Genomic DNA, 41,226 nt, shown 5'->3' on the forward strand with positions numbered 1-41,226 from the left:
CATTAAGGATGCGTACCTGCTAATGCTCTATCTTAAACCTTTTCGCCGTCTTATCAATGGTGAGAAATATGAGTTGGAAGTAATCTTTCGTGACGGATATGGAGATTCCGGTGTTCGGAGGAAGTATGTAGGAAGAAAAGATTTCTCCGTGGTCGATCAATCGCCCTGGAGATAGTGAGACATTTTATTACAAGGTGGCTTTAAAGTATGAGAATAACGCTTACGATCCCTCTAGTGGCAATGCGGTCGCGTTCAACGTCACGATGGACAGGGAACCTATCCAGGAAGGGAAGTACGAAGGGAACTCGACGATGAAGCGCGAATTCTCGCCTTCTCCCAAAAGCTCGCGCTGCAATGAAAAAAATCTTCCGGTATTTAATACTTCTGGCAAGCCTGTCCCTCCATGCCGCGGCATGGGGGGACATGGCCGACAACGGAGTGGAATGCTCCGTGGTGATGGAAAAAACCGAATTTGATGCGAGGGCTGCCTTCCCGGACTTCAAGCTGGTGTTCACGAACAAGGGCGAAAAGACCGTGCGTCTGTTCGATGATTTCTATCCCCTCAAGGATAACGGCCCGAATATTTTCATAAAGATTTTTCAAAAACAAACACGAGGGCAGAAGAAAGAAGCTGCGTGGTACAACCCCAGGTATCAAATTGAGCGAGGACGTTTCTTGAACTTCATTGCGCTGAAGCCCGGAGAAAAGCATGAAGTGCTCATTAAGGATGCGTACCTGCTAATGCTCTATCTTAAACCTTTTCGCCGTCTTATCAATGGTGAGAAATATGAGTTGGAAGTAATCTTTCGTGACGGATATGGAGATCCCGGTGTTCGGAGGAAGTATGTAGGAAGAAAAGATTTCTCCGTGGTCGATCAATCGCCCTGGAGATAGTGAGACATTTTATTACAAGGTGGCTTTAAAGTATGAGAATAACGCTTACGATCCCTCTAGTGGCAATGCGGTCGCGTTCAACGTCACGATGGACAGGGAACCTATCCAGGAAGGGAAGTACGAAGGGAACTCGACGATGAAGCGCGAATTCTCGCCTTCTCCCAAAAGCTCGCGCTGCAATGAGAAAATCTTCCAAATTTTAGGGCTTTTGGCCAGCCTGTTCTTCCATGCTCCTGCATGGGGGGATATGGCCGATAACGGGGTTGAATGTTCCGTGGTGATGGAAAAGGCTTCGTTCGATCCAAGAGCCGTTTTTCCGGACTTCAAGCTGGTGTTTGCCAATAAGGGAGAAAAGGCTGTGCGTCTTTTCGACGACTTCTATCCTCTCAAGGAACGCGGGCCGAATATGATCATCAAGATATGGAGTCAGGGAAACGGAAAGAAGGGAAAAAGGCCAACGGCATGGTATCTTCCCTCCTATCAAATGGAGCGTGTCGCGAATCTTATGCGCTTTATTACTCTAAACCCCGGAGAGAAACATGAAGTGCCTGTCAAGGATGCATACCTGCTGCTGACCTGTTTACAACCTCTGGCCAGCGGGAAAATATACGAATTGGAAGTACGTTTCCGGGACGGATATGGAGATCCGGATGCCCGGAGGGAGTATGTGGGGAAAAAGGATTTTATCGTCATTGATCAAACTCCCAGGTGAATTTGAAAAATTAATATAGCCCCGTTCATGAAATATGAACGGGGCTTTTTTGTGGAGGGGAGGCAAACCCCTTCTTTGGAATTTTAAACTATGAAGCCTGTGCTAAGGGGTATTCAGGGAATGAAATTTGAATGCTGAAATAAACGACGATGGACAGCAGGGGGACTCGTTTTTCCTGTAAATCCAGGGAAGGGATATTTCCGTAACATGGACGGGGAAAGTTTCAGGAGCCGGTTGTGTCCGCCCGTGCAGTGTAAAGGCCGCTGTCAGACTGGCGGTGACTCCGCATTGATGCAAATGGTTCGTACGCGTTTTCTAACGGCTGGATAGAAGTTGTTTCAACTCCGGAAGGCGAAAGTGCAGCGGAGGAAGTTCTTGCTCAAGCTCAGCTGATTTTTCTTTTCTCAGCATTTCAGCCCGTTCTTCCAGTTTTCGGGCTTCTGCCAGAATTTTGCGTATTTCCTGCCGGCCCCGGCCTATATGGGCGACGGCCCGGGAAGGATCCGGAGTAAAATCCGGTCCTCCCTTAAGATATTTTTCAAAGTATTGCTGGTAGCGTTCCGCCAATTCCCTTCCTCTGGCAAAAAGCTTGCGGTCTTCTTCCACATAGGCCGTCACGGCGGGATCCACGTTTTTCGTGCTCAGGTCCGCCAGTTCTTCGTCCCTTTCCCGCAACAGGTCAGCCGCATCCCTGCTGCTTTCTTCCAGGCCCGGAAGGGTAGGGTTCTTTTTCAGTTTCAGGAGGCGTTGCACCAGTACGTCGCTTTTTTCCGAGTATTCCGTATTGATGTCCGCCGCCTTTTTCCAGTAGGAGACGGTAGGATCACCGCAGGAGACCATCAGGAACGCGGCCAGCATAGGGAGCATGCGCCGCAGGAAAACAGGGGCATTCATTTATCCTTTGTAGCATGCCCCAGGCGGGAATCAAGGGTGTTTTCCGTTTCCCCTGTTGTTGTTTCGCGTTGAAAAGCGGTGAAGCTTAATTGATTTCAATTCCGGAGTTTTTCTTTTCCACCGGAGGGGGCATTTCCACCACGCCGCAGCTGTTTCCGGGGGTCAGCAAAATTTCCACTTCCAGAGGCAGGGTCGTATCCGCCAGCAGCCCTTCCGGGATGGATATGCCTATGGGAGCGGAGCTTTTACCGGGCAGCACTTCCTGGGGGGAAATGATGTCCAGAATGAGGCGCCCATGTTGGAGAATATTGATTTTACTGATGGAGAAGGCATCCTTCAGGCTTGTATTGTGCAGAGTAACGCCCTTGAGCTGGGACGGGGCGAACGGCCCTGGAATAGTGAAGCGCAGAATGGTGTTTTTTTCTCCGGCAAGGGGAAGCCAGTACGCCGCGATAGGCGCGTTGGGATTCAGGCTGTCCGTGGAGTAGGAGGATCCATTGAGGCGTTCCATCATCAGGCTGGAAAGTTCCGGGGAGGCGGGTACGCCCCAGCCCTGGGAGTACATGAGGGAAAGCAGGTACAGGGCCTCCTGGTCCCGGTATTGGACCGCCATTCTCAGGAAACGCGCTGCCTGGGCGTAATCCCGGGAGGCAAGGGGAGGCTGCTGGGGAAGGCGGGGAAAGTAGGAGGGGATGTCCATGAGCAGAATGCCCAGCTCCTTCATGGCTTCATAGCACCCTCCTGTGGCGGAACGGTAAAGCCATTCCACGCCTTCTTCCGGCCTGGAACCGTCGGGACAGTCCGGAGATATGAGGGTTTTCCCCAGTGCCTGCTGGGCTATCGGGTAGCCGGCTTTGGAAAGTTGCTCCAGGGCCGGCAGCATACCCGGCATGGAATTTGCCTGGTCGAGAATATTTTTGTTCTCCGGGGAGGGCGCGGCGATTGCCGCCACAAGATTTTTGTAGGCCGGGTCATGGAGCAGGGCCGGTTCCGGTACGGGGGGAGCAGCGATGAAACGGATTTTCGGGAAGGCTTCCTCCGTGCGTTTCGTCTCGTTTTTGAAACATGCCATTTGCATGGGAACGGCCTGGTGGGCGGCATTTTCAAAGGAGTACGTGTAGGTGCGGTCCGTGGACAGTTCCGGAAGTGCGGGAAAGAAGAAGGTGGAGGTGGATTGCCCCGGCACCGTGAAGGAGGGGACGGCATTGATGGAGCGGTCTACCAGGACGCCGTTGGAGTCCCGGATGGTGAGGTACAGTTTTTCCCCGTTTGCTGCCGGGGGAATGATTTGGAGATAAATGCAGGAGATGCGCAGTTTTTCCGGCAGGATGGGAGGAAGCCCGGAACGGGTCAGGATGGTGTCGTCAAGGCGCAAACGGAACTCCGTCAGCGACCGCGGTTCCAGCGCCGCGTCTTCCGTTATTTTGAGTTCCGGAATGCGGATGGATGCCAGATCCCGTGGCGGCGGTTCCGGTTCTCCCACGTTGGAGCTTGCCGCGGGCTGCTGGATGGCTTCCTTGATGGTATTGATGGTAGTGCCCATAGGGGCTTTTTTCATGTAATCCAGCAGATAAAATGCTCCCGCTCCCAGCAGGATGGTGCATGCGCTTCCTACCAGCAGGGACATCATGTGGCGGTTGCGGCGAAGAGCGCGTGCGGACTGCCTGCGTGAGGCGGAATGAAGACCGTCCGTTCCGGTGGCGGCCTTTCTGCTGCCGATGTTTTTCCCGGCGCCGGGAGTTGGCATTCCTTCCGGATGGGCATGGCGGAGGTCTGCCGGGAGGACTTGAATAGTGGCGGAGGATTCTTCCCCGGAAATGGCGCAAATGTCGTGAATCCATTCGCCGGCAGTCTGGTAACGGCAATTGATCTGGGGGGCCAGCGCCTTGTCCAGGGAAAGCAGGAACTGCCTTGAATAATAGCGGGTGAGCACGGGATCGCTGTGCAGCGGCTGCATTTCATCTTCCGCCAGGCGCGCTTCCGCGCGGTCCGGAGGATTTCCTGTAAGCAGGGCGTAAAAAGTGGCCCCTACGGAATAGAGATCGCTCCACGGGCCGATATTCGTTTTGCCCAGCGCCTGTTCCGGGGAGGAATACCCCTGGGTGGTCAGGACGGTGGCGGCATGAAGTTTCAGGGCATGCCGTGCCGCTCCGAAGTCGATCAGCACGGGCGTGCCTTCCTCCGTCAGCAGGATGTTGCCGGGTTTGATATCCCGGTGGTAAATGTGCCGGGAATGGAGATAGTCCAGAATCCGGAGCAGGCGCGTCAGCAGCCCCTTGAGTTCGTCTTCCGTATACCGGTGCCCGGTGCTGTGAAGTTTTTCCCCCAGATAATCCAGGGAAAGGCCGGTAATATGCTCCATGGCGAAGTAGGCCGTGCCGTTGGCTTCAAAGACGGAAAGGATTCTGACGATGCCGGGGTTGTTGAGCTCCGCCAGCGTCTGAGCCTCGCTCAGAAAGCTTTTCAGAGCCCAGGTGTAATTTTCCAGATCGTGTTCATTATTGGGCCGGATATGCCCGGTCAGAGGGTCCCGGTAGGAGTATCTTGAAGGGAAGTTTTCCTTGATAACCACGTTGCGGTTCAGGAACAGATCCTTCGCCAGGTATGTGATGCCAAAACCTCCGCTACCCAGGACGCGGATGATTTCATATTGTTCCAGGCGCGTGCCGGGAGCCAGCTCCCGCTGGTAAACGAAAAAGGCCCCTTTTTCTTCCGCATGGGGCAGGGGCGGACGTCCGGGCAGAATCTGTTCCAGGCCTGTCGTCGGAGCGGGAGGCGGGACTTGCCCTGTCACCCGGGGCTGGTCGTCTGGCTGGCCTTCTTCTGCTGGCATGAGGGGAAAGTTCCTGAAACGGAGCTGGAGCATTCTTATATGCCGCGGAAGTCAAGTCAAGGGGAATGCCTGTTTTCCTCCGTCTCCGGGGGGGGCGGTATGGAAGATGTTTTCCTGACGTTAAATGGACGCAACAAACCCGGAAGGCAAAATGAAGGAGGAAGTTTTCTGCGGTGCCCTTTCTGCCTGTTCCTCTCGCAGAGGTTTGCGGCATTCCGGGAAGCTTGTTTCTTCAAATGTTCAGGGTTTATGGCGTTTGATGAATTCCCGGGCTGCTTTCAGGTAGGCGTCCGCCGCAGCTCCGGAAGGATCGTGTTCAAAAATGGTGTGGCCGAAACTGGGGGCCTCCCCCAGCCGGATGGAGCGGGGGATGACCGTTTTGTACAGCATCTGGGGCAGATGCCGTTCCACCTGGTCGATGACCTGGCGGGAAAGATTGGTGCGGCCGTCATACATGGTCATCAGTACTCCTTCATGCCGAATGCGGGGATTGGCGCCGCTGGCGCAGATTTGCGCCGTCACGTGCAGAATCTTGGCCAGCCCTTCCAAACCGAACCATTCGCATTGGAGGGGAGTCAGCACTTCGTCGCAGGCGGCCAGGGCGGAGGTCATTAAAACGCCCAGGGAAGGTGGCGTGTCCATGATGCAGTAATCATAGGTGTCTGACTCCCGCAGGGGAGCGAGCGTTTCCCGGAGGCGGGTCAGATGGTTGCCGGAACGGGCCAATTCTATTTCCACGCCGGCCAGGTCCATGGTGGAGGGGATGATATCCAGCCGTTTCCTGCCGGAAGGCAGGATGCACTCTTCCGCCGGAAGCTGGCCGAGCAGGGCCGGATACAGGCTGGGCATGTCTTTTCCGTCAATGCCCATGCCGCTGGTGGCATTGGCCTGCGGGTCCAGGTCAATGACAAGGATTTTCTTTTTCAGCTGAGCCAGGGCGGCAGCCATGTTGATGGCCGTAGTGGTTTTTCCCACTCCCCCCTTCTGGTTGGCGATGGCGATGATTTTCATTCAGGAAAAGGATGCGGAAAAATGGTAGCATAACGGGAGGTCCTTTCAATCATTTTCCCGGAGAGCCGGAAGCTCTCTCAAGCCTCAGGGCTTTCTCCCTTGGGGGGCGGTGTGTTTCAGGGAGGGGAAGAGCGGGGGAGAAACGCTGCCGCAGATACGGCGTCAGGGAGCTGTTGGAATGGCGGGGCGTTCGGAAGACAGGATAAGACGGAAGCCCAGCGCGTTATCCCTCGTATTTTCCGGCAGGGGAGTGCGGATGGAAGTGGTGAGCTGTTTGGGGCGGAAGGACAGGTAGCTGCCTCCGCGGGCGACGCCGTAGTTGCGGATGGGGAGAGATTCCGGCCCCCCATAGGAATCGTCTACCCATTCCATGACGTTTCCTTCCAGGTCGTACAGGCCCAGGTGGTTGGGCGGAAAGGTTTTTACGGGAGCCGTGTATGGCTGCCCGTCGTTATATCCTACGATAACGCGGGAGGACGGCAAGTAAATCAGGGCGGACTGATCCGCAAAATTTCCCGTTTTATCAGGCGGCGGCCATGAATACCCCCACGGGAAGGCTTCCCGGGAGTTTTCATGAGGCAGCGTCTTTTCATAGGGGGAGGCTCCCTGTTCATCCGTCAGACGCACCCAGGAACTCCATTCCTCATCCTTGGGAAGACGGTAGGAGTCGTGCTGATCAATCAAGCCCAGTGCCCGCTCCTTGCTGGTAAGCCATCTGGCGAAGGCGCGCGCATCCTGCCTGCTGACGTTCACCACCGGGTGGTCTTCTCCCTGGGGAAAGCCGGGCCGGGCCGGAGCTTTCCTTCCGGTAGCTTTCAGGAATTCCTGAAAGTCCTTTACGCGCACTTCGTGGGTCATGACCAGAGCATTTCCTCCCACAGGAACCAATTTGATGCCCAGGCTGTTAGTCCAAGGCGAGCCAAAGACGACGGACTTGTCCGGCTCCAACTGCAGGGAAAGGTATAAATCCTGCGGATCCAGCCCCCTGCGGCGCATGGTGGCGTGCCCCGGCAGTTTGATTTCAATGACGTAGGGAACCTGGTTGACGTATTCTTCAATGGGGGTGCGCCCGATGAGCCTGTTATTGAAAAAGACGCTGGCTCCCGGCGGATTGGTGGTGACGGTAATGGGCACCTGGAACACGCGGGTGACGTTCAGGACGTAGGCATTGTGATTTTCCGTGCTGCCGGAAGCCTGCGGAAGCGGATCCGCATTGATGGAAAATTCCTTGCCCAGCAGCCCCTCCCGTTCGCATTTCTTGTTCAGCCATGCCAGGTAGGCCGTGATGCCGTCCTGCGTGAGCAGGGCCACATCCTTCTCCGGATGCCCCGGTTCCGTCTGTTCCCTTTTCATCTGGAAATTCCCTTTCTGGCGGTCTTCCCTCAGAAATTTGTTGAACAGGGCGGCGGTAAGGGGGCCTTGCGCCACATGGCGTGTTTCTGCGGGCAGGTACGTAACACCCTCCGTATCCTTCCAGGGCTGGCTGTCCGTAGGGGGATGGTACTCCTTCAGCACACCGCCCAGGGCCAGCGTGGACCCTCCTTTGACGGTTCCCGCTTCTTCCTTGTCCGCAAACCCCGATTTCTTGATGGTATAGGCTACCGGGGAGCCGGAAGGCAGTTCAATGGGGCCGTAGGGCGTTTCATCCAGATAGTTGCCGTCCGCATCATACACGGACGCTCCCGCCGGGGAGCTGGTCACCAGCACGTATCCGGTCCGGGATTCTTCTTCCGGAGCGGATGATTGGATATCCGGATGAACATCCGAGGCAGGTTCCTCCGGCGGATGCTGGCTGTTGTTGAGCCATAAAGCCCCCCAGTAGGCAGTCAGGGCTCCGGCGACGGCTGCAGCCAGAAGCTGAAGAGCCCGTCTGAGTTTGCGGCGTTTCTTTTTCTTCTGAAGACGAAAACGGGAAGGAACTTCATACCCCCGGAGGGCGTCTATTTTTTCCGCCAGCTCCTCTGCGGAATCAATGGAGCATTCCTCAATGCGGGGTTCCGCCGCCTGGCAAATGATGGTGTTGAAGGCCTGCCATTTCTTGCGCACGGTGCCTTCCGGCAAGTCATCCGGGAGTTCGGGAAAATCCATGCGGTCCTTTCCCGTGCTGATTTCATACAGAACCTTGGCCAGCGCGTAAACGTCCGCCCTCCGGGTGCCGGGGCCGTCGGGGGGGATGAATCCCTCCGTCCCTACAAAGCTGCGCTGGTCCAGATGGGCCACCAAGCCTATGTCCGCCAGTTTGGGGCGTCCGTTGACAAAGATGACGTTCGCCGGCTTGATGTCCCGGTGCGTCAGGTTCTTGCTGTGCAGGTACAGCAGGGCGTGGGCCAGCTGGCTGCCTACCTCCAGGCAGTAATCCAGGGGAAGAGGCTTGTTGCCGGAAAACTTCTTGTCCGTCTGGAGCGTGCGCGGAATATATTCGTCCGGTGTAATATGAACCCCGGTGCGGGCGTCGTCGCCCAGTTCCATGACGTAATAATAAAACGGGGAATCCTGGTCATGCCTCCCTACATGCAGGATATGGACCAGCCCCGGATGGTTGCGGGCGATGGGTTCATACTGGAGAATGCCCTCAAATTCCCGGTTGAAAGAACGCTCGTCTTCAAAATCCTCCCTCCATACGATTTTGACGGCGCGCCACGCCCCGGTCAGGGATTTTGCCAGCCATACTTCTCCGTACGCGCCGCTCCCTATCTGGCGCACAACTTCATGGTCCGGAATGGAGGGAGTGGGACGCACCACCCGCTTGACGGGCAGCGTCGGCAGGTTGCCGCCGGGCATGGGTGATGCGTCCGAAGCCATGGAAAGCGCGGGAATCAGGAAATAACGCCCAGGTTTTTACCTACCTTGCAGAAGGCCTCAATCGCCTTGTCCAGCTGTTCGCGGGTATGGGCAGCGGAAATCTGCGTGCGGATGCGGGCCTGTCCCTTGGGAACGACGGGATAGAAGAAGCCGACGGCGTACACTCCTTCGTCCAGAAGTTGGGCGGAGAATTTCTGGGACAGGACGGCATCTCCCAGCATGACCGGGGAAATGGGGTGGTCCTTGCCGCCGATGGTGAATCCGGCTCCCGTCATGGCGTCACGGAAATACTTGGTATTGGCTTCTACGCGGTCGCGCGCTTCCGTGGACTGTTCCAACAGGTCCAGCACTTTGATGGAAGCGGCTACGATAGCCGGGGCCACGCTGTTGGAGAACAGGTACGGGCGCGCCTTCTGGCGCAGGACATCCACCACTTCCTTCGGGCCGGAGACGTAGCCGCCGGAAGCGCCTCCCAGTGCCTTGCCCAGGGTACCGGTGGTGATGTCTATATGGCCGAACAGTCCACGGTATTCATGCGTGCCGCGGCCCTTTTCGCCCAGGAAGCCCGTGGCGTGGCAGTCGTCAAAGTGGACAATGGCATTGTACTTGGCAGCCAGCTCGTGAATCTTGTCCAGCTGGGCAATGATGCCGTCCATGGAAAAGACGCCGTCCGTGGAAATCAGCTTCACGCGCGCTCCGGAGGCGTCCGCTTCCTGAAGCTTGGCTTCCAGGTCTGCCATGTCGTTGTTGGCATAACGGAAGCGCTTGGCTTTGCAGAGGCGCACGCCGTCAATAATGGAAGCGTGGTTCAGGGAATCGGAAATAATAGCGTCGTCTGCAGTCAGGAGGCCTTCAAACAGCCCGCCGTTGGCATCAAAGCAGGAGGGAAACAGAATCGTGTCTTCCGTGCCGAGAAATTGGGTAAGACGTTCTTCCAATTGACGATGAAGGGTCTGCGTGCCGCAGATAAAACGCACGGACGCCATACCGAAACCCCACTGGTCGATGGCTTTCTTGGCGGCTTCCATCACTTCCGGATTATTGGCAAGGCCCAGATAATTATTGGCGCACATGTTGATGACGGAGCGTCCGTCCTTCAGCGTCACCTGGGAGTACTGTTGGGAGGCGATAAAGCGTTCTTCTTTGTAAAGTCCTTCCGCACGCAGTCCGTCCAGGGTGGAAGTGAGGATGTTTTTGAATTCGGGGGTATACATGTTGAATAATGGAATATGAATTGAAATAGTCAGCAAGTGAACGATCAAGGATCACACGATTGCTCCCGTATCATTATCACAACGGAGGCGGGAGGAAAAGCTTAAAGAATACGGCCTGATGCCCGGAGGCGGGAGCCGTCCTTTCCCCGTGCAAAGTAAAAAAGCGGCAGGGGCGCAGGCATCCGCGCCTTACCTGAAAAAGAAGGCAAAACGTCGGAAAAATCAGCATTTCCCGGATACCGGGCAAAAAGAAAAGCCCCCGCCCGTTCACGGAAAAGGGATTTGATGCACCAGTGGATATTCGGATGCGCTTGGAAAAAATAAAGGCCGGAGCTGATTTGCTCCCTTAAACCTCCATTATCGGTTCCGGTTATGCAATCATCCTCCCGTTTTCTTACGGAGCCGCGGATTTGGCTGAATTCCAGCCCTTCGCATGAACCTCAAGCCGGAACCGGTTTCCGGCAGGGAGAACTTTCCTTTTTCTGGACGCCATGGGGAAACCTCTGCGATGCAGGCGTCCGGAGCAATTCCTATGATCCGTTTCAGGATACCTGGAGGGAAGGGGATGAATACGATGCATCCCGGTACAAGGGGAAAGGTCCATTTTTTTTCGGAAACCGGCCCTTCAACGTTAAGCTGCTGTTCAGAATGGTCTTCAAGGGCAAATGCCCCCCTCTTTGCCCCCCACCTTCAGGTGAATTTCAGGGAATCTTTTCTGGAGCGCCGGGCAGTACTGTTTCCCCCTCCTTCTGAATCTGTTGCCTCCGTGGGGAAGGACGGAATAAAAAAAGTTCAGCGTTCCCCATCCGGCTTAAAGGGAGGAGGCCGCAACCTGGGGTTTCTTGGCGGTTCAATCCCCGGTTTTCAGGGAAAATTCCATCATCCGGTCCCCCTCGAACGTGAAAAACGCCTCAAACCGTTTCCCGTCCAGCATGGCGGGCAGCCAGAACCGGTCATCCTGCCACATGAGGTCATAGGGAATCCCGTCCACCGGACACCAGAAGGGCTCCGCCTCGGGGGTTTCCGTGGGGGTGCCTGTAAAAGACGTCGCCATAAACACATGGCAGCGGATTTCCGGAATGGTGCCGCAGGCAAAGGAAAAATTCAGCACGCCCATTTCCCGGGCATCCTCAATATCAATGTGAAGCTCTTCCCGAACTTCCCGCAAAACGCATTGCAGGGCCGTTTCCCCCGGTTCAAACTTTCCGCCGGGGCCGTTCACCTTGCCCGCGCCGATTCCCCTCTTTTTGCGTATCAGGAGAATCCTTCCTTTCTGCACCACGAACATTAACGTGGCGAGAATATCGGGGGTCCACTGTGCGGGCCATTGAAAGCCGCTGCTTTTTTCTTGCATGGGCGCATATTACAGGATGGGAAGGGAATCATGAAGAAAAATGCGGAATACTGTGACCATCACACATGCTTGAAAAGGGTTGAATTCTCTTAAAGAAGCTTGAAATGCCTTGAAAATGCGTGTTTGTTGCGGAGGAATGGGAGGGAGCAGAAGAAGTCGCGCCCATAAATGCCCGTAAGGGGGCATTTCCTGAGTGGAGGGCGTTAGGGATATATGCCATACTTGTTCACATTCGGATGCTCCATCAACCTTCGAGGTTTCTGCAGGGCGGGATAAAAAGGGAAATTCCTTTTCCGCCATGACTGGAATGAATCTCTTTTTCCTTTTCCCGCAAGGCCGTCGCGTTCTATGCTTCTTTATCTCTCCCGGTTTATATTTCGCCGGAAGGTTTACTTTCAACATTTGCAAAAGCATGTATGACGTCGTAGCTCTCGGAGAATTGCTGATAGACTTCACTCCCTGCGGAATAAATGACCGGGAACTGCCCGTTTATCAGGCCAATCCGGGCGGAGCGCCCTGCAACGTCCTGTCCATGCTGTCCAGGCTCGGGCGCAAAACCTCCTTTATTGGCAAGGTGGGCCACGACATGTTCGGGAAAATGCTTCGCCGCACGCTTCAGGAAGAAGGCATCGGAGATTCAGGTCTCGTCGCATCCCGGGAAGTCAATACGACGTTGGCTTTCGTTCAGATTGACGAACACGGAGACCGTGAATTTTCCTTTTACCGTAATCCCGGCGCCGATATGAAGCTGACTGCGGGAGAAGTGGACCTTGAATTGGTGGAGCACGCGCGCGTCTTCCATTTCGGGACGATTTCCATGACGCATGATGATGTTCGGAGGGCTACCCGGCATGCCGTCAGCCATGCGCGGAAAAAAGGAGAACTCATCTCTTTTGACCCCAATCTCCGTCCGCCCCTGTGGCCTGATATGAAACTGGCCCGGGAACAAATGCTCTACGGATGCGGCGCATGCGGCATCATGAAAATAGAAATGGAGGAACTTTTCTTTCTCACCGGCTGCGCCACCATGGAAGAAGGATTGAGGATTTTGCAGAGGGAGTTCGACAATTTGCGCCTTATTCTGGTGACGGGGGGCAGAAAAGGAAGCTGGGCTGCCTATGAAAGCAAACTTATTCACCAGCCTACGTACTTGAATGTCAAGACTATTGACACAACAGGAGCCGGAGACGCCTTTTTGGGATGCTGCCTGGACCGGATTTTGGAAACCGGGCTGGAAAACCTGACGGAAGGCCAGTTGGCGGACATGCTTTTATTCGCCAATGCCGCCGCTTCCATTGTGACGACACGCAAGGGAGCCATCCGTTCCATGCCGAGCCGTGAAGAAGCCGTGGCCCTGATGGCGGAGGGTTTTTAACGGATGCCGTAAGGGCCAATCCTTTACTGATTACGTCCGGATTGTTTCCGGCAAGTAAGAGTTCGGGGGGGCCGGAAGTGGGGAAATGCCTTTCTTTTTATAGCGCATGCCCTCCCCTGTTGATAAAAAATGTGTTGCGGCTTATTTTCCCGCCGGCGGCAAACGAAAACCGCAAGAGCTGGAAACCAGCAACTTGCGGTATGAAAGAGGATGGTGCTCGGGAGGGGACTCGAACCCCTACGGTTTATCACCACTAGATCCTTAGTCCTATGCATTACTATTGATTATCAATAATAAACGTTTTTTAACTCCTCTCGGCTACCAATAGGCTACCAAACGTGCAGAAGCAAGCCCTTTTTGAATGCCTTTTCGCAGGTGTAAAATCTGCCCTCTTATGTCTTTTTAAGAGATTGGAAATTTACTCTATATTCAGAATTCACTGCATTAGTAAATTTCCGAATATGGAGTAAATCAAGCGAATGCAAGAAGGGTTTTGTTGGTCGAATGAGGTTGAGTATTTTCCTAGGACAACTTCACCATGTCCGCTAATTGCAGGAAGTACTCTGTCGACCAGATATTAAGCGTGTTCTGATCTTTGATGAAAGGCATGACATCGTCCTTTCCAGAAAATTCAATTAGTTCTTTTTCTTGTTCGTCTTTTCGGCACATGCCCGGATAATGGAGATATCCATCCCGGTGATCATGTCCCAGTCAGCTCTCAGGTACTCATTCAAATAAGACCGCATGGTCTTCATCGACTGAATGTGAAGATTGGATGAAGAGACAATCAAATCGCACAAAGCTTTTTCGGGAGTCGCTGTCAGGTAGAAATACCCTTCTTCCGTCTTTTGCCGGGTCAGGCCAATCGGAAAATAAGCCTCGGGCGCCTGAATGTGTACTCGTAACGACCTGTCGCATTGTCAAACACCTTGCTCCGCTTCATGCAGGAGGACTTGAGAAGAGCCACCCGTTCCGGTATCACTCCTGCCCTGGATAATACCGTTTCATAAGAAACATAGGAGGAATGAAGAAGATGGTTCGCGACAAGTTCACGAGAATAAGTGCCCTCCCCTTCTTCAGGAAGACACAGGTAAATCTCCCGGCGAAGATTGAGAATGACGCCTTCTCTCTGCAGGAGGGATATTTTGACCATGGGAGCCTTGTACTCCTTAAGCGCAGACTTAAGGGTATGTGTATTGACAGGGACAGTCTCAAACTATTTGGACAGAAAAGAAGCCATGTGATCGAATAGAGAAAAGTTAGCGAGAATTGCAGGAAAAATCAGCTCAAAATGAAACAAGTGTGCAAAAATCGCTAAAATTGATGACGAACGTGAAGAATATTCAACGGTAACTTTGTCAATGAGAGGATAAATGCTCCCCTTGTAATCGCTCCCTCGTCGTACTGAGGTTGACAAACCAGATATTCCCAGACAGTGGATAAGAAGAAATCACTCGCAAGAACTCTTTCCGATACCTCTTTTACTGAAAATTGCTTCATTAACAACGCAACAAAGCCTCTGCCGCAGTCACGAGAGTTTGACGAATTTCCAGAGCCATTTCAGAAGAAACGTGTGTCCCCACAAAATCGGCAGCTTTGGAGGGACCTTCGTCTTCTTCCCTGCTAAAATAGGTTTCCAGACATTGAAGTGCGTCCTGTGTTGCCGTATTGCCCGATTTCTTCTCGAATGCAAACTGTTGGAAAATATTCCAGCCATCCTGATGTTTCCCATCGTAGTAACGCATGACGTAGTACAGGTCGTAGGCATCCTTGGGTTGGCGGCGATGAAGAAACGCCCGCAACTTAAGCATCAGGAAAGCTCCTGCTTCACAAACACGCAGAGGAACCTGTATGGCTTCCCCCTCTTCATCCGGAACTTCAAACATGATTTTGCGGGAGGACTCGATAGCCCGTTTAACGCCCAGCAAATTACTGGCTCTGATTCCGGCTATTTCTATCGAACTGGTGGGGTGGACGTGTTCTGTGAGAAAGTCAATAGGGATACGAATGCCATCTATATCTGCTATAAAACGTCCTCCTTCCTTCTGATCTTCCCGGTACCCCAATGCTCTCAATTTCCAATCGATAGGTGACATGTCCCCGTCTACAGCAACACTGATTCCCAAATCCACATCAAGAGTCACCGGCCTCAAGAGAGTGGTATTCATATTGCCGGAACAGATGAACCTGGGCACCAGGCCCCCTATTAAAACCATGCCATGACGATAGTTTTCCAAGGCTCCCCACAGGGAGGCAAGTACCTTTCCCGCATGATTCGTAATAACTTCGCTGTAGCTGGTATAATGATTAAATTTCATGATTCCTGCAAAAATCCGGACATTGTTCAAGGGCCTCCAGGGCTTCTTCACTCCTCAGCCCCTGTCCCTTCAAATCGATATAAATTTGCGCATCCGAAACCAGCGGGACATGACGGGAACGTTGGAGTTGACGCAGGACATCCTGATCTTCAGAATAGAACAAGAGCAGATTTCCCCCTTGTTCCACTCTTCTTCCCACCAACCCCGGAGACAATTCAGACAAATCCGGAATACGAGACACATAGGCACTACAAATGACTGGTTCCGTAAAAGAGGCGCGTTGCCAGGCTCCAACCCATTGTGTAAATCCTACCCTGGCTCCGTTCTTCTCCGCCCACTGGAGCAACATATCAGCCAGTTCGGCAATACCGATTCCTACAATGGAATACCGGACAACTCTCTGATGAGCGCGCTTTTCATGCCATATGTCCAACAACTCCCGTTCATGAAGAAGAGAAACTTGCCGATAAGGATGACGATCAATAAATTGCCTATCTTCCAGCCCCTTGATGACTTTATTCACCAAGGCTGTACTTGTTCTTGTTGATTCGGCCAAATCCTTTTGGCTCCATTTTTTGGAAACATTGAAAAGAAGAGCCCGGACAATGCGTTCGCTTTTACCGGAGAACAGGTCTTTGGCGCCTTTGTTGAATCGAAATCGTTTCAAGGGGCTTCCAGTATTGCCAAAATAAACTTTCCCTTTTTTGTAATAAAACGCTCCATTGGGATCAGCAACGGCAACATGAGCTTCCAAGGCTTTTTTAACGAACGGCCCCGCTGGAATACAGGGAAGAACGAGTAATTGATCCCTAAAGGAATCCAGATTTCGAGGCGGCATCAGCCTGTAAACCGTCGGCAGTTCAATGTATCCCTGCGGCCTCCCGGCATCATCATATTCCTCAAAATCAAGAACCACTCTGGTTGACTCAATGGACAGTCGCGGAAAGTCCCATGTATCGTGAAGCTTTGCGAATGCCTCACGCAATTCATTTTCTGTAGAAATAAGGGATGCTTCCTGCCTTGACTCCATAGGACTTTTCTACTTGATCTGCTTTGTATGCACAACATAAATTTACTCTATATTCAAAATTCACTGCGTCAGTAAATTCTACCTATAGAGTAAATTCGAGCTCTAAAGTTTTTGAGTGAATGATTAAAAAGGGGGCAACGGCAACTATGTCAATGAGAGGATGAATGTTCCCTTTGCAAGCGCTCCCTCGTTGCCCTGAGGTCGACAAACCGGCTGCTTCCAAGGCACAGGATGCAAAGCATGCCGTTCTTTTCCCAGTTGTAGACGGTTCTGCGACAGGGGCAGGAGGAACTGTCGAACAAATCGGTTCCTTTCGGGAAAAGAGACAATTTGACAAGCTCGGTTTCTTCCATGACGTATCGGAACCCGTTGCCGAGGGCTTGCCGTGCCAATCGTTGAGACAGAGCTTTCATATCTATGTAGTTCGTCTTACCTATCCGTTTTACAGGAAGGCATCTGTCTTCAATCCAGGCATGGATAGTTCCCCAGGAGGGTGATGAGCCCGGAAAGAAAATTCCGGAGCTGGTCATGAATTGACCGATACGGCAGTATTGAGGTACTTGTATGGGAGATGCTTGTTTTGAATGCATCCCTCTGGAATTTACCCATATAGCCGAACTTCCTGACAACTATCGAACTACCGAGGAATAGATCGAATTTTATTCGTAATACGTTGATAAATAATAATCAAATATTAAGCTTCCATTTTGCTTCTTGCCTGAGGAAGGCCTCATCTTAATCTAAACCACCTATAATCATGACTACTCAAGGTCGAGCTCATTTACCTTCCCTCCAATCCGAATATTGGGAGTACTCGGAGACTGTCTCTATCGAAACGCCACAGGGAAAACAAAAGCGGGTATCTTCCGCCAGAGATCGTCTTATAAGGAGCTGGAGAGAAATCCTGGCAAACTCAAAAACAAATCCGGGGGTATCTGTGAGAAAAAATCACAGAGAAGAAACGCTTCTTAAAGAAATTAAAAAGGACCTCAGAGAAAAAGGAGGATATCTGCGTGCGTGGAGGTATTCCCCAAATGCCCCCATTCGCATGGAGATCCACACATCTTCCTTTCAATACAGGCAGGCTCTTTTCCCCAGGCAGCTCCTGACCTCAAAAATCAAGGATGCTGGTGTAGTAGATGAATACGGACGTTTTTCGGAAGAGTATCTGAACCTTTACTACTCCTTGCCTTGGGAATTGTACTGCGATGAAAGTATTAGACTCGAATCACACCCTCTGTTCGACTCAAACTGTTCTCTTGATGATGAGAAGGTATTGAGAAGCGAAGCTGTATATGCGCAATCCATCGTTAAAACACCCCGGGAATGCGAACAGTTGATACTGAAACTCCGTAGAGCTGCTGGCATGTTAAGGGCATTGCCTTTGAAAAAGGCCGCAAAGTTCCTGGAAACGCCCGTTGAAGATTTTGAAAATGAATCTCCATTGGACGCCAGAGACACATTGGGTTGGACGTTGGATATCACCTCCGCCGAAATAGCCAAAGAAGCAGACAGAATTCTTGCCATGGATACGATCCTGCCGGCAGAAAAACACGATGGAGTCAATAGCTGGCGTGCCCTCAAACTTGTTTTCATCGCACTGTGTGCGGAAAAAGGATTTAAGAATTTCACTCGCTGGGATGTACGTGAAAAATGGCTTCAATTGTTTGCGCCTCCCAACTCCTGCAAGAAAGACTCTTTTTCAATCCTGTCCATTTCTTCCGGGTTGCAGGAAGGAGGAGCCAAATGTTCATCCAATACCAAGTTGGCACAGCTTTTGACTCGTTGGGGATTCGGCTGGTTTCCGACTTCGTAAAAATGGATTTCATTTTTCGGAAAATGAACCATTGAGTTTTTAAAAGTCGGCATGCAGGAACCATGTCCTCTCTGTATCCGTTTCTCATGTACTACGGATATGGGACGTGCTCGATATTTGGCATATTCATTGTAAGTTGCTTGTGACTGAAAGTCAGGAGAGGAAATTCCATGTCCGATAGTTGATTAAATTACCCGCAGTCTGAGTAGATTCCGAAAGGATGCGGTCAGCACAGGCATCCTCCATATCGGAATCTCAATGCTGTCGAATCAAAGAATTCGTAGATAATAACGAGATTTTTTCATTAGGCTCTACACCCTCCCGGGTACTCATTTATTCATGGATCAAAGAAGGAATTCTTCCCTGCAAAAGAATAAATGAAGAAAGGGTTATACATCTGTCGGCATTGAAGACATGCTTGGAAGCGCAGGCCCTGCAGAAGGGCTTCCAATATGAATTAGGGAAAACAACCCTTGTCAAATTGTCCCTTTTTCCTTCCTTGTTCCCTCCTTCTGCCATCCCGTGCCGCAGAACAGTCTACAACTTGGAGAAAAAGGGGCTTCTATGTGTCCTGAGTATCGGGAAAAGTCGCTTTGTAGACGTTCACGCAACGGAACAGCGTTTGAAACAGCGAGGTCATCCATCCCTCTTCGGTATGGTTCGGAGATGCAGATCCATCCGGAAGCCCAAGACAAAGGCTCTCTGTGAACTAGAAAATACATACCAAACTGAGCAACCATTCCAAGCAGTCCCTTCTCACACCCCATGCACTTGGGATACCTTCTTTTGGGGATGTCCACTTCCTTCTCAAGAAAAAGCCCTGCCTGACGAAATCGTTCTAACCGTCAAGACAGCTCTGCATGGCATAACCGATCTACATGGGTTCATCAAACATCTGGAGGGCAATCCTTCAAATCATGCTTTGGGGAAGAGCCTGTTGCACAACGTTCACCAAAAAACATCCCGGGAGAATGAACTGAAATTGTCGACCAGGAAGCTCACCCTCTATTTACCGTCCCCTTATCAAGGAGGGCCTAGGCCTCGGAATACTCCTGTCAACCATTGTTCATTGCCTGGACAATTCGCACCCTTCTGGCCATTTCCTTCGTTAAGGGAGGTCCCCCCACCTCTTTCCCATGTGGAGCTTGTCGTCAGCCAGAAAGAGGAAAGTATCCTCATAACCATGTATATCTCAGTAAACCTTCTGAGAACACTAAGAAATCATCTCTGGATGATAGATGGAACCGCCGATCAACAGACGGCTCAAGAGCAGTTCTCTCGAATTTATTTTAGTAATCCCGCTATTGCCGATCAGAAATCTGCTAACTGGTTAGCAGAACCCATTACTGCTGCACAACGCACTGCTAACCTCAAAAAGATGCTGAATGCTGTGATTGATATGGAATGGGAGGACATCAAGCGAGCTTACTTCCAAACCCAACAAGAAAAATATCCTGTGGGCAGCATTTGGGACAACGGGGTAAGCGTTACTCTTGCAGGTATGGAAGTCTGCTACCATTATCTTTCCGCAGGGAATGCTCCATTCATCGTCAATCAGATGAAGCCATTTTTTGAGAAGCATTTCAAAAAGAATCGATTTAGAATACACGGAGAGCGGGCAGGCGCCATTGATTGCGGAAAGGACGATCAGGAAAGCCTCGTGTCCTGCCATGGATATCCGCGTAATGGCATGGAACTTGTTTGCTACGCCAAGACAGCTGACATCTTCAAATTTGAGCTCAGATGTAATAGAGGCGCACTTGTTGCGGATTTTCCTGAAGGCGCATGCAAAAGACGAATGTGTAGCAGCCTGGATGACTTGTGCCGCCTCATTGATCATGTCATTAAGCATTCACGGGGACGAATAGAGGACTTGGTGAATAGTTTAAGCAAACCATTGCCTTCTGCCGATTCCATAGCCCTATGGTGGTTTTCCGTCCTTAATATGGATCGTAAGCTGCGATTATGGTCTGAAGCTCTGGATAGTGAACTCCTGCTGAGAGCAAGCCGAATCAAGGAGGAAGCCTTGAAAGCTCTCATTATGCCGGAGGGATGGCCCATCCGAAACCTTGGTGTGGAAACGGTCAATTTCATGCGAAGAATGGAGAGAAAAGGATACGTGAAAAGACATGCCGGAAGATATCATGCCTTGGTAAAAACGAATTCAAATCATGCTCCCTTAAATTGAAGGGAGGGCCACCTTGGGCACGCCTTTAACGGGTGTGCTCAAGGTGAGGCGGAAGGGGAGCTTCCGTGTTAAATCTTGCGTCGTCGAGCGGATTCTTTTTTCTTTGAGAGAAAGCGAAAAAGAAAAAAGAGAACCAGCGAGCGGGGGCGGAGCCGCCCCCCGCAAGATTACATCGGAAGCCTGGTTTCTGCTATAAATGAGGTATTTGATCGGAATCATCAGCCCCCTTCCTCCCTCAATTAAGGTGACGATGGTGTTATATGAAGATGAGCGGGACAAGTATCCGCCATTTCCCGACCTCTACATGCATTGCGTGCAGAGGCCTTTATCATTAACTATCAATAATATCAATTCATCATGGCTATCAAACTCATCGCCAACTACAGCAAGCGCCTCGGCCTGCCGGGGTATTCCTCCCATCAGTTTGAAGTCTCCATCGAAACGGAGATCGGAAATACGTCAGAACTCGATTTTGCCGCAGAACGTCTCTACAGCTCGCTCCAGTCCGCTGTAGATACCCAGATCCGGCGGGTCGGATTTGTCCCTGATGCCTCCTATGGATCGGGAAACATATCCGGCGCTCCGCTTCCTGCCATGCGTCAGGTTTCACGGCTGCCTGAGCCGCCGTCTTCGAATCCTCAGACATCTCACCCCGAAGAACCGGCGTGGAGCTGTTCGGAAAAACAGAGGCAGGTTATCCTATCGCTGGCACGTAAAAACGGGATCAACAATTCCGAACTTCATGATCTGGCCGTACTCTGCTTTGGCAAGGGAGCCTCACAGTTGAACAAGCTGGAGGCATCTTCCCTGATCAACGAACTGATAGAAAAATCAGGAGGAACATCCCGCAAGGCTCCTTCCTTCGGAAGCTGTGCTCGACTTCAGGAGGTTGCTGCACCTGAAATGCGGTAAACATCTGCATATCCCTGTTGCCGGAGCCTTTCCATGGAGGGCTCCGGCAACGGAGTCTTGTTTTATCTGCCGTATCCAGAAATTCCTGAGCCGGGAAGTTTTCCGGCTCTAATCACCAAAACACTTCTTTTCAAAGCAAGCTCTTGTTCAGTAGTAGATATCTTCGGTTCCCAAAAATCACATCATATTGTGATTTTACCAGAAAACAGAGTAGACAGAACATTCAAAACATGATATTTCACATTGTATTGTGAATTTGAGTGATATCGGAACATACATTCGAGAACGACGCCGGATACTGGGCATTACCCTGAAGGATTTGTCCGAACTTTCCGGCATAGGGATCAATACGCTCAATAAAATCGAACTTGGGCAGGCCAACCCGACATTCAGAATCCTGATGGAACTATTCGATGTACTGGGACTGGAAATGTCGTTGAGCCCCAAAAGAACCGATGTGATGAAAGGGCCTGAATCATGAGAAACGCCCTTGTATTGTTGCGGAATATCCCTGCCGGAACGTTGACAGAAGAATCCCCTTCCAGCTATGTATTCCGGTATCTGGATTCCTACCTGATGAGAGAAGAGCTTCCTCCCATCAGCCTGACAATGCCTAAAACCTCCGAAGAGTACCGTTCCCCCCATCTATTTCCCGTTTTCTTCAACATGCTCTCGGAAGGCGTCAACAAGGAAATTCAGTGCCGTCATTTCCATCTGGATGAAAAGGATCATTTCGGGCTGCTCCTTGCAACAGGTCATGATGATACGATTGGAGCATTAACAGTACAGCCTTATACCAACGATGAACATTGACCGTTGCCCCTCGACGCTGGTTCCCGGATTCACCTCCTACAGCCCGGCCGGATTGCGGAAACTGTTCGACGGTAAAAAAGTGTCTCCGATTCTTCCTTATGACGCCCCCGATATTCATGGAGAGCCGGAAGAGTTTCTGAAAAACCGCGAGCATATTTCCATCTCAGGGGTTCAGGAAAAACTCTCTGTTCTTGTTGACCAGGGAACAATCCGTCTGACCAAGTCGGGAGAACAGGGAACGCATCTTCTGAAGCCAATCTCATCACGCCTCGCCCGGGCTTCCGACATGCCGGCCAACGAACACGTGACCATGCAAATTGCCGCTCAGCTATTCGGAATTTCAACGGCTCCCAACGGACTATGCTTTTTTCAGACCGGAGAACCAGCCTATATCACCCGGCGATTTGACATTACTCAGAAGGGCGGTAAACTACGCAAGGAAGACTTCGCCTCACTGGCCGGGAAAACATCCGCCCAGGGCGGTTCCAACTTCAAATATGATTACTCCTACCTGGAAATGGGAGAGCTCATCCAGCGTTACGTCCCCGCGTGGAAAATTGAAATGGAACGCTTCTTCCGTCTGGTGTTGTTCAATTATCTGTTTTCGAACGGCGACGCGCATTTGAAGAATTTTTCCGTACTGGAAACTCCTCAGGGAGATATGACCTTGTCCCCCGCGTACGATCTGCTCAACACAAGCCTGCACATTCAGGACAGCGATTTCGCCCTGTCCGGCGGCTTGTTTCGAGGCGCATCGACGCACACGAATCGCAACCTGTTTGAAGAGTTCGGACGGCAACTGGGGATGCAGGACAAACGCATTAGGACAGTCATCGACCATTTGATGAAATCCAGAGAAGAAGTAGAGACCCTAGTGAAGTGCTCATTCCTCTCTCCCCCGGCCAAACGAGCCTACATGCTCTCCTACAGAACGCGCTACAATACCCTTCGATGAAATTTACCTGCCATTTCCTTGCCCCCTATCATGAAATGAAACTTGTAGAGAACAGATTGCAGGGAAAGGTTTGAAAGCAATTCCGTACCGAGTAAGTTCCGAACAAGCTCAATACAAGTATCGGACAAGTTCAGGAGAACAGTCCCGACATCTTTCCATTCACTCAGACGATTGGCGGTAGGCAGCAATTCTTGCCGGCTGCCCGTTATATAGACTTGAAGACAGGCATTTAGCTTCTGTCTTCATCCCTCAACACCCGTTTCCCATTCGCAGGGGAGCGGGTGTTTTCGTTTCAACCCATATTTCATCATCAATATGTATCCTATCATCGCATTGCCTCATTGTCCGGCGACAGCCCGGCACATCCTGCCTTTGGAAGATACCAGACAGGCAGCTCACCTCCAGCGGAGAAACATCATGCCGGAACCGGCAACGGCTCCAGTAGTTCCTCCGACTGTATTCCGTAAGGGGCTTCTCCTCCATTGCGGGGCTGAAGTCATCGACAGGAGAACTCTGTCCCGTGTGGAAACCCCGTCCTGTACGGAATCGTGGTTCCCGATTCCCCACGACTTCCTTCTGAAGGAAGTGGAATCCCAGCTCACCGCCCACGGCTTCGGGATCGGGGAAACCACCCATGCCCTCAGCCATGAAGGAAAGCGGTATTTCGGAGTTCTCCAAATCCTGCGTCCTGACGATGGCCCCGACGACTACTCGTGGATTGTCGGCATACGCAATTCCCATGACAAGACCTTCCCGGCCTCCCTGGTCATGGGAACGCGCGTCTTCGTCTGCGACAACCTTGCCTTCACCGGAGAAGTGAAACTCTCCCGGAAGCATACGAGGTTCGCCGTGCGGGATCTGCGCTTCATGACCTCCCGCGCCGTCGGAAGGCTGGGAGAGCAATTCCACCGCGAAGACGAACGGATCGCCGCCTACAAAAGACAGAGACTGACCGACAAGGCGGCTCATGATCTTCTGATCCGGGCGGTCGACTGCCGGGCCATCACGACGACCGTTCTGCCGGAAGTCATCAGGTACTGGCGAGAGCCGCTTCATGAGGAATTCCGGCCCCGCACCGTCTGGAGCCTGTTCAACGCCTTCACGGAGCAGTTCAAGGCCGTCAACCCGCATGTGGCTGCCAAACGGAGCCAGGCTCTGCACGGCCTGTGCGATTCCGTCTGCGGCCTGATCGCCTGAGTGTAATAAAAAAGATAACAGGAAAGGAAACATCTCATGAATCCATCCTGCTCATTGACGGGAGCGCAAGCCGCCGTCCTGATCCGCACGCAATCCGTATCCGGACAAACGAGCGATGAGCTGATCGCCTCCTTCCACCCGGAAGAACGGGGACGGGTCAGGCAAATCATTCGCCTGCTGGAACACCGTGGACTGCTCATCCGCCAAACGGAGGAAGACGATCCCTTCGTCTTCCCCCGCACCTGGCATCCCACCTGGGACGGGAGAATAGCCCTGTTGAAGTGGGCCGCCTACCTGGGCAACATCCGGCTGGCCGGCAGGAATACTCGGGCATCAACCGGTTTCTGGGCTGTCATCGAACAGGAAGATCATCATCACCCATCATCCGTATGCTGACCTTTCTTCTCGTGACTGTGGCAGGCTGGTTCCTGTTCCCGTGGCTGTTCGCACTCCTCAAATGGGGAATCGTGCTGGCCTTCGGCTTGATAATGGCAGGGCTGCTTCTGTGGTTCTACCTTTGTTGAAGAAACATCCATCCAGATACCGGAACCATGTACCACATCGTCAAATACAAGAGCACGCGCTACTGGGCGGTTCTCCATCACAATGGGAAACTGCTCGCCGTCGTTGTGTACAAAAAAGGCGCTGAGGCCATTGTCCAGGCTTTGGAGCAAATCCTCATCGACGCCGTCACCCACTCACAAACGCCATGCCCATGATTAAAATCATCCTGTTCGAGCTCACCCGCATCCTGCTGGGCTATGCTTCGGACAAGGTTGGCGAGTTCATCCGGAACAAGCAGAGGAACGGCTCTCGTCCTCCTTCCTTTGATGAGGAAGAGGAGGAAGATCTCTGGTCTCAACATCCACCCCGCTGATTCCATGATCCTCGCCCAGCTGCTGCAGGCCATCTACACTCTCATCGCCCGACGATGAGATATGCCTTCCAGGACGATATGTCGTCTGAGGAAGGCGCTCAAGAGGTTGTCCAATCGACTCCTCTTTTTTAGCTGTCAGATCTGTATTTCTTCCTCATCAGAGAAGAAGGAAGGAGTCAGTTCCAGAAGCTGATAACGATTCTTCCTGACTCCCAGATTGTATTCTACGAGAAGAGAAACCAATTGGTCGCCGTCAATCAAATCGATGGGGGTATGGGAGGTGGTACGCCTCGCTTCATCCCTGGCTCCTCTGGAAAAATTGGAAGTCGTCACAATCAAGCCTCGTTCATCTGTTCCCAGACTGCCGTGAAGTTGTTGAACGACAGGAGACTGCACGTTGGCTTTCCATCGTTTGGCTTATACCGCCAACTTGATATGAATGACATCATGTACCGTCATAATGCCTCGCACATCAACGCCTCCATCTCCACCATAGGGAGTACTGCTCACCTCTTATGCCTATCCTATTCCTTTGCCTTGAGGAATAAGGAAAAATAGGTGGGATGACGAGTGAAAAGAAAAGGGATGTATTTCATCACGAAGATAATCTTGCGAAAGTAAATTTCATGATTGATTACAAAAGAATTACGTTTATTTGAGGTATTGTTCTTACTGCAGCATGTTTTATAATTGCTGCCATGAAGTGTAAGTTAACATTTCTTCAATCACACCGTTCCTTTTTGGAGGGACGTATGGTTTTTAAAACTCAGTCCCCTCTTTTTGATAATGAGATTGATCCCGATTCCGATCAGGATAGATTCGAATTTTCCGGCAAAAATCCTTCTGCTCTTGGCACAACACGCAATTTCATTATTGTTGAAGTAGAACGACTGACAGCCAAGAAATTTCTGAAGGTACTGAAAGAGCTCAAACAAAAGAATTGTCGTTCATCCAGCAGTTTGGAGGATGCCTTTTTTCTCCCCTCCACTACTCATTACTCCCTATCTTTCGACACAAAATTTGGAAACCCTGGAGCAACACAATTTATGTGGCGTCGACTTTTGTGGAAACGGAGTTCTTTTATGGAAAGGATTTTTCATGATGAGAAACGAATTCAGAAATCAGTACAAGCTATTACCTGTTGCCATGAAGAATCCCTATACGGGCGTGGCGATTCAGGTCGCAGAGACATTGCTGAACTGCAATTTCTTTCCCAGTCAGAAGCACATATACAATTCCATCCTGAAGAAATCCGGACAGATTTCATTATCACAAGTGAATAAGGCTCTCAAAACCAAGGAAGAAGACTCTATTATCTACCGCAGAGGACGCATCATTGGCCTACGGGACGCAGATTCTTTGTTGGCCGTTTTGAAGAAAAATCACAAGCGCGGAAAAGTTGTCAAACGCCATTATGTGACAAAACCACGGGACATTGGTATTCAGCAAATAATCAATTTCATGAATAATGCAGATATTCGGTGGAGCCACTCTCCCCTTTCTTCTCTTCATTATACACAGAATTTCAAGGAACCCGGCCCCTTGGGGTTCCGAGTGAATAATTCAGAACTGTTGATGTCGGCTTTTCCTTTTGAAGAGACGCACCTTCTGGGACAGGCTGATTTTGTTTTTGAGGAAGTGACGGAACCTCTGACCTATTACAATACGACAATCCTTCAGGATGTCCGTCGTCTCAGCAACGATCTGGAATGCTATCTGGAGGTGAATCCCGATAACGAGCAGAGGGAGAAAGCCATTAAAAGTCTCCCTGCGAGGATCATTGACAGAGGATATCACGAAGAGATGCGGAAGAAATATCCGAAATTATTGGGAAAATTGTAATCGTATAACAACTGTATTGTACAAAAAATACGCAATACATTTATTGAAAGTATTTTATGATGAATTGAAGTGTTGTTTGAGGGAGTACTCACCTCTATTCCCAGCGGCAGCGTACGGCTCAACACTCGGGAGATTGAATTTTTCCATGCTTTGATTTGGAGTAACAATACGATGTACGGTTATACTGCATCTGTGCCAGCATTGACAGGAGAATACGCTTTCTACGACTTATCAAAATGAAGCGTTGCGGGGCACTGGAGATGGGCTGGACATTCGTTAAATCATGGTCTCCCTTACAACTCCAGGGCTACTCAAAACAATCACTTATGACGATGGCAAACAGAACCCCGGACACCAGCAAAGTAATCAATACTTTGCCATCTGCTCCTTCTTCGCAAGGCCTTACAGGAGTCGCGACGAGGGCAACATCAAGCAATGTATAGTGTTTGTCAGAAGATTTCTTTTCAAGAAGACCGAATTCGCCTTGATTTAAAAGATCAAATTGAACACTATTTGTCAACTCCTTAATTCCAGATTGTGGAAATGTCTTGGCTTTAGATCGTCCATCGAAGCTCTTGCTCACTGAATGTGGGCAGTGCAGCACGAAAGGCCAAGCAATAAGAACAGTTTGCTTTTTTAATGACGTATGCCCAATCATCCAGCTATAAGCTTCCAATTCGACGATCCCCTCTCCACAATATGCGAGTTTACCATTAATCAAACATCTTTCCGGCTCTGCGGCGCGCTGAGCGTGGTGAATAAAGGGGAGCAGTTGCATGAGGAACTTGTGTTGGATGTTTCGTGCGAGCCCACATTCTTTGCAACGAGGACTTTGCCAATTTTATCGCTACCGGCGCATTCCACACAGTCGCTTGGAGAAATTGTAGTGGATCTGAAAACGGAATTTTTTCTCAAGCTTCCCGAGCAACGCGATGGTACAATTCTCCTAAAATTGAAGAAGGGTGCAGAAACGTTGGCGGAGTGGTCCTCGACTGTTTCACTCGTCCTACCTCAACCCCATCTCACTCTCATCTACGACCATTCGATCAACTACGCGTTCCAACAGAACGCGATTCCGGTGGTGAAGGAGTTGCGCTTGCAGAACAACGGCGTGGCGAGGAAGAACCTGGTGTTGCGGTTGACGACCGAACCCGCCTTCGCGCCGTCCGCCGAAATTCGACTTCAATCCATCGAACCTGCCGGTGAATTCAGGGTCTCGCCGCCGAATCTGAATCTGAAATTGAGTCACGATTTCCTCGCCGAACTGAACGAAAAGGTTGCCGGATGGTTGAAGGTGGAGATGCTGGACGGCCATGAGGTCGTTCAGTCGATCACGGAGCCAATTACACTTCTTGCCCGAAATGAGTGGTGTGGGCTGGTAGCTTTGCCGGAAATTCTGGCTGCCTTCGTGCTACCAAACGACCCGGTGGTGATGACTATTCTAAGCCGGGCATCCGATGTGTTAAAGGAAGCCACGGGCCGTTCCGGGCTAAATGGGTATCAGGATAAGAGCCGCAAGAGAGCATGGGAACAGGTTGCCTCGATATACAAAGCCATTGGTGAGCTAGGCATCCGTTACATCAATCCTCCTGCAAGCTTTGAAACCAGCGGGCAGAAGGTTCGTTTTCCATCGGAAATCGTCAGCCAGCGCTTTGGCACTTGCCTTGATCTGGCTCTGCTCTTTGCCGCCTGTTGCGAGCAGTCTGGATTGAGACCTTTCGTGTTCATTCACGATGGTCACGCCTATGCCGGTTGTTGGCTTGAGGCACGGAGTCTTCCGGAACCTGCAGGTGATGATTTGCAACAGGTCAGAAAATTCGAGGCGGACGACTTGATCGCTGTCTTCGAGACGACCACCGTGACCAACGACCAACCGGGCACACTCGAAGATGCCGAGCGGCTCGCCAAGCCGCATCTCATAACCGAGAAGCCATTCCGACTTGCTCTCGATGTCCATGCATCGCGGTCCGCGAGGATTTTGCCGCTTCTGATGCCAGGTCAGGTACTCACCATTCCGGGTACACCAGGTGCGTCACCCACGAGTGGAGCTTCGAGCGGACTTGGTTCACGTGAATTTCCCGACGATATCCCCATCCCTGACGGTGGCCCTGCGAAGCCCGTCAATAGGATTGACCTTTGGAAAAGCCGTCTGCTAGACCTCAGCTTACGCAACCGCCTTCTGAATTTCCGAGAAACGAAATCGACCATCCGCATTCTTTCCGAACCTGAGTATGTGGAGGACGCGCTCGCTGCGGAGCGCGAGTTGTCCCTGCGGCCGAAGCCGAAGGTGATGAGCGAGGAGGATCCGCGCAATGCAGCAACCTTCACCAAGGAGCAACGCGCCGATGCCGTGAAGGATTATTTGCAGGATGAGCTTCGCCAGGGGCGTTTGCACACGCATATGGATGAAAGCGAACACGCCCAGCGTCTAACGGAACTCTTCCGTTCGGCTCGGAATGCGCTGGACGAGAAAGGGGCGAACACCCTTTTCGCCGCAGTTGGCATCTTGGAGTGGCGTGAGACACAGCACAGTGATCGCATCCATCGAGCCCCCCTGTTGTTGGTGCCGGTGGAACTGAAACGCAAATCTGTCCTCGAAGGCTTCACCCTTCGCCGGATTGATGAGGAGACACGAATCAATGTCACGCTAATGGAGATGCTTCGGCAAAACTTTCAAAAGGAAGTTCCCGGACTTGATCCATTGCCAGAGGATGAGTGCGGAGTGAATGTGAATCACGTTCTTCGGCTCTTCCGTGATTCCGTGCGCGATCTTGCTGGCTGGGAAGTGAAGCCGGAAGTCTGGCTGAGCCAATTCTCCTTCACCAAATTCCTGCTTTGGAAAGACCTCTCCGACCGCCTGGAAGACCTCACCAAGAACAGGATAGTCAACCACCTTATCCACCAGGCAGGCACGCCGATTCCGAATCCCTCGGTGGACATCCGTGCCCACGAGTTGGACGACCGGTTCCATCCACGCGACGTGTTCTGCCCCCGTAGCGCGGATTCGTCCCAGCTCGCAGCGGTAATGGCTGCGGCGGACGGGCACGATTTCGTACTCGAAGGCCCACCCGGCACTGGCAAGTCACAGACCATTACCAACATCATTGCGCACTGCCTCGCGGTCGGAAAACGCGTACTCTTCGTCGCGGAGAAGCGGGCCGCGCTCGATGTGGTACATCGACGCCTGCGCGAAGACGGACTCGAACCGTTCTGTCTTGAGTTACATTCCAACAAGACCGGGAAGGCGGACGTGCTTGCCCAGTTCAACCGCAGCTTGAAATTCGTCGAAGACCTTGAGACCACGGACTGGGAGCATCAAGCCTCGGATCTCGAACGAGTGCGAACTGCATTGAATTCTTACACCCGCGCCCTCCACCGACGCACTCCTTGTGGCCTCAGTGCTCACCAATGTCTTGATTATCTGCTGGTGCGCAAGGACGAGCCTGTCGTGAAAATGGATGGCTGGGAGGCCATTCTCGAAACTACGCCCGAAATGCTTGGACGTGCCCGGGAAGTGGCGAAGCTCATGCAGGATCGCTCGCGTCCGCTAATGCCGCTGGCGAATCATACTCTTGCACCACTTGCATGCGAAGAGTGGGCGCCTGGATGGGCAGAAAGGACATTGGATCTAAACACAGAGTTCGCCGGAAGGTGCCAAGAGGTTTCCCTAGCATCCCGAGACTTGCTGGAATGGATGCAGTTTGACTGTGTTCTGTCGCAGGATGGTCTGTGCCGCCTCGATTCACTGTTGGAATCGTTGCTCTCGCCCGAACCCGTGGGGCCAGCATTCGCAACAAGCCCATGGTCTCGACTTTCGGCAGATCTGAACTATTGGATCGCATTGGCGAAGGAACGGAGTGAACTCCGTGCAACTTTGGCTCCACTGTATATTGCCCGTCCTGCCGGAACCGTGACAGTTCAGTGTGAAGGAGACACTCAGGAGGCAGCAGAGAAGCTTTTCCAAAAGGGACGGGAACTTGAAGACTTGCTGAAATCGGCGGCAAATGCGACAGACAACATGCTTAGATGGCTTCAAGCCCCAGCGATGCAAATCACGCGTGAACAACTAATTAATCTGGTCGCATGGGCCGAAAGCCTGCTGGATACATATGAAGTCGGCACTGACTTTGCAAAGATTTCCTGGGAGACTTGGTCGCCCTCGCTCGACCACTGGATTTCCCTGGTGCGCGAACGATCTGGTATTCGGGCTAAACTTGACGGTTACGAGGAAACAAAACTCTTGGCTCTTGATCTAAACCGGCTCCAACAGAAATGGCAAAAGGCACAGTCAACATGGTTCCTCCCGAAAGTGCTGAATACCGCTTTAGTCCGCAGCAATCTCAGAAAAGCCTTGTCCGGCAAGATCGAACTCGATAAATCGGAAATAGGCAATGTGATTCTTTCTGCGATTCGCCTGCACGATATCAATGAGGAACTTGCCTCCATCTACACAATTGCTGAAGCGATGTTAGGAAAAAGCTGGAGAGGAGGCGAGCCAGATATCGAACAAATGGAGCGAATACGGTCATGGGGAGAAACCTTGCATCAGCGTATGAGCAAATTGACCGGGGCCGATGCCGCCTGGAGCTCTTCAATACAAAACCTACTGGTTGAACATTTCCAATCCGGCCCCTTGGCATTTGCCGCAGGAATGCCGACCGGCAACCTGTTGACTGCCATGCAGGATGCATTCAAAGCATTTGATATTACATTCGAATCATTTGCGACAGCGGGCGCATGGAATCGAGTCCCGCTTGAGGAGGCACCTGATTATTTGCCGGCAGTATCCACGATGTTGCAAACATTCCTACAAGCTGCGCCCCGACTTCGCGAAATTAATTCAGCGTTTTCTCAGGCAGCATCCACCGCTCAGGAGTGCCTCGGTGTGCTTTGGAAGAAGGGGGAACCAGATGCACAGGCGGTCACCAAGGCACAAGTTTGGGGTAAAACCCTTCATGCCCGAATGGTCGCATTTGCAGGTGAGAATTTCGACTGGCTCAATTCCTTTCGGCAGCTTCTTGCTCGCCTCTTCTCGGAAGGCCCGACATTCTATGCGGCAGACACGGCCATAGGCGTGCGTATGGCGCGCTTCCGGGAGCAATGGTCAGCCTTCAATGAGAACTTGAACCGATACGGTCAAGAACTTCATCTTAGGCGGGAAGAACTCAATCAGGCTTCCGATTACCTGGCTGCTACATTTGCCCTAACTGAGCGCGTTGCCAGCGGATGGCCGAAAATACGGGAATGGTGTTCGTGGCAAAAAGTCCGTCAAGAAGCGATTCGCCTCGGATTAACGCCCTTGGTTGAGAAGCTGGAATCTGCGGAAGGAACAGACGTCGAGGTCTTAGGATTATTCGAACGGAGCTTCCGGCGCGGACTACTTTTCGCAATCATCGAGAAGGAATCCGCTCTCCGGGAGTTTTTTGGTAATGAACACAACAAACGAATCGAACGTTTCCGGGAACTGGACGAACATCTCGCCAATCTTTCCAAGGATTTGATCCGGGCTCGGCTTGCAGCCGGCATTCCAAGGGAGGATGGAATGGACGACATTCCCAAGGCGGAAATTGGTTTGTTGAGAAAGGAAATCGGTAAACGCATGCGCCATATCCCCGTGCGGCAGTTGATTGGGCACATTCCTACCTTGCTGCCCCGCTTGAAACCCTGTGTACTGATGAGTCCGCTTTCTGTGGCTCAATATCTCGAAGCATCCCACGAGCCCTTCGATGTCGTGATTTTCGACGAAGCATCACAAATTCCAGTCTGGGATGCAGTCGGAGCCATTGCCCGAGGCAAGCAGCTAATTGTCGTTGGTGATCCCAAGCAACTCCCGCCGACGAACTTCTTCTCCACCAATATGGATGACGAGGATGATTTGACTCCCGAGGAGCACAAGGATCTTGAAAGCATCCTCGATGAACTAATGACCCACGGACTGCGCCATAAGCGTTTGCAATGGCACTACCGCAGCCGGCACGAGGGGCTCATTACCTTTAGCAACCGGCAATATTATGAAAATGACCTCCTGACGTTCCCCTCTCCTGAGATCGAGAACGAGGGCGTACATTTCCGGCACCTTCCGAATGCCCGGTACGACAAGGGTAAATCTCGCACGAACCGGCAGGAGGCGGAGGCATTGGTGCAGGAGTTGGTTTCACGCCTCCGGAATCCTTCCCTACCGCCCCGCTCATATGGAGTCATCACCTTCAGTCAGGCTCAGCAAGTGTTGATTCAGAACCTTCTGGATGAAGAGCGTCGCAAGTATCCTGAGATTGAGCCTCATTTTGGCGATGAACCGCCAGTGGAAGGCGAGCCGGTGTTTGTGAAAAATCTGGAAAACGTTCAAGGCGACGAACGCGACGTGATCTTTTTCTCAATCTGCTACGGTTTGGACGAAGCCGGTAAACTCTCAATGAATTTCGGTCCGTTAAACCGTGATGGTGGCGAGCGCCGCCTAAATGTGGCAGTAACCCGAGCCAAGCATGAGATGTTTGTTTTCAGCGGATTGCGAGGAGATCAAATCGATCTTACCCGGACGCGTGCACGAGGTTCCAAAGATTTGAAATACTTTCTTGAATATGCCGAACGCGGACCTCGTGCCCTGATTGCCGCAACCAGTATCCCCACCAACGCCGAGGCCGATTCGGAATTTGAACGCATGGTGGCGGATAGGATTCGGTCTGCGGGTTACGATGTCCATCACCAAGTCGGATGTTCCGGCTATCGGATCGACCTTGCCGTCGTGGATTCAAAATCACCGGGTAGATATCTGCTGGGTGTGGAGTGTGATGGTGCCACCTATCACCGCGCTGCAACGGCAAGGGATCGAGATAAACTGCGACAGGCGGTTTTGGAGGGGCTGGGTTGGACGCTCCACCGGATTTGGTCCACCGACTGGTGGCACAACGCAAATTCGGAAATGGAAAAGCTGCTTACTGCCATCTCAGCAGCCGAAAATGCCAGAGAACTTGAACTTGCCGACGAAGAGACGCCGAGATTTGTTGCCGGAAATTCATCTTCTACGCTAACGGTTCGTGAAGATCCCATCAGCTCTGAAACATCCGACCACAGACCAACCGTTACACCATCTGAAGCGCCGAAATCTTCCTTCTACGAAGTGACAGATCTCACGTCATTTTTGTCAAAGATGTCACCTCTAAGATTTTATGATTCGGACTACGACCCCATACTCATGGAGTTGATCGGGCACATCGTCGAGAAGGAAGGTCCTATTCTCGACAGCTTACTGGTTAATCGAATTGCACGAGCACATGGATTCCAACGAAGTGGAAACGTGATTCATAAGCGCGTTCTTGAAATCGCAAAGCGGTATTTTCACATCAAGCCGGATCAGGTCGGCGGCTCCTTCGTCTGGCGCGACGACGGCTTGCCTGATCGTTGGGTCAAATTCAGAATTCCGACATCAGAGGAAAGCACCAGAAAGATTGAGGAAATTGCATTCGAAGAGCTTAAAGCCGCACTGCCGTCTACCCCGGTGCAGGATGTTCCTCTTGAGCTTGCAAGAACCTTTGGAATCCGACGTCTAGCCGCCGGCGCTAGGACGCGCCTCGAAGCTGTGATCCGACTGTCTGTCCAACACCACAACGGTGATCGTAACTAAAAATCGCGAATTCGTCATATTTGCATATCTGATTGCTCTCTCATGACTCGACTCACAGCCATCCTCCTCCTCCAAACGTCTTTACGCATCAGGATGCATTTCCCATAGTGTTACATAGGTAATCTCTATTTTGACTCTATTTTTTTGCATTAGAATCAAGCGTTCCGGTTTTACGAGGTTTTTCAATGGACGGAGTTAAGAGGCAAGTGTGCCGTGGTCAGCTCGTATATCGCTTCCAACGAAGCTGCAAGAACAGCCGGAATGGGAGCGGCGCAGCAGTCCGAGGAGATGTTCAAATATGAGACCTGTCGACGAATGTTGCAGGATTTCGGCTTTCAATCGGCAAGTGTTGCCTCCTGCGAGAAGTTTGAGAGCAAGGTGAAGGAGATGTTCATCAGGGAGCCGGGGCGCATGAAACTGCTGATCGTGGTCGACAAGTTGCTGACGGGGTTTGACGCTCCTCCAGCCACTTATTTGTATATCGACAAAAAATGCAGGATCACGGTCTCTTTCAGGCGATCTGCCGTGTCAATCGGCTTGACGGCGAGAGCAAGGAGTTCGGTTATATCGTCGACTACAAGGATCTCTTTTTAAGCCTGGGAAAAGCTGTCAAGTCCTTCACGGGGGAAGCCTTCGAGAATTATGAATCCGCTGATGTGCAGGGATTGCTCAAGGAGCGGCTCACAGAAGCCAACAAACTGCTGGCGCAGCGGCTCGACCGTCTGCGCGCTCTTTGCGAACCCGTCGAGGAGCCGAAGGGTCTGGATGAATATCTGGATTATTTCTGTATGGGTGAAAACCTGGAGAAACATCAGCGGCAGCGCGTCGAACTCTATAGGGGAACAGCGGCTTTGATGCGAGCCTATGCCAAAGTTTGCGATGAACTTGATTTGGCCGGGTACAGCAAAGAGCAGATTGTCCTGATCCGGGAGGAGGTTGAGCTCTTTGCCAATGCCAGGGACGCCGTCAAACTGGCAAGCGGAGACTACATCGATATGAAAATGTATGAGGCGGAAATGCGCAATCTGATCGATACCTACGTCCATGCATCGGATGCGGAGAGTGTTTCCACGCTGGAGGATATGGGAATGGTGGAACTGCTGGTCAACCGGACGGAAGAAATCATCCGCGACACCGAGCGGAAAACGGGCAAACACGCAGCGGAAAGCATCAGCAATAACCTGAAAAAGGAAATCACGGAAAAACGATCACTCAACCCCAGATTCTACGACAGCATGGGAACATTGCTGGTCAGGCTGTTGGAAGACCACAAAAAAGGAATTGTCGAATACAAGGATTTTCTGGAGAAGGTGGTGGATCTTGCAAAAAAGATAAAGTACGGAGAAAAACCTCGCGCGCAATCGATCAATACGCCACGACTCAAGGTCTTATACGACAATGCTCCTGTTCCACGCAGACATGCGGAACGGTTCCCGGAGCAATTCGCTCTGGTAATGGACAGAAAGTGTGCCGAGATGCAGGCGGGATTTCAAGACCCTCTTTCATTACGTTATCGGGAAGCCAGATTTCTGATTCAGGAAGGCCTGGAAGAGCTGGCGGACGAATTCGGTCTCGATATCAATGACGAAGCGATTGAAAAGATTTTCAATCTGGCGAAGCAGTATTAGGGCAAACCATGAAGGTAGGGAACGTCAACATGCGTATCGTGAGAAAGGGGGTCAAGCACCTTAGGCTGGCGGTCTGCCCGCCAGCCGGTGAAGTCGTGATCACCGCCCCTTTGGCCATGGATGAGGAGGCTGTGCGGCTGGCTGCGGTACAGAGATTGAGCTGGATTCATGACCGGCGCAGGGAATTCGAGGATCAGGTGCGTCAGAGCCGGCGCACGTATGAATCGGGGGAAACGTATTATTTTCTGGGCCGCCGCTATCGATTGAAAGTAGTTTATATCCGTCCGGGGAGCCCCTACAGTATGGAGCGGAAGGGAAAATCCCTTATGATGAACGTTTATGCCGATACACCCGCCGGCAATCGGGAAGAACTCCTGCATGCGTGGTACCGCCGTCAGCTGCGGGAAATGGTAACTCCCTTGCTTGCCAAATGGTGCAAACGCCTCGAATTGACAATACCAGTATTCACGATTCGCAAAATGAAGACGAAGTGGGGTTCCTGTGCTCCGGATGCTCATCGCATCCAGCTCAATATGGACCTGATCAAAAAGCCGTCTTTATGCATCGAATACGTCGTTTTGCACGAACTGATTCATTTCTTTGAAGAGAACCACACCCCCCGATTCAAAGCTCTTCTGGCAGCTCACATGCCCACGTGGGAGCATTTGAAGGATGTCTTAAACCAGGCTCCGCTGGACGAAGAGGTTTGGGAGGGGATGACCAAATAAATGGAGCCTTTTCCAGAATGCCCGTTGAATGAAGATTGGAAGCTTTTTGTCTTTTTACCTCGTTAATTTGAAAGATTCATTATTCTGAACCGGAGATCCCAAATCCGTCTTATCTGAAATTTTCGGATTGCGGGGAGTTCCGTCCGGATAAGAGGTTTTGTAAATGCCGAATTCCTGTGCCTTTTTCTCCAGAGCGTGAGTGACGTTGCTGGAAGCGGTGTTGATGCGGAGACAGCTTTCACTGAGGTAGGAAGGATTGTGGGGGGGATGGGGGAATATCCTTGGCAGGAGCTGCGGGGATGACGGCGGGAGAACATCGTCGGAACAGGAACCGGGATGATTCTGCTTCCAGCTCCGGAACCATGCGGGTGAAGTCAGATGTTTATATTGCTGGGCAAGGCCTTTTCCCTTGATGGCATACACGCGTTCCGCCGCCAGCAGGGTCATGTTGTCAAACTGTTGCTGCTTGCGCCATGCCTGTCTGATTTGTTCCAGATCTTCAGCGTTTCTGGCGGCGTTGATGGTTTCCAGCATCTTCCGGACGGAAGTTTCCTTCTTGTTGGCCAGATTGAGGAACATGCGGCTATAATAATCATGAAATTCCCGGGATTCCCGGTTGAATGCCGCGATTTCCGGATTTTGAAGCAGTTCTTCGACAAGAAGATCTTCAGGAGTTTTCCTGATCTCTTGCGTCAAAACGCCTGTCTCATAAAGTCCCCAGGTAAGCGCTCCCCCTGTGACGAGCATCACAGCGGCTATTGTCACAATTCTGCTCCGGAGTCTTCGCCTCCGATCGCTGCGAAGGGCATGATTCATCCCGGTCAGCCACGCTTCTGGAGAAAGAGACCGTTCCTCCCTCTTCAGGGAGAGGTTTTGAACAAGAAGACAGCTTACGCATCTCAGGGATTTCTCTTTTTGGGCCAGTGATACCAATAACTCTCCCGCATGTGCTTCACCGACCTTTCCGGACATGGTGTTCCAGGGATAGGAGGTCATCAGTTCATAAAAGCACGCTGCCAGGGAGTATTGATCCGCCCGGATGTCGGGTGCGGCGTCTTCCGTAAACAATTCCGGAGCCGAGTACGCGGAATGAGCCAGGATATTGACTGAGCCATGAGGAGGGAGAAGAGAAGCGGTGCCGAAATCGGCCAGAACGGGCTGGCCTTCCCCGGTAAAGAGGATATTGCCCGGCTTGATATCCAGATGGACGATGTGATGTTGATTCAGACAATCGAGGGCCGAAACCAGAGTCTGAAGCCATGAGAGGAGGGTGCGTGGAGGAATGCGTTTGCCTGAGTGGATGACCTCCCGCAGGGTTCCGCCCTCAAGAAGAGGCATCACATAAAAACAGGTGGTGGGCGAAAGGCTGAATACCCGATGAATCCTGATGATGGAGGGGTGCTCCAGAGAAGCGATCAAGCGGGCTTCTCTGATGAACTGGTCAACAGAATCGGTAAAGGTATGAGCTACTTCTTCGTTCAGCGGAACCAGAAGGTGAGTCTCTGGATCTCTGCGACAAAGCCCCTGGTGATAATGTTCCTTGAGGACGACCTTTCTGTCCAGCGTTCTGTCATGGGCCAGATATACGATACCGTTCGCCCCGTGGCCGAGGACGCGCTCAATGGCGTAAGGACCAACTTTTTGACCGGGAGGAAGGAAAACGGGGGCTTCATGCATGGCGGATGAATGATTCGATCATGCCCCGGCAGTACGGAAAAAATCAATCCTTGTCTTTCGAAAATTCCTCGCGTTCGATTTCATCGACCAGGGAAGGAGAGGCGGGAGTCCCTTCGCGAACAATCTCATTGATTTTTGTCGCCAGAAAATCGGTCAGCGTCATCTTGCTGTCGAGGGCCTTGCGCTCCAGAGCCGCCTGGACATCCGGCGGTAGTTGCAGGATCACGCGGGACTCCGTTTCCACCTTCACGGACGGAAGAGTCACGGGCATCTCCGTCATCAGGGAACGAATGATGTGTTCCTTGACCTCCGGAATCTTTTTCTTGGCCATCCAGTTGTAGACGGTCACTTCACTGACGAAGCATTGCTCAGCCAACCACTTATAGTCCAGCCCACGGGCCTTGAGCCAACGCTTGACGTCGGCTTTCAACTCCATCTGCGGTTTGGAATCTGAACTCATATTCGTGATACTAGCTTTTCCGCTATTGCGCGTCAATTCCCAAGAGGCGAATGCCGGGAAAACCATCCTCAGAAGAAGGTGGATAAGTGATAACAAGGTTCTCTGAATAATATCTATTCTTCCATAATAGCTATAATACTATTTGACAAAATGGGGTATATAGATATAAAAAATATCCGTATGGCGAATATGCAGTGCGATATCACCGAGCTAATCGAGAAGCTAAGCGATGAAGCCAGATTGTATCTTCTGAAACGAATGGCCTCCCGTAACCTTTCCCTTCGGCAGGTTCTTCTGGAGATTGTCATCGGGATAAGCAGAGAGGCTGCGTCCGGCTCGAAAGAACAAGAAACCGCATGTTCCGCCTGTTTCATTCCTCATTTAACCTCTCACCCAAAAGCCCTCCACCAATGAAAACATTTTGCGTCTCCCTCATGGCTTTGATAGCCGCTTTCCTCTGTGTTCCGGCAGCCCATGCAAGTCTGTCATCCCCGGATGCTTCCCCGTCTGCCAACGACTACACCGCATGCCGACAAAGAGATGGAGTCAAAGTTTGCCCCGCCTGCAACGGCAGCGGCAAGTTCGGAAATATCACCTGCGTCAACTGCGGCGGCAAGGGTATCGTCCGTACAAACGGGCAGAGGATGTAAGCCATCTCACCCGATTCTAATTTCTCCTCGTAGTCTGAGAAGAACCGCAATTGAAAACGAGGGACAGGAGCAACATGACTACGAAAACAGAATTTCAAATGAATGCCTTCATAACCTTCATTATTCCTACCTAATGGATCATAAGCCCTTTCCTTTATATATGCTTGGAGAAAGATACAGTGTATTCCTCTCTGACGTAGGCGAACAGGTCCTTTCCAAGCTCTACAAGGAAAGAACTGATGTAGTCGTAAGGATTAAAAAAACCTACGATAAAGAGAAATGTTTACCTTATTATAAAAAAGAAGATTTTATCTCGAATCAGCAAGTGAACGAGTCAACCGCTGGGAAAAATAGAGATTTAATAGCCTTCAGGAAAGGAGTTACATGTTTAGCGCTCCTAGTATGGGTGTGTGTTGGAATCTCATCGGGAGGCCCCGGTTTTTTGAGTATTATACCCATTGGTGGTTTTCTGGCATGGCTGTGGGGTAAGAGGAAATAATCTCCCCGCAATCATTATCTCTATAATAATCATAGTTACTCACCTTTCACAACATGAAAATAATGAACTGGAACAATGTTTTCGCCTGTACTTTTGTTGCATTTACCTTACCCATTTCGGCGTTATCCGGCACAGAACAGTTACCTGATTTTAATGTATTAAAGGAGCAGGCTGAGCAGGGGGACATGGAATCCCAGTTTCAACTGGGCAGATGCTATGCCTTCGGTACAGGAACGGACAAAAATGGTAAGCAAGCTGCTCTCTGGTTTCGCAAAGCGGCGGAACAAGGGCATGCCAAGGCTCAATACAATTTGGGAGTAGCATATACGACAGCCCTTGGCGTTGATCATGATGATGCCGAAGCTCGCAAATGGTTCCTTAAATCGGCTCAGCAGGGATTTGCAAACGCCCAATTCAACATGGGGCTGCTGGAAGCCAAAGGAACTTCAGGGACAAGAAATATGGAACAAGCCTTTGGATGGTTCCTGAAAGCAGCCGAACAGGGATTGCCTCGTGCACAGTTTATGACCGGTTTCTTCTATTCTTCCGGAGAAGGATGCCGGAAAGACCACGATGAAGCCATGAAATGGATTTCAAAGGCGGCGGAACAAAATGATACGGAAGCCTTGTTATGGCTGGGTGATTCCTACGCCTTGAATGATGATATGAAGAAAGCCTTTTCACACTGGAAGAAAGCGGCCGATCTCAATCATCCCAAGGCCTTGTATATTCTGGCCCAATGTTATGAACAGGGGAATATGGTGGAACAAAATGAACGGCAGGCTTTCGAGTTGTACCGGAAAGCGGCGGAATTGGGTCATATCCAAGCCATGAATGCCTTGGCACTTTACTATCTTAACGGGAAAGGAGGAATTCCGAAAAATCCTCAACTTGCCATTTCCTGGCTTACAAAAACAGCGGAACAA

33 protein-coding genes and 2 pseudogenes are annotated in these 41,226 nt (G+C 51.5%); 22 read left to right on the forward strand and 13 right to left on the reverse strand.

Going from position 1 to position 41,226, the window contains the following annotated elements; translation table 11 throughout:
- Positions 1-354: 354 nt before the first annotated feature.
- Positions 355-894, forward strand: a complete 540-nt coding sequence (locus WW58_RS05610) for a hypothetical protein (protein WP_046436019.1) — start codon at positions 355-357, stop codon at positions 892-894.
- Positions 895-913: 19 nt separating this feature from the next.
- Positions 914-1,606 carry a hypothetical protein gene (locus WW58_RS05615; protein WP_237970300.1) on the forward strand — a complete coding sequence of 231 codons (693 nt, stop codon included), beginning with the start codon at positions 914-916 and terminating at the stop codon, positions 1,604-1,606.
- A 315-nt stretch (positions 1,607-1,921) separates the two neighbouring features.
- On the opposite strand, the gene WW58_RS05620 is transcribed toward WW58_RS05615, so the two are convergent.
- From WW58_RS05620 to WW58_RS05650, 6 genes are all read right to left on the reverse strand, one after another.
- Positions 1,922-2,500 carry a hypothetical protein gene (locus WW58_RS05620; RefSeq protein WP_046436023.1) on the reverse strand — a complete coding sequence of 193 codons (579 nt, stop codon included), beginning with the start codon at positions 2,498-2,500 and terminating at the stop codon, positions 1,922-1,924.
- An 85-nt stretch (positions 2,501-2,585) separates the two neighbouring features.
- A complete protein-coding gene (locus tag WW58_RS13080; RefSeq protein WP_180975852.1) occupies positions 2,586-5,333 on the reverse strand; it encodes a protein kinase domain-containing protein in 2,748 nt (915 codons plus the stop codon).
- A 240-nt stretch (positions 5,334-5,573) separates the two neighbouring features.
- Positions 5,574-6,344 (reverse strand): ParA family protein, encoded by a 771-nt coding sequence (locus tag WW58_RS05630; protein WP_012419139.1) that lies wholly within the window; start codon positions 6,342-6,344, stop codon positions 5,574-5,576.
- A gap of 162 nt (positions 6,345-6,506) precedes the next feature.
- Entirely contained in the window at positions 6,507-9,146 is a 2,640-nt protein-coding gene (locus WW58_RS05635) for an SUMF1/EgtB/PvdO family nonheme iron enzyme (RefSeq protein WP_046436025.1), read from the reverse strand.
- A 14-nt stretch (positions 9,147-9,160) separates the two neighbouring features.
- Positions 9,161-10,360, reverse strand: coding sequence for a glycine C-acetyltransferase (gene kbl / locus WW58_RS05640; RefSeq protein WP_046436027.1), 1,200 nt, complete (start codon positions 10,358-10,360; stop codon positions 9,161-9,163).
- 850 nt (positions 10,361-11,210) lie between these two features.
- The gene (locus WW58_RS05650) at positions 11,211-11,714 is read right to left on the reverse strand and encodes an 8-oxo-dGTP diphosphatase (protein ID WP_046436031.1); all 504 of its coding nucleotides are present in this window, start codon (positions 11,712-11,714) and stop codon (positions 11,211-11,213) included.
- A gap of 412 nt (positions 11,715-12,126) precedes the next feature.
- Between WW58_RS05650 and WW58_RS05660 the strand changes: the two genes are divergently transcribed.
- On the forward strand, positions 12,127-13,089 hold the full coding sequence (locus WW58_RS05660) for a carbohydrate kinase family protein (protein WP_046436172.1): 963 nt from the start codon (positions 12,127-12,129) through the stop codon (positions 13,087-13,089).
- 856 nt (positions 13,090-13,945) lie between these two features.
- Here the strand turns inward: WW58_RS05660 and WW58_RS13085 are convergent.
- The 3 genes from WW58_RS13085 to WW58_RS05675 all read right to left on the reverse strand — a co-directional run bounded on the left by WW58_RS13085 (position 13,946) and on the right by WW58_RS05675 (position 16,437).
- On the reverse strand, positions 13,946-14,242 hold the full coding sequence (locus WW58_RS13085) for a hypothetical protein (protein ID WP_128153382.1): 297 nt from the start codon (positions 14,240-14,242) through the stop codon (positions 13,946-13,948).
- 346 nt (positions 14,243-14,588) lie between these two features.
- The gene (locus WW58_RS05670; protein WP_046436036.1) at positions 14,589-15,407 is read right to left on the reverse strand and encodes a nucleotidyl transferase AbiEii/AbiGii toxin family protein; all 819 of its coding nucleotides are present in this window, start codon (positions 15,405-15,407) and stop codon (positions 14,589-14,591) included.
- Positions 15,397-16,437, reverse strand: coding sequence for a hypothetical protein (locus WW58_RS05675; protein WP_046436037.1), 1,041 nt, complete (start codon positions 16,435-16,437; stop codon positions 15,397-15,399). Before WW58_RS05675 ends, WW58_RS05670 begins: the two co-directional genes overlap by 11 nt.
- 757 nt (positions 16,438-17,194) lie before the next feature.
- On the opposite strand from WW58_RS05675, the gene WW58_RS13090 reads away from it, so the two are divergent.
- From WW58_RS13090 to WW58_RS13110, 11 genes are all read left to right on the forward strand, one after another.
- Positions 17,195-18,253: a hypothetical protein gene (locus WW58_RS13090; RefSeq protein ID WP_215833577.1), complete on the forward strand. Its 1,059-nt coding sequence runs from the start codon at positions 17,195-17,197 to the stop codon at positions 18,251-18,253.
- A 1,138-nt stretch (positions 18,254-19,391) separates the two neighbouring features.
- Positions 19,392-20,441 carry a hypothetical protein gene (locus tag WW58_RS13095; RefSeq protein WP_215833576.1) on the forward strand — a complete coding sequence of 350 codons (1,050 nt, stop codon included), beginning with the start codon at positions 19,392-19,394 and terminating at the stop codon, positions 20,439-20,441.
- A 357-nt stretch (positions 20,442-20,798) separates the two neighbouring features.
- A complete protein-coding gene (locus tag WW58_RS05695) occupies positions 20,799-21,353 on the forward strand; it encodes a hypothetical protein (RefSeq protein WP_102734757.1) in 555 nt (184 codons plus the stop codon).
- A gap of 256 nt (positions 21,354-21,609) precedes the next feature.
- Positions 21,610-21,834, forward strand: a complete 225-nt coding sequence (locus tag WW58_RS05700) for a helix-turn-helix domain-containing protein (RefSeq protein ID WP_046436044.1) — start codon at positions 21,610-21,612, stop codon at positions 21,832-21,834.
- On the forward strand, positions 21,831-22,166 hold the full coding sequence (locus WW58_RS05705) for a HipA N-terminal domain-containing protein (RefSeq protein ID WP_046436046.1): 336 nt from the start codon (positions 21,831-21,833) through the stop codon (positions 22,164-22,166). The genes WW58_RS05700 and WW58_RS05705 overlap by 4 nt, the downstream gene beginning before the upstream one ends.
- On the forward strand, positions 22,156-23,121 hold the full coding sequence (locus WW58_RS05710; RefSeq protein ID WP_046436048.1) for a type II toxin-antitoxin system HipA family toxin: 966 nt from the start codon (positions 22,156-22,158) through the stop codon (positions 23,119-23,121). Before WW58_RS05705 ends, WW58_RS05710 begins: the two co-directional genes overlap by 11 nt.
- Before the next feature lie 315 nt (positions 23,122-23,436).
- Positions 23,437-24,318, forward strand: a complete 882-nt coding sequence (locus WW58_RS05715; RefSeq protein WP_215833575.1) for a DUF932 domain-containing protein — start codon at positions 23,437-23,439, stop codon at positions 24,316-24,318.
- A gap of 36 nt (positions 24,319-24,354) precedes the next feature.
- Entirely contained in the window at positions 24,355-24,714 is a 360-nt protein-coding gene (locus WW58_RS05720) for a hypothetical protein (RefSeq protein WP_046436051.1), read from the forward strand.
- Positions 24,708-24,842, forward strand: coding sequence for a hypothetical protein (locus WW58_RS13100; RefSeq protein ID WP_257227976.1), 135 nt, complete (start codon positions 24,708-24,710; stop codon positions 24,840-24,842). The genes WW58_RS05720 and WW58_RS13100 overlap by 7 nt, the downstream gene beginning before the upstream one ends.
- Positions 24,843-24,869: 27 nt before the next feature.
- Positions 24,870-25,037 carry a hypothetical protein gene (locus tag WW58_RS13105; RefSeq protein WP_153816449.1) on the forward strand — a complete coding sequence of 56 codons (168 nt, stop codon included), beginning with the start codon at positions 24,870-24,872 and terminating at the stop codon, positions 25,035-25,037.
- Positions 25,028-25,195, forward strand: a complete 168-nt coding sequence (locus WW58_RS13110) for a hypothetical protein (protein ID WP_153816455.1) — start codon at positions 25,028-25,030, stop codon at positions 25,193-25,195. Before WW58_RS13105 ends, WW58_RS13110 begins: the two co-directional genes overlap by 10 nt.
- 135 nt (positions 25,196-25,330) lie before the next feature.
- Here WW58_RS13110 and WW58_RS05725 read toward each other — a convergent pair.
- Positions 25,331-25,600 (reverse strand): annotated as a pseudogene (locus tag WW58_RS05725) (restriction endonuclease); the annotation flags it as partial.
- A gap of 293 nt (positions 25,601-25,893) precedes the next feature.
- Here WW58_RS05725 and WW58_RS13115 point away from each other — a divergent pair.
- Both WW58_RS13115 and WW58_RS05735 read left to right on the forward strand, forming a co-directional pair.
- Complete coding sequence (locus WW58_RS13115) at positions 25,894-26,478, forward strand: hypothetical protein (RefSeq protein ID WP_128153685.1); 585 nt, start codon at positions 25,894-25,896, stop codon at positions 26,476-26,478.
- Entirely contained in the window at positions 26,471-27,037 is a 567-nt protein-coding gene (locus WW58_RS05735) for a hypothetical protein (RefSeq protein ID WP_128153684.1), read from the forward strand. The genes WW58_RS13115 and WW58_RS05735 overlap by 8 nt, the downstream gene beginning before the upstream one ends.
- Before the next feature lie 307 nt (positions 27,038-27,344).
- On the opposite strand, the gene WW58_RS05740 is transcribed toward WW58_RS05735, so the two are convergent.
- A complete protein-coding gene (locus WW58_RS05740) occupies positions 27,345-27,815 on the reverse strand; it encodes a hypothetical protein (RefSeq protein WP_046436058.1) in 471 nt (156 codons plus the stop codon).
- A gap of 108 nt (positions 27,816-27,923) precedes the next feature.
- Between WW58_RS05740 and WW58_RS05745 the strand changes: the two genes are divergently transcribed.
- The 3 genes and pseudogenes from WW58_RS05745 (at position 27,924) to WW58_RS05755 (ending at position 37,014) form a co-directional block, all read left to right on the forward strand.
- On the forward strand, positions 27,924-34,658 hold the full coding sequence (locus tag WW58_RS05745; RefSeq protein ID WP_215833573.1) for a DUF3320 domain-containing protein: 6,735 nt from the start codon (positions 27,924-27,926) through the stop codon (positions 34,656-34,658).
- 213 nt (positions 34,659-34,871) lie between these two features.
- Positions 34,872-36,286 (forward strand): annotated as a pseudogene (locus WW58_RS05750) (type I restriction enzyme subunit R domain-containing protein).
- Between the two features lie 8 nt (positions 36,287-36,294).
- The gene (locus WW58_RS05755; protein WP_046436062.1) at positions 36,295-37,014 is read left to right on the forward strand and encodes a M48 family metallopeptidase; all 720 of its coding nucleotides are present in this window, start codon (positions 36,295-36,297) and stop codon (positions 37,012-37,014) included.
- 54 nt (positions 37,015-37,068) lie between these two features.
- Here the strand turns inward: WW58_RS05755 and WW58_RS05760 are convergent, their stop codons facing one another.
- Both WW58_RS05760 and WW58_RS05765 read right to left on the reverse strand, forming a co-directional pair.
- Positions 37,069-38,691 (reverse strand): serine/threonine protein kinase, encoded by a 1,623-nt coding sequence (locus WW58_RS05760; protein ID WP_046436064.1) that lies wholly within the window; start codon positions 38,689-38,691, stop codon positions 37,069-37,071.
- A 43-nt stretch (positions 38,692-38,734) separates the two neighbouring features.
- Positions 38,735-39,151: a hypothetical protein gene (locus WW58_RS05765; protein ID WP_046436066.1), complete on the reverse strand. Its 417-nt coding sequence runs from the start codon at positions 39,149-39,151 to the stop codon at positions 38,735-38,737.
- Positions 39,152-39,561: 410 nt separating this feature from the next.
- On the opposite strand from WW58_RS05765, the gene WW58_RS05775 reads away from it, so the two are divergent.
- From WW58_RS05775 to WW58_RS05785, 3 genes are all read left to right on the forward strand, one after another.
- Positions 39,562-39,801 (forward strand): hypothetical protein, encoded by a 240-nt coding sequence (locus WW58_RS05775; protein WP_215833571.1) that lies wholly within the window; start codon positions 39,562-39,564, stop codon positions 39,799-39,801.
- Positions 39,802-39,934: 133 nt separating this feature from the next.
- Entirely contained in the window at positions 39,935-40,300 is a 366-nt protein-coding gene (locus WW58_RS05780; protein WP_046436071.1) for a hypothetical protein, read from the forward strand.
- A gap of 53 nt (positions 40,301-40,353) precedes the next feature.
- On the forward strand, positions 40,354-41,226 hold an 873-nt coding region (locus WW58_RS05785; protein WP_288143412.1), incomplete at its 3' end, for an SEL1-like repeat protein.

The sequence above is a fragment of the Akkermansia sp. UNK.MGS-1 genome, from assembly GCF_000980515.1.
In the GTDB taxonomy this organism is placed as follows: Bacteria; Verrucomicrobiota; Verrucomicrobiia; order Verrucomicrobiales; family Akkermansiaceae; genus Akkermansia; species Akkermansia muciniphila.

Excerpts from the sequence above, each read along its gene's own strand:
- WW58_RS13080 (WP_180975852.1), bottom strand. The coding sequence starts at position 5,333 with ATGCCAGCAGAAGAAGGCCAGCCAGACGACCAGCCCCGGGTGACAGGG.
- WW58_RS05675 (WP_046436037.1), bottom strand. The coding sequence starts at position 16,437 with ATGGAGTCAAGGCAGGAAGCATCCCTTATTTCTACAGAAAATGAATTG.
- WW58_RS05780 (WP_046436071.1), top strand. The coding sequence starts at position 39,935 with ATGGATCATAAGCCCTTTCCTTTATATATGCTTGGAGAAAGATACAGT.
- WW58_RS13100 (WP_257227976.1), top strand. The coding sequence starts at position 24,708 with ATGCTGACCTTTCTTCTCGTGACTGTGGCAGGCTGGTTCCTGTTCCCG.
- WW58_RS05720 (WP_046436051.1), top strand. The coding sequence starts at position 24,355 with ATGAATCCATCCTGCTCATTGACGGGAGCGCAAGCCGCCGTCCTGATC.
- WW58_RS05620 (WP_046436023.1), bottom strand. The coding sequence starts at position 2,500 with ATGAATGCCCCTGTTTTCCTGCGGCGCATGCTCCCTATGCTGGCCGCG.
- WW58_RS05630 (WP_012419139.1), bottom strand. The coding sequence starts at position 6,344 with ATGAAAATCATCGCCATCGCCAACCAGAAGGGGGGAGTGGGAAAAACC.
- WW58_RS05775 (WP_215833571.1), top strand. The coding sequence starts at position 39,562 with ATGAAAACATTTTGCGTCTCCCTCATGGCTTTGATAGCCGCTTTCCTC.
- WW58_RS05710 (WP_046436048.1), top strand. The coding sequence starts at position 22,156 with ATGAACATTGACCGTTGCCCCTCGACGCTGGTTCCCGGATTCACCTCC.
- WW58_RS05635 (WP_046436025.1), bottom strand. The coding sequence starts at position 9,146 with ATGGCTTCGGACGCATCACCCATGCCCGGCGGCAACCTGCCGACGCTG.
- WW58_RS05695 (WP_102734757.1), top strand. The coding sequence starts at position 20,799 with ATGGCTATCAAACTCATCGCCAACTACAGCAAGCGCCTCGGCCTGCCG.
- WW58_RS13105 (WP_153816449.1), top strand. The coding sequence starts at position 24,870 with ATGTACCACATCGTCAAATACAAGAGCACGCGCTACTGGGCGGTTCTC.
- WW58_RS05755 (WP_046436062.1), top strand. The coding sequence starts at position 36,295 with ATGAAGGTAGGGAACGTCAACATGCGTATCGTGAGAAAGGGGGTCAAG.
- WW58_RS05760 (WP_046436064.1), bottom strand. The coding sequence starts at position 38,691 with ATGCATGAAGCCCCCGTTTTCCTTCCTCCCGGTCAAAAAGTTGGTCCT.
- WW58_RS05715 (WP_215833575.1), top strand. The coding sequence starts at position 23,437 with ATGTATCCTATCATCGCATTGCCTCATTGTCCGGCGACAGCCCGGCAC.
- WW58_RS13110 (WP_153816455.1), top strand. The coding sequence starts at position 25,028 with ATGCCCATGATTAAAATCATCCTGTTCGAGCTCACCCGCATCCTGCTG.
- WW58_RS05660 (WP_046436172.1), top strand. The coding sequence starts at position 12,127 with ATGTATGACGTCGTAGCTCTCGGAGAATTGCTGATAGACTTCACTCCC.
- WW58_RS05765 (WP_046436066.1), bottom strand. The coding sequence starts at position 39,151 with ATGAGTTCAGATTCCAAACCGCAGATGGAGTTGAAAGCCGACGTCAAG.
- kbl (WP_046436027.1), bottom strand. The coding sequence starts at position 10,360 with ATGTATACCCCCGAATTCAAAAACATCCTCACTTCCACCCTGGACGGA.
- WW58_RS05650 (WP_046436031.1), bottom strand. The coding sequence starts at position 11,714 with ATGCAAGAAAAAAGCAGCGGCTTTCAATGGCCCGCACAGTGGACCCCC.
- WW58_RS05705 (WP_046436046.1), top strand. The coding sequence starts at position 21,831 with ATGAGAAACGCCCTTGTATTGTTGCGGAATATCCCTGCCGGAACGTTG.
- WW58_RS05670 (WP_046436036.1), bottom strand. The coding sequence starts at position 15,407 with ATGAAATTTAATCATTATACCAGCTACAGCGAAGTTATTACGAATCAT.
- WW58_RS13115 (WP_128153685.1), top strand. The coding sequence starts at position 25,894 with ATGAAGTGTAAGTTAACATTTCTTCAATCACACCGTTCCTTTTTGGAG.
- WW58_RS13090 (WP_215833577.1), top strand. The coding sequence starts at position 17,195 with ATGACTACTCAAGGTCGAGCTCATTTACCTTCCCTCCAATCCGAATAT.
- WW58_RS13085 (WP_128153382.1), bottom strand. The coding sequence starts at position 14,242 with ATGGTCAAAATATCCCTCCTGCAGAGAGAAGGCGTCATTCTCAATCTT.
- WW58_RS05740 (WP_046436058.1), bottom strand. The coding sequence starts at position 27,815 with ATGCAACTGCTCCCCTTTATTCACCACGCTCAGCGCGCCGCAGAGCCG.
- WW58_RS05610 (WP_046436019.1), top strand. The coding sequence starts at position 355 with ATGAAAAAAATCTTCCGGTATTTAATACTTCTGGCAAGCCTGTCCCTC.